Source organism: Azospirillum himalayense (assembly GCF_042657465.1).
GTDB classification, from domain to species: Bacteria; Pseudomonadota; Alphaproteobacteria; order Azospirillales; family Azospirillaceae; genus Azospirillum; species Azospirillum himalayense.
In genome coordinates this window covers 1-56,841 of sequence record NZ_JBHSLC010000011.1, presented here as the reverse complement: position 1 = coordinate 56,841, position 56,841 = coordinate 1, and the positions used below count along the sequence as shown (strand labels likewise).

Here is a 56,841-nt window from a genome sequence, read left to right as displayed (position 1 = left end):
CGGCTCCGCCCTCGGCGGCGACGGTGGGGACCGGCGGCCTGTACTGACCGCGTTTCCCTCGGCAAGAAAAAAGCCCCGCTTCCCGGTTCGGGAGGCGGGGCTTTTCTTTTGTGCAGACGCTCAGGGCCGCGCCGCGGTGTGGGTGTCCGGGCGGAGCTGGGCGATGGCGTCGGCGGGCGCCGTGTCGGTGGGGCAGTCGGCCAGCGGGCGCAGCCGGTCCTCCATCCGCGCCAGCATCAGCCGGACCCCCTCCTGGTTGATGTGCAGGGCGTCCACGAAATGGGCCTCGTCCTCGACCTCGCGGCGGGTGTCGATGACCGGCACGTCCGGCGGCAGGCGGGCTTTCAGATCCTCGAAGAAGGCGTCGAAGTTGGTCACCTTCTCGATGTAGCCGGGGAAGAAGGGCGTGATGACCACGGCGACCCGCGTGCCCTTCTCCCGCGCCGTGCCGATGATGCGGTCCAGCGCGTCCCAGTTCGGCTGGAAGCCCTCCATCCGCTCCGTCGGCGCCTTTTCGAGCTGGGCCTTGAGGAAGGGCGACATGGTGCCGGTCAGCGTCCGGTCGCCGGTCGGGTGCAGCCCGTCGAAGGCCAGCCGGATCGTCTGGTTGTTGTTGAAGATCAGCGTGTTGAACAGCTTGTTGGAGGCCCACATGGTGGCGTCGACCTGCCGGATGAAGCCGTCCACCCGCTCCGAGTAGTAGGCCAGCAGCGGCAGGTCGGCGAGCGCCTTGGGATCGTCGACCACGCTCGTCGGCTCGACCAGCAGCAGGCGGGGGGCGCCGTGCCGGTCCAGATAATCCTCCCACAGCAGGTCGCCGACCGTGGTGGGGGCGCCGCCCATGCCCAGGTTCAGCACCCGGCCGCAGGTCAGCGCCTGCACCTCCTCCACCGGGAAGTGGTTGTCGGCGCGGGAGTTGCCCAGGATCACCACGTCGGCGGGCGGCCCGTTGCGGTAGACGGTCATGAAGCGGTCCGACGACTGGAGGAGCGTGTCGCCCATCCAGGACGCCACCGCGCGGTCCATGGCGACCACCATGCCCAGGATCAGTCCGACGACGGCCAAAAGGCGGATCATGGTTCGGGCTCCCTCAGAACTGGAAATAGATGAAGGATCGGTTGGCGAAATTGCCGAAGAGCAGGAGCATCAGGATCAGCGTGGCGCAGCCGGCGGAGCGGACCACGACGTTGACCCCGGCGTAGCGGCGGCCGGCGCCGAACTCGATCATCGCGTCGATCATCAGCACGACGAGGCCGAACAGGGCGACGCGGACCAGATAGCTCATCTGCTGCATGCCGCGCGGCAGGCTGAAATCGCCCTCGGCGATGATGCCCAGGATGGTCCGCACCGTGTGCATGTCGTCGGCGCGGAAGGGCAGCCAGGTCAGGGTGATCAGAAGGAAGACCAGACCGACCGTCAGCAGCTTGCCGGCCATCAGCGGCGCGCCGCTCAGCCGCAGCGGGCTGCGCCTGGCCAGCCAGCGCACGCCGTCCTCCGCCGCCATCAGGGTGGCGTGCATGGCGCCCCACAGGACGAAGGTCCAGGCGGCGCCGTGCCACAGGCCGGACACCAGCATCACGATGGTCAGGTTGCGGATGCGCAGCCAGTGGGTGCGCCCGCCGCCCATCGGGATGTAGACGTAGTCGCGGAACCATGTGGACAGCGAGATGTGCCAGCGCCGCCAGAAGTCCTTCATGCCCATGGCAAAGTAGGGGCGGGCGAAGTTCTGGCAGAGCGTGTAGCCGAAGATTTGCGCCAGACCGATGGCGATCAGCGAGTAGCCGGCGAAATCGCCGTAGATCTGGAGCGAGAAGCAGATCAGCCCGATGACGTGGTTCAGCGCATTGAAGAACTCCGGCTGGGCGAAGCGCGCGTCGACCACGGCGGCGGCGTTGTCGGCGAGCCCGAGCTTGAGGAAATAGCCCCAGATGATCTTCTCCAGCCCGGCGAAGCGGAAGGCGAAGCTGACGTCGTGGCGCGGGCCGTTCTGGATCTGGGGCAGCAGGTCGCGCGCCCGGACGATCGGTCCGGCGACGAGCTGCGGGAAAAAGGCGACGAAGGTCGCGTAGCGCAGCAGCGACCGCTCCGGCTTCTCCAGGTGACCGAGATAAAGGTCCAGCGTGTAGCTGAGATTCTGGAAGGTGTAGAAGGAAATGCCGACGGGCAGGATGATGGATAGCGTGCGGTGCCCGACGTCGAGGCCGAGCGAGGCCAGCGCCACCTGCGCGCTGTCGATGAAGAAGTTGAAGTATTTGAAAAAGAATAGGATCGCCAGATTGGTCGCCACGCTGATCTGCATGAAGATGCGCGCGGTGGTGCGGTTCGGCGCGTCGGCGATGCGCAGGCCGCAATAGAAGTCGAGCAGCGTCGTGCCGGCGAGCAGCAGGCAGAAGCGGTAATCCCAGAAGCCGTAGAAGATGTAGCTGGACACCAGCAGCAGCGGCGTGAACAGCCGCGTCCTGGCGAGCATCATGAAGCCCGCCGTGAAGGCCGTGATGAACAGCAGGAACCCCAGGCTGGTGAAGTTCATCGGGGGGCCACGCTATTGTTGTTGGAGAACGGGGACGCCGACAGCTCGCGCCCGCCGGGTGACGGGCACGAACGTTGGTGACGCTATCATGGGGAACCACCACCTATTCGCGCCGCGAAAGTGGTTTTGCGGCGCAAAAACGGTTTCATCCGAGTGGGTTGCCCGGCTGTCCCGGTGACGGGGTTGCGCTCCGGCGGGTTACCGTTCCCGTCTGGTCCAGCGTCGCGGAAGCCGGTGAGGCTGTGGAATAAGAGGGTGCAACGCCGCTCCCAACCCGCTACATAAGGGCCAAGACACTGGTTCAACTCTGGCTGACGAGGAGGCACTGCGATGCGGGCCGAGATCGAAGCGGCCGCCGGCGAGATTAGAGAATCGCTGGCGCTGCTGAGGAGGCATCTTTGACTGGGATAACGCGCTGCGTCGTCTCGACGAACTGAACGCCCACGCCGAAGACCCCAAGCTGTGGGACGACCCGTCCCGCGCGCAGACCATCATGCGCGAGCGCACCCAGCTCGAAAATTCCGTGAACGGTTACCGCGCGCTTGAGCGCGACCTGTCCGACAGTCTGGAACTGATCGAGATGGGCGAGGCCGAGGGCGACGCGACCGTGGTCGCCGATGCCGAGGCCCAGCTCTACGCGCTGCGCGACCGCGCCGCGAAGCTCCAGATCGAGAGCCTGCTCTCGGGCGAGGCGGACGCCAACGACTGCTTCATCGAGGTGAACGCCGGCGCCGGCGGCACGGAGGCCCAGGACTGGGCGCTGATGCTGATGCGCATGTACCTGCGCTGGGCGGAGCAGCACGGCTACAAGACGCAGTGGCTGGAGGAAAGCCCCGGCGAAGAGGCCGGCATCAAGTCCGCCACCGCGCAGATCAGCGGCCACAACGCCTATGGCTGGCTGAAGACCGAGGCCGGCGTGCACCGTCTGGTGCGCATCAGCCCGTTCGACAGCCAGGCGCGCCGCCAGACCAGCTTCGCCGCCGTTTCGGTGTCTCCGGTGATCGACGACAAGATCAACATCGAGATCAACGAGAAGGACTGCCGCATCGACACCTTCCGGGCGTCGGGCGCCGGCGGCCAGCACGTCAACAAGACGGACTCGGCGATCCGCATCACCCACCTGCCCACGGGCATCGTGGTGGCCTGCCAGCAGGAGCGCTCGCAGCACAAGAACCGTGCCAAGGCGTGGGACATGCTGCGCGCCCGCCTGTACGAGCGGGAGCTGAAGATCCGCGAGGACGCCGCCGCCGCGCTCGAGGCGACCAAGAGCGACATCGGCTGGGGCCACCAGATCCGCTCCTACGTCCTGCACCCCTACCAGATGGTGAAGGACCTGCGGACCGAGGTGGAGACCTCGCAGAGCCAGGCGGTGCTGGACGGCGACCTGGACATGTTCCTGGAAGCCGCACTGGCCGCGCGCCTGAAGGGGCAGAGCGACGACGCCGCGGCGTGAGTGCGGGTGGGGGTAGGTCTTGCCCCCACCCTAACCCTCCCCCGCTATCGCAGGGGAGGGGACTTGATCCTCCCTCCCCTGCGAAGCGGGGGAGGGCCGGGGAGGGGGCAAACGCCTCCCCCTAATTTTATCCCTTGGGAAGAAACGCAGCCTCTGCGTTGTTGATCTCCGCAACAAGAAACGGAGAGAGACCATGAACCGCAGCCTGTTTGCCGCCTTCCTGGCCGCCACGGCTTTCGCGTCCCCGGCCTACGCCGCCTGTCCGACCGACAGCATGACGCCGGACATGTATTTCGCCTATGTGGAAGGCATTCAGAAGACCCTGACCGAGCAGGGCTTCCGTCCCGGCGTGATCGACGGGAAGATCGGCCCCAACACCCGCTCCGCCATCCGCGCCTACCAGAAGGCCGCGAAGCTCCCGGTGGACGGCTGTCCGACGCAGGAGCTTCTCGACCACATCAACTTCTCCCAGCCGAAGGTCTACGGACCGGGCAAGCGGTGAACCCTACGTCCCCTCTCCCGCCCCGGGAGAGGGAGGGGCCCGCCGCAAAGGCGGCGGGAGGGTGAGGGTGCCGTCAAGGATCGATGCGCCATTCTCGTACGACCCTCACCCGGCTCTCAGCGGATGCCATCGGCATCCGCCTGACGCCGTCAGCGCTGGCCTTCGGCCAGTGCGAGAGGCCCTTCGGGCCACCCTCTCCCGGGACGGGAGAGGGGTTTTGCGAGCGCCTTACTTCACGAAGGTCAGGTCCATGACGGACTTGGCGTCCAGCGCCTTGTCCACCTGACCTTCGGACTGCCAGAACTTCACTTGGTTGACCACGTCGTCGACCAGCAGCTTGCCCTTCGGCTCGACATAAGGCAGGCCGGCGGCGACCACCTCGGGTTTCTGCTTGGTCGCCTCGGCGATGATCGCCAGAAGCTCGTCGTAGCCCGGACCCTTCACGATGGCCCCCGACGCGTCCTTGGCGTTGAAGGCGGCATGGTATTCGGCCAGCGCGGTCAGATAGGCGCTGACGAACTTTTCGGCCAGCGGGCGGCGCTGGGCGACGGTCTTCGGGCTGGTGAAGAGGGCGCCGAGCTGCCACGGCGTCTCGTCGCCGACCCAGCCCAGAATGGTGCCGGAGCCTTCGGCGGCGAGCTGGCGGGCCACCGTCACCGGGGCGATCACCGCGTCAACCTGACCGCCCTTGAAGGCGGCGACCATCTTCGGCACGTCCTGCATCGCCACCATGGTCACGTCCTTGACCGTGAAGCCGTGCTTCTGGCCGAGCAGACCGACCATGTAGTGGAAGGTCGAGCCCACCGTGGTGATGGCGATGCGCTTGCCCTTGAGGTCGGCCGGCTTGGTCAGCCCGGCGTCATGCGCCGCCTTGGTCGCCACATAGGCGCTGAGCTGGAAGCCCGGCTCGTCGCGGCTCTGCGCCGCGATCATCGTGACGGCACCCTTGGCGGCCAGGTTGTAGAAGCCCGCTGTCAGGCCAGTCACGCCGAAATCCACGTCGCCCGAGGCCACGGCCACCGGCACCTGCTGGGCCGAGGTGAACATCTTCAGATCGACGTCCAGCCCTTCCTTCTCGAAATAGCCTTTGGACTTGGCGATGAAGATCGGGCCGGAGGAGGCCAGCGCCAGCACGCCGATGGAGGTCTTCTCCAATCCCTGCGCCTCGGCGGCGGGCGTCCCGGCCAGCGCCAGGGCCGCAACACCCATTGCACCCAGAACCAAACGGCGGCTCCAACGCACGACGGTCATTCTCAGTCTCCCATTCTCAATCATCATTTTTCTCACCGCCATTTCAGCAGGCGGCGTTCCAGGATGGACAGCACGGTTCCGATGCTCAGACCGAGCAGCGACAGAACCAGCACGCCGGCCAGAAGCTGGTCGGTCAGCATCAGGTTGCCGGCGGTCAGGACGAAGGCGCCGATGCCGTATTCCGCCCCGATCATCTCCGCCGCGACCACCAGGATCAGCGCGATGGAGGCGGTGATGCGGAAGCCGGCGAGGATGCCGGGCAGGGCGCCGGGAAGCACGATCTTGCGCAGGATCGACGCCCAGGGCAGGCCGAAGCTCTGCGCCATGCGGATCAGGTTGCGCGGCACCGAATCGATGGCGCTGTAGGTGGCGATCACGGTCGGGAAGAAGACGCCGAAGCCGATGGTGGCGAACTTCGACGGCTCGCCGATGCCGAACCACAGGATGAACAGCGGCAGCAGGGCGATCTTCGGGATCGGGAAGAAAGCCGAGACCAGCGGGACGCCGACCGCCCGCGCGACCGACCCGATGCCCATGGCGAAGCCCACGGCCATGCCCGCCACCGTGCCCATGACCCAGCCGACGCCGATGCGCATCAGCGACGCCTTCAGGTGCTGCCACAGCGACCCGTCCTGCGCCATGGCGGCGAGCGCCGAGGCGACCGCGCTCGGCGGCGGCAGGAACAGTTCGCTGACGAGGCCGAAGCGGTTGGTGGACTCCCACACCGCGATCAGGACCACGAAGGCGAGCAGTGCCGCCCAGCGGTGTCCCTTGACCGTGAAGCCGCCGCCGCGGAAGCGGACGGGTTGCGACGGCGCGGCGGAGCGGTCGGTCATGGGGAGACTGGTGTCAGGCATCGGCGATCTCCCGGTCGGCCAGTTGGGCCTCGGCCCGGATCAGGTGCCACAGCCGGTCGCGCACCTCCGCCAGATGGGCCTGGGCGGAGGGCTCCAGCCGCTGGTCGCGCGGCTCCTCGATGGTCACGATCTCGCGCAGCCGGCCCGGACGGCGGCTGAGCACGACGACCCGGTCGGCCAGCCGCAGCGCCTCGTCCAGATTGTGGGTGACGTAGAGGGCGGTCGTCCGCTCGCGCTGCCAGAGCGACAGGAAATCCTCCATCAGCAGCTCGCGCGTCTGGGCGTCGAGCGCCGACAGCGGCTCGTCCAGCAGCAGCATGGCCGGGCGCACGGCCAGCGCGCGGGCGATGCCGACGCGCTGGCGCATGCCGCCGGACAACTGCTTGGGCAGCGCCTTGCGGAAGTCCCACAGACCCATGCGGCGCAGGCCGGACTCGATGCGCTCCCGCCGCTCGGCCGCCGACAGCGGGTGATGTTCGAGGACGAGCGACAGGTTGTCCTCGACGCTGCGCCAGGGCAGCAGGGCGAAGTCCTGGAAGATGAAGGTGATCGGGTTCAGACAGCCGTCCGGCACCGCGCCCGCCACCGCGATGGTGCCGGAGCTGGGCGCAACGATGCCGCCGGCGATGCCGAGCAGGGTGGACTTGCCGCAGCCCGACGGGCCGATGACGGCCAGAACCTCCCCCTCCTGCACCGTCAGGTCGATGCCGTCCAGCACGACGAGGTCGTCGTAGCGGTGGCACAGGTCCTTGATGATAAGCCTCATTGTCCCTTTCCTGTTGCCGACCCTGCCCAGGCGATCAGCAGTTCGTCGCGCGAGGTCAGGCCCGCTTCCGGCAGCGCGTGGTTCACGACAGCCTTGGCGGCGCCGCCGGTCGCTTCCGGCAGGCGGTTCTCCCACATGGCCTGATGGAGCGTGGGCAGTTCGTCCCAGTCACCGAGGTATGTCGTTGGCACACGGACCGCCCCCGACGCAATGACGCGGTTCAGCCCTGCGATTTCCGCAGCGTTCGAAAGATGCGTACCGACGATGGACGCGGATGGCATCAGGATGCGGCGCTGGCGCATCCACACCTGAGGCGCGTAGAAGCTGTAGCGACGACCACTCATGTCGCCGCAATAGACGACGCGCCCAGTGTGCGGCTTCACGAGCATGGTCGAGACGGCCAGCGTGTCGCGCCGCGCCCGCTCCACGACGACATCGGGCATCCCGCGCGGGTTGTCGGCGGCGCGCAGGATGCGGCCCACCGCCTGACCCAGCGGCTTGAACGTGTCCTCGGTGAACAGCCGCACTGCCTCCTTGAAGGCGGCGGTCTCGCGCTGCGGGTCGGGCAGGTCCGGCATGGTGTCGGGCCAGTCGAAATGCGGGACGCGGCGCGTGATCTCGGCCAGCGACACGGCGCCGGCCAGCGCCTCGCCATAGCCCAGCGACAGCACGAAGTCGCGTTCGGAATCGCGGTCGGTGACGACGCAGACGCGGGCGCCGCTCTCGCGCGCCGCCTCGATGGCCGACAGCGCCATGTCGTCGCGCAGCCCCACCGCCCCGGCGCCGTAGAAGACCAGCACGGCCTCGCCGGGGCGCAGGCGGGCGCGGCCCAGCATCTCGGCGGGTTCGGCGGAACCGGGTTTGCCGAGGAAGGTCATGTGGTAGCCGCTGGAGGCGCCGAAGAAGGTCAGCGCGCCGCCGTCCGCCAGCGATTGGAAGGTTCGGGGGAAGGTCGTCTCGCCGGCGTGGCTGACCGCGTAGTCCACGAGCTGGCCGCCGTTGGCGGCGCGCAGCGCGTCGAGGTAGGGGCGCCCGGCCTCCTCCCACGCCGTCCACTGCGCCGGGTCGGCGGGGATGCGGGTGAAGGCGGCCTCGGCGACGGAGCGGTCCACCGCCGCCGCCCCGCGGGCGCGGATCGCGGCGGCGCGGCGTTCCGACGACACCATGCCGGTCACCTTCATGCGCCGGGCCAGCGCCAGTTCGACGGTCCAGGCGCCGGTGCCGCCCGCCGCGCCCTCGACCAGCAGGCGCTTGCCGGGTTGGACGTCGAGCGCCGTGAACAGCGCTCGGTAGCCGGTGCCGGCGGCGAGCATGTAGCTGCCCGCCTCCTCCAGCGCGAGGCCGGGCGGCAGGGGGAAGAGCTGCGGCCCGTCGGCCAGCATGAACTGCTGGTGGCTGCCGTCCGGCGACTGGTAGCCCTGGATGTGGAAGTCGGTGAACATCGGGTCGGCCCCGGCCTCCGGGTCCAGCAGGTCGGAGACGCCGGAATAGACGGCGACCAGATCGCCGACCGCCAGCCGCCCCTGCGCTTGCAACGCCTCGCCCATCCGCACGACCATGCCGACGCCGCCGGAACCGGTGACGTGCACGTCCTCGTCATGCTCGTCGAACAGGGAGATGGGGATGCCGGTCAACGCCCAGACGTCGTTGTAGTTGACCTCGGAGGCGAGGACATAGACGAGCGCCTGGTTGGGGCCGGGCTCGGGGACGGGGATGACGACCTCGGTTTCGGCCTGCGCCGGGTCGCCGTGGGCGGCGGCTCCCGTCTCCAGGTCGCGGACGACGGCCTGGGCGAGCTGCCACCGGGGCAGGGGGGTGGCGCCGGGGACGAAGGGGCTGCCGATGGGGAGCACGCCGTCGCGGCTGTCGCGCCGCGGGCGGGCGGGGAGGGGCGGGGACTTCTTCTCCAGGAACAGGGCGATGCCCTTCTTGGCGCCGTGCTCGGAGTCGAGGAGGAAGCGGGCGAAGGCGGCGATCTCGGCGGCTGACCCGGCGTCGAAGCCGTCGCGCAGGCCGGTGTCGACGAGTTGGACGATGGTGTCGGCGACCGGGCCGCGGCCGACGCTGTGGGCTTGGCGGAGGAGGCGGGCGGTTTCGGCGGAGTATTGCCCCCACCCTCCCGCTTCGCGGGCCCCTCCCTCCCCCGCTGCGCAGGGGAGGGTTTTGTCGGCGGGCGGCGGAGTTCCCTCCCCTGCGCAGCGGGGGAGGGTTAGGGAGGGGGTATGGGTGTTCTTGGGGGCAAGTGCGGCCTCCCTTGCCATCGCCTTCGCCAGCGTCAGCGCGTCGTCCGCCCCGCGCGCCACCACATCGACCAAGCCATACTCCAGCGCCGTCCCGGCGTCGATCTGCCGCCCGGACAGCAGGATCTCCAGCGCCCGCCCGTACCCCCGCTCCGGGTCCTTGCGCAGCAGCAGGCGCGGCAGGCGCTGCGTCCCACCATAGCCCGGCGGCAGGAACAGGTTGATCTCCGGCTGGCCCAGCCGGGCCCGCGGATCGGCCACCCGGACGTGGCAGGCCATGGCCAGCTCGCAGCCGCCGCCGAGCGCCACGCCGCGGATCGCCGCGAACACCGGCTTGTCCAGCGCCGCAAGGGCGCGGAAGACGGCGTGGGCCTTGGCGGGCAGGGCGCGGGCCTCGCTCTCGTCCCGCACCTCGTCGAGAAGCTGGCGGATGTCGGCGCCGGCCACGAAGTTGCGGCCGGTGCCGGTGATCACCACGGCGCGCACGTCCGCCCGCCGGGCGAGATGGGCGACCAGCGTGTCCAGCTCGTCGAGCAGCCGGTCGGAGAGCGCGTTGACCGGCGGGTTGTCGATGGTGACGGTCGCCATCCGCACGCCCTCGGCCAGCCGGTCGTACTGGACGGACAGGAAGCGCTGCCGCTCGATGAGGGTCTGTTCCTCGGCGCGCTGCTGGCCGCGTTTCCAGGCGGCGATGCGCGCCTCCAGGTCGGTCAGGCATTCCGGGTTGCGCAGGGTGGAGGTGTCGCCCAGCGGCTCCCCGTTCATCATCGCCGTCAGGAAGCGGCGCATGTACTTGCCGGACCGCGTCTCGGGAAAGGCCGGAACGGCGAGGATGTCGGAGGGGACGGCGACCGCGCCCTTCTCCTGCCGCACCAGATCCTTGAGCCGGCGCTCGTCGTCGGCCGTGATGTCCCGGCCCTTGGCGGGCAGGATGAAGGCGACGGGGGTCAGGCCCTTCTCGCGGTGGGGGGCGCCGACCACGATGACGTTGCCGACCGGGCTGTCGGGGTTGATCTGCTTGTCGCGCAGGATCGCGCCCTCGATCTCCTCGGTACCCATGCGGTGGCCGGACACGTTGATGACATCGTCGGACCGCCCGTGCAGGCTGAAGCTGCCGTCCTCGTAGCGCCGCGCGAAGTCACCCTGCAGATAGGCCCAGACCGGCTTGCCTTCCGCGTCGCGGAAGCGCCCGAAATAGGTCGTCACGAAACGGTCGAAGTCACCCTTCCAGCCGGGCTTCCCGACGTTCTCCGCATCGCCCCAGATGGTGCGGGTCAGGTAGGGGTAGGGGGCGGTGACGACGATCTCGCCCTTTTCCTCCGCCTCGGCGGGGCGGAAGGCGACGCGGCCCGCGGCGTCCGGCTCGCTCTCGGGAACCCAGACGTCGCCGAGAACCCAGGGCAGGGGGTAGGTGTGGGCGTCGGCGCGCAGCGGCTGGTCGCGGTTGCCGTAGGGGTGGGTCCAGACGATCCCGCCATGCTCGGTCGCCCAATAGCTGTTGATGTACTGCGGCGTCATCACCGCCATGCCGAAGGTCTGCACGGCGGGGCTGGTCGGCTCGGCGCAGAAGGTGGCGACGCGCAGGCTGCCGCGGTCGTAGCGCTCGACGTCGGCGCGGTTCTCCGGATGGGTCATGACCGTCTTCAGGAAGGTCACGCCCGCCTTGAAGATGGTGATCTTGTGCCGCTCGATGATCGAGGCGAAGCGCCCGGCGTTGGGGAAGACCGGCGCCCCCTCCGTCACGATGCCGGGGATGCGGGCGGCGAGGCTGGCGGTGATCAGGTAGCTCTGCCCGGTGATCCAGCCGGGATCGGCGACGACATAGATGACGTCGCGGCCCGGCAGGGCGTCGAAGCTGACCTTCATGGTGTGGGCGAGCCCGGCGACGTAGCCGCCATGGACATGCACCACGCCCTTCGGCTTCCCGGTGGAGCCGGAGGTGTAGATGATGAACAGCGGATACTCGGCGTCCACCGGAACGCAGGGAACCGCCTTCGCCACGGCGGCGTAGAGCGCCCGGTCGTCCAGCGCGCGCAATGCCTCCATGCCCGGAAGACCGCTGTCCGGCAGGCCGGCGGCGTCGCACAGTTCCGCTTCGGCCTTCGCCAGCAGCTCGTGCGCCCAGACGTCGCGGCCCTCGGTCCAGGGAATGTCGGGCAAGCCGGCGTGGCGGACGACGATCACCGCCTCGACCCGCGGCGGGGCGGCGGTCAGCGCCTCGGCGACGCTGGCGCGCAGGTCGGCCACGGTGGCGGCGTCGAGCGTCCCGGCGCGGTCCAGCGCCCGGCCCAGCTCCCGCATCACGTCGGCGGGGGCGACGGTGATCTCGCCTTCCAGCCCGCGGCGCACCGGCTCCATCAGGGCCGTGTCGCCCAGCTTGGCGCGCAGAACCTCCTCGGTGATGCGCAGCGCCGTCGGCAGGGCGACGAAGCGGTCGAGCGCCGGGTCGCTGTAGGCTTCCTTGAAGGGGGCCATCTCGGCGTTGCGGCTGGCGCCGTCGGCGGTGATGACGACGCGGGCGCCGGCGTTCTCGATGCGGTCGGACAGGGTCTTGTCGGAGAAGCCACCGAACACCGCGGTGTAGATGACGCCGATGCGCTTCGCCCCCTCCGTCCAGACGATCTGATCGAGGATGTTGGGCATGTTCAGCGCGATGCGGTCGCCCTGGCGGAGGCCGAGCCCTTGCAGAGCCAAGGCGGCAAGCGCGGAGCGGATCAGCAGCTCGCGCCGGGTCAGCGTGACGTGATGGACCGGGCCGCCGCGCCCGCCGTTGGCGGCGGCGTCCCAGCGGTCGCCCTCGTACCAGTAGGCGGTCTCCAATCCATGGCCGGACAGGACGTGCCGGTCCACCTCGTTGAAGGCGGCGTTGGTCAGCCCGCCCGCGAACCAGCGGTAGAAGGGCGCCTCCGATCCGTCGAAGGCCCGCGTCCAGGGCGTCCAGTCCTCCCGCTCCGCCGCCTCGCCCGCCCGTTCGCCCGTGGCGGCGTTCCAGCCTCGCCAGACGCCGTCGGCGTCACGCATCAGCCAGTGCGCGCCGTCGAACCAGTGGATCGTCTCCGCGGCGATGGCGCCGTGGAAGGCGCCGGGATCGGCCGCGCAGGCGGCGCGCTGGCTGTGCCAGTCCGCGGCGGAGCGGATGGGGTTGACGGCGACGTCCTGCGGCAGCGGCGGCTGTCCGACGGACTCCGCGACGGCGTGATCCATGCTTTCCTCCCGATCGGGCATTTCTTCTTTGGCGGCCACGTCTTGTGCGCGGCGGGCATCACTATAGCGCGGCGCCCTGCATCCGCCGCAATGGCGCCGTGCGCGGCGGGGGTATGCCGTATACGCGGCTTTCGGTCATACTCGATGCAATCAATGAGGATGGGAGGAAACGGCATGTCCAAGAACGACGCGCCTGCGAATGATTCGGTGACGTTTGCGGTCAGCCACGCCGATCCGGCGGACTTCACGCGCGACGGGCTGCGGCCCTTCTTCGAGTACCGCGACCTGGGCATCCGCGCCGCCACGGCGGGCAAGGCAAACGCCCACGTCATCCGCGCCCGCCCCGGCGAGCCGTCGCACGGCGGCTGGCACCGGCACGCGCTGGATTTCCAGATGGTCTACGTGCTGAAGGGCTGGGTGAAGTTCGCCTACGAAGGCGTGGGGGAGGTGCTGTTGCAGGCCGGCTCCTGCGTGCACCAGCCGCCGGGCATCCGGCATGTGGAGATCGCGCATTCCGACGATCTGGAGATGCTGGAGATCACGCTTCCCGCCGACTTCCCGACCGAGGGGGCCGAAGCACCCGCTGGGGAATGACGTCCGCCAAAAAAGTGCCGGTCGCACCCGTCGCGGAAACGACGGTGCGGCCGGCCAGATGCTTTGGAGGAATCGCCGCCATGGCCACAGGGAACGACGCGGCCACGGGACGCTTCGTTGCAGAGGAAAGCAATGCCCATGCCAGCGCTTGGGTGGGCTCCCAAAGCCGGTTTTCCCTGCTTTCGGGGAGGGCCTCCGGATCGCACCTGTCTGGAAGACTGGACAGGTGACCGGATCGCTGGACAGGCGGGTTGGGCGCCGCTGTTCTGGCATGTTGGGCGCGTCGAGGGTATTAGGGCGGTGTGTGGCGGCGTGATGAGGATGCGGACGGGATGCCCGAGGTCGAGATCTCCCGCGAGGACAAGGGGCAGGCGACGGTGTTCGAGGCGTCGCCGTCCAGCGTGCCGCCCCAGCGCTACGCCCATCTGCTCTACGCCGCCCTGCTGCTGGCCGGTTTCGTCGTGGTGGCCGAACTGACGCTGGAGCCGACGGCCTCGATGCTGCGCTGGCTGGGAATCCTGTGCGCGGTGCCGCTTCTGCTGATGTGGGTGATCACGCTGCTGCGGGCGGCGCGGCGCAGCGCCGTGCGGCTGGTCGTGGCGCCGGACGGATTGACCGCCCATGGGCAGCTTGTCCCCCACGACACGATCCGTGGGGTGGCGCTCTACCCGCCGCAGGGCAAACGCCCGCTGTTCGTGGCACGCATCCAGACGATGACCTTGCAGCAGCACCAAAAGGAACTGGCGCTGGCCGGCGGGGATGTGGATGCGGAGGAGGACGGAAAACCGGGGAAGGGCCGTCGGCGGCGTGCCGGCTACCGGCTGCTTCTGCTGCGCCGGAACCATCTGCCGGCGCTGGTCCTGGTGCGCGGCCTTACCCTGTCGGGCGGCGAGACGCTGATGGCCGGGCTGGCCGCGGAACTGCGCCGCCACAGCCGACCGGGCTGACATTCCTCAAGATTTCTATCAGCCCTCAAGATTTCTATCGGCGCGCGCAAGCGCCCCTCCCGCCGCGGGGCGGGAGAGGACCGCGCTGGAAGGACGCCGGAAGGGCGTGACTCAGCGACGGGCCGTCGGGGCTGCCGGCAGGTCTTCTTCCAAGATGACGACGTGCAGGGCGTAGGAGACCTCACCCTCGTCCACGTCGCGGTGCAGGGTGCCGACGAACTCGTCGCCCAGCATGACCTCCGCGGACTGGCCGGCCTTCTCGGGCGGCTGGATGATGATCTTGTCGTTGCCGAGCGTCTTGCGCAGATAGCTCTGCACACGGGCGATTTCGGTTTCGGTCATCTTGGCGACCGTCGGCTTGGCGGGCGGCATGGCATGATCCCTGTGTTGTCGAAGGGGTCATATAGAAACCTTTCGGGCAAAGGGAAAGCACAACATCGCCCCGGATCGCCCCGGATCGCCCCGGAACGCGCATTCGCCGCACCGCCCGCCGCAGGCTCCGTCTTTCTTGCGGGGGACCATACCCCCGCCTGTGGTGAGCCCTTAGCCGGTTTTGTCCTCTTGTTCCTGGGGGCGCGGCCAAATACTGCATGGATTGGAATGTGGGGGCGTCCTCGCTCCGCCGTCCGGTGACCATGGCATGGGGTGCCCATGGCTGCACGCCTTCGCCGTTTCGTTTCGTGCCGCTTCGTCCTGGCGCTGACCGCCGGCCTGCTGCTGGCCGTGGCGGCGTGGGCCGTGCCCGGTCTGGCCGCCACCGCGCCGGAGCAACGCATCGCCCTGGTCATCGGCGTCGGCGCCTACCGCCACGCCACCGAACTGCCCAACCCGCGCAACGACGCCCGCGCCATGTCGGCGGCTTTGCGCAAGATGGGCTTCGCGGTGGAGGAGCGCTACGACCTCGACAACCGCGGCATGGCCGAGGCGTTGCGTGGCTTCGGCATCCAGGCGGCGCAGGCCGATGTGGCGCTGCTCTATTTCGCCGGGCACGGCATGCAGGTCGGCGGCACCAATTTCCTGATCCCTGCCGACGCGCGGCTGGAGCGCGAGCGCGATCTGGTCTACGAGGCGCTGCCGCTGAACCTGCCGATGGGCGAGCTGGCCCAGGCGCGCAAGCTGGGCATCCTGATCCTGGACGCCTGCCGCAACAATCCCTTCGCCGACCGGCTGGTGCGGTCCGGCACCAAGCGGACGGAGGTGCATTCCGGCTTCGCCCGCATCGACGACACGCCGACCGACACGCTGGTCGCCATGGCCACCCGCGCCGACGCGGTGGCCGAGGACGGGCAGGGCGACCACAGCCCCTACACCGCGTCGCTCTTGAAGAACTTCGACGTGCCGGGGCTGGAGCTGAGCCTGTTCTTCCGCCGCGTGCGCGATGACGTGATGCAGATCACCCAGGGCCGGCAGGAGCCTTTCCTCTATGGCTCGCTCGGGGCCGCCCCCTTCTACTTCAACCCGTTGCCGGAGAACCGGCCGCCGCAGCTCGCCGCCTTCAAGACGCTGGAGGTGTTCGACCGCGGCGGGACGGAGGGGCTGGGCATCGCGCGGCCCAGCGATCCCGACAACGACCAGCTCTTCGCCCAGGTGACCGGCCTGCCGCGCGGCGGCGGGGTGCGCATCGGCGACCGGGTGGTGCTGATCGGCGACTATCTGACGCTCGACCAGCTCACCGCCGCGACCTTTCGCGCCGATGCCACCCACCTCGGCGACGCCGGTAGCTTCGAGTTCGCGGTGATGGACGGGCGCGGCGGGGTGGCGCGGGGTGCCGTGCCGATCCTCATCAAGCCGAGCAACCGCCCGCCGGTCGCCGTCGCCGAGCGCAGCGTGCGCGCCGTGGTCAACAGCCTGCGGCTGGAGGTGCCGACCGACCCGGACGGCGACCCGCTGACCTTCACCGTCAGCGCCGTGCCGGAGCGCGGCAAGGTCCACGACGGCACCACCCCGCTGAAGCCGGGCGACAAGCTGGCTCCGGAGCGGCTGACCGCCCTGACCTTCGATCCGGAACGGGCGCCGGCGGGCCGCGCCGGGGTGTTCAGCGTGCTGGTCGAGGACGGGCGCGGCGGACGCACGACGATGAGCACGCTGCTGGAGGTCGAGGAGGCCGGAGCCGCCCCGCCGCAGGCCGATCTGGAGGAGTCGCTGTGGCGCCGCGTGCGCGACAGCCGCGACGCCGACGCGCTCGACGCCTTCCTGCGGCTGTTCGGCACCGGTCCCTTCGCCGCCCCGGCGCGGGACCGGCTGAACCGGCTGCGCGCCGAGTCGGCCAAGGTCGCGGCGGCGTCTCCAACGGGAGGGGCGGGGAGCAGCGGGTCGTCTGGCAATGGTGCGGGCAATGGAGCGCCCGGCGGCAAGGCGACTCCGCCGCCGGAACTCCAGCTCGACACCGCCGGAGAGGGTATGTATGTGGCCGTCGCCGACGCGGAGCTGCGCGCCGGGCCGGACGCGCGGTCGGAGCGGGTCGGCGCCCTCGCCAAGGACGGCGCGGTGCGGGTGCTGGGCCGGGTGGCCGACGCCGACTGGTACCGGGTGGCCCTGGATGACGGCACTCAGGGTGGTGTGCAGGGCTTCGTCCGCGGTCCCGCGCTGCGTCCCGCCGGGCCGGAGGACCGCCAGCGGCTGGCGCTCGCCGCACCGGCCCAGCCGGGGGGCTCACAGGGGCGGGCGCAGGGCAACGGCAGCAGCTTCCAGGATTGCCCGGCCTGCCCGCCGATGATGCGCATTCCCGCCGGCAGCTTCGTCATGGGCAGCGAGCGCGGCGACGCCAGCCAGCGCCCACCCCGCCGCGTCACCTTCGCCCGGCCCTTCGCCATCGGGGTCTACGAGGTGACGGTCGCCAACTGGCGGGCTTGCGTGGAAGGCGGCGGTTGCGCCGCCATGCCGCGGATGCGCAATCCCTCCGACGACACACCGGTCCACAACATCCATGTCGAGGACGCGCTGGCCTACACGGAATGGCTGAGCCGCAAGACCGGCCAGCGCTACCGCCTGCCGAGCGAGGCCGAGTGGGAGTATGCGGCGCGCGGCGGCAGCGCGGCACGCTTCGCCTGGGGGGACAGCCTGACGCCGGGGGCGCGGCTGGCCAACTGCCGCGACTGCGGCGGGGCCGCCGACCGCTCCCTGCCGGTGCCGGTCGGCAGCTTCCAGCCCAACGCCTTCGGTCTCTACGACACCAGCGGCGGCGTGGCGGAGTGGGCCGCCGACTGCTGGAATCCCGGCTACAAGGGCGCCCCGACGGACGGCAGCGCCTGGACGGAGGGCGACTGCCGCAAGCGGGTGCTGCGCGGTGGCTCCTGGCGGGACGGGCAGGACGCCATCGCCGTCACCGCCCGCATCGGCTACGACGCCGACGTGCGCTATTTCGCCGATGGGTTGCGGGTCGCCCGCGACCTCAACTGACTCCGCTCGCGTTCGTTGGTGGGACGCACCGTCGGCGGAAGGGACCGCGGCGCCCCCGAAATTGCAGAAATCGGTGTTGGGCCAATGCGCTAGACTTGGCCGTTCAAGGTTCGGCGATCCGCGAGCCGGACGGCCCGAAAACGGGAGGCCGGCGGTTGCTTCGACCAAATTCGTTACAGCCGCCGCGGCCTGAGACTCCCTAAAGGGGTGGCCAAAGACAAGATCAGGTGGAGGGTATCGACGTGTTGCGCTGGCCCCGGAGCGCCGTTTGGACTGTTGCGCTGGTTCTGGTGACGGCGAACGTTGCCTTTGCCCCCCTGGCGTTCGCCGACGACAAGCGCGTCGCGCTGGTGATCGGCAACGCGCAGTATCAGGAAGGCGGCCCAGCCGTTGGGGTTGGCGCCAACGCGGCCGTCGTCGCCGACGCGCTGCGCCGCGCCGGCTTCACCGTCACGGCCGCCGAGAACCTCGACCACCGCGGCATGGTCGCGGCGCTGAGCCGGTTCCAGGACGCGCTGGGGCAGGCCGATCTGGGGTTCCTTTACTATTCCGGCGTGGCGCTGAGCCTGTCGGCCAAGGGTTTCCTGGTGCCGGTTGACGCCAAGCCCGGCTCCGAATACGACGTGATCTTCGATACCGTCGAGCTGGACTACGCGCTGAAGGAGATCCAGCGCAGCGGGCGCAAAGCCGTCGCCGTGTTCGACCCGGTGCCCGCCCACCCGCTGGCCGACCGGCTGGCGGCGGCGATGGGCGAAGAAGGGCGGTCCGTGAAGCCGGCGCTGGCGGCTCCGGCGGCGCTCGACAACCTGTTCGTCGTCTACTCGCACCGGCCCGGCACGCCGCCCGCGACGGCGGCCGGCAAGGGGGCGGACGTTTTCTCCACCGCCCTGGCGCAGGAGATGGTGAAGCCCGGCGTGCCGCTGCGCGACGCGCTGGCCGAGGTCGCCCGCACCGTCGTCGGGCGCACCCGCGGGACGCAGCACCCCTGGCTCCAGGACCGGCTGGGCGCCGATCTCGTGCTGGTGCCCGGCCCGCGCGCGCCGTCCTCTCCCATCGTCGCCCGGACGGAGGAGGCGCCGCCCGCCGTGGAGGCGACGGCCCCCGAACCCAAGCTGGTGGAACCCAAGCCGCTGCCGCAGCGGCCGGAGGAGAGGCCGGCGGCCCCGGCGGTCGCCGAGGTCGAGGTGGACCCGCTGAACGAGAAGCGGGTGGTGACGCGCGACACCAACCTGCGCGCCGGTCCCGACACCAAGGCGGCGGTCGTCGGCACGCTGCGCCACGACACCGAGGTGGCGGTGACCGGGCGGACCCGGCGCAACGGCGGCTGGCTGCGCGTCGAGCAGGACGGCAAGACCGGCTTCGCCTTCGCCAGCAACCTCGCCAAGCCCGAGGAGGTGGCGGTGGCCTCCGCCCAGCAGCCGCCGCAACCCCAGTCACCGGCGGCCCTGACGCCCGGCGTCTACACGGTGGCGCGCGACGCCAACCTGTTCGCCCGTCCGGTGCTGGGCGCCCGCAGCCTGCGCGATCTGGAACAGGGGCAGCGGGTGACGCTGCTCCAGGCGGCGCCCGACTCCGGCTGGGTGCTGGTGCGGGATTCGTCAGGGCAGGAGGGGTATGTCACCACCGGGACGCTGGCGGGCCGGTCAGGCGAGGCGGTGTCCATGGGCGGTGCGGCGGGCGGTGCGGCGCCCAGCGCCTACCCGCCGCCCACGGTGGTTCGCAACGACGTCGATCCGGTGGCCGGCGCGCTGTCCGGAACGACCGGCCCGACGCGGCTGGCCGCTCTTCCCGAGGGTGGTGGGGAAAGCGCCGGGGGGCGTTCCACCTCCGGCGTGGACCCGGTCGCCGCCGGGCTGGCCGAGCCCTACCGCGACGCCGTACAGGCGGGCCGCAACGCCGCCGCCCGCGCCGCCCGGTCCGCCACCGCCGGGCGCGGGGCGGAGGCGAAGGCGCGCGAGGCCCAGGCCGCCGCCCGCCGCGCCGCCGGTCAGGCCCGCAGCGGGGACTCGGGCTACGGAGTGCACCGCTTCCCCAACGGCGACGTCTATGAGGGGGCGTGGAACCGCGGGCTGGGCAACTTCTCCCTTCAGGGCACGATCAGCCGCAACGGCGTCGGCGTTTACCGCTTCGCCAACGGGCAGGTTTATGAGGGGGAGTGGAAGGACGACCAGATGTCCGGCTACGGCGTCCTCGGCTTCCCCTCCGGCGACCGCTTCGAGGGAACCTTCGTGAGCGCCGTTCCGAACGGGCCGGGCGTCTACCGCTTCGCCAACGGTGACTCCTACGCGGGCGAGGTCCGCCAGGGCCGCGTGGACGGCCATGGTGAACTGGCCTTCACCAACGGAGAGCGGTTCAACGGCGTGGTGGTGGACCGGCTTCCGGCGGGGCCGGGCGAGTTGTCGATGCGCGGCGGCACCCGCCATGTCGGACAGTTCCGCGGCGGCATCCAGGACGGTCCGGGAGCGGCCATCGACGCCGCCGGCGCGATGCAGCCCGGCATCTGGCGCGGCGCGACGTTGCTGAGCCGGTAACGCCCCTCTCCCGGGGCGGGAGAGGGAACGCGTCTTTCCGTTTCGGCTGATATGCTCCACATTGGAACGCATTGCGGCTCACCCTCCGGCCGCGCCATGCGAGGACCCGGCCTGGATGGACACGCTGACCGACCCGAAGAAGACCGCTTCCACAGCCAAGCCGGCCAAGCCCGCGAAGGTCACCCGCGACCCGGAGGGCACCCGCGCGCGCATCCTCGCCGCCGCGACGGAGGAGTTCGCGCGCTATGGGCTGGGCGGCGCCCGCGTGGAGCGGATCGCCGAGGTCGCCGGCACCAACAAGCGCATGCTCTACTACCATGTCGGCAACAAGGAGAGCCTGTATCTGGCGGTGCTGGAAGGCGCCTACGCGCACATCCGCGCCACCGAACGCACGCTGAGTCTGGAGACGCTGGACCCGCCCGCCGCCATCGCACGGCTGATCCACTTCACTTGGCAGTATTTCCTCGACCATCCCGAGTTCATGGCGCTGCTGAACATCGAGAACCTGCACCGGGCGGAGTTGCTGAAGACCTCCGACAAGGTCCACGCCATGCATTCGCCCTTCGTGCAGATGATCGCCGACGTGCTGGCGCGCGGCGTCGCCACCGGAATCTTCCGGGCGGGGGTGGACCCGGTGCAGCTCTACATCTCCATCGCCGGGCAGTCCTACTTCTACCTGTCCAACGTCCACACCCTGTCGGTCATCTTCGGCCGCGACCTGCTGGCCGAGGAAGCCAAGGCGGAGCGGCTGGACCATATGGTGGAGCTGATCCTGTCGTCGCTGCGGGCGTGAAGCCGCTGGTGCTTTCAGGCCGGTGGTTTCACCATGAATAATCCGCATACCTGACCATCCGTCCTACCTCTTTGGCAGGGTTGACCGCTTTGCCGCGCCGGGCTTACTTTTAACCAGCCGGTTAAAAGAGCGCCTCACTTCGGCGCCGCAACGACCGGGGAGGAGGAGCGATGGCTGTCGATGCGGCGGCTCACGGGAATGCATCCCGTGGCGGTCCCGCTTCGGGAACGGCGGCGCGACGGGGCGGGGCGGGTGCCACGCTGCTGCGTCTGCTCAATTCCGGCTGGTTCCGGCCGGTGCTGTTCCTGGTGGTCCTGACCGTCCTGTGGGACCTGTCGGTGCGGATCTTCGCGATCCCGCCCTATCTGATACCGAAACCGGGTGACGTGGCCTTGGCGCTCGCCGCGGATTGGGACCAGCTCCTGGCGGCGTCGGTGCCGACCACGCTGGCGACCTTGGGCGGCTTCACCCTGTCGGTGCTGTTCGGCATTCCCATCGCCATGCTGATCGCCGGGTCGAAGACGGTGGAATCCTACGTCTACCCGCTGCTGGTCTTTTCGCAGTCGATCCCGAAGGTCGCCATCGCGCCGCTGTTCGTGGTGTGGTTCGGCTTCGGGCTGCTGCCCAAGGTGATTTCCGCCTTCCTGCTGGCTTTCTTCCCCATTGTCGTGTCGGCGGTGCAGGGCTTCAAGTCAGTGGACGGCGACATGATGGACCTCGCCAAGTCCATGAAGGCGACGCGCCTTCAGACCTTCCGCATGGTCAGCCTGCCGCACGCCCTGCCGGCCATCTTCGCCGGCCTGAAGGTGTCGATCACGCTGGCCGTGGTGGGCGCCGTGGTGGGCGAGTTCGTGGGGGCGAATTCCGGCATCGGCTTCGTCCTGCAGCGCTCCATCGGCAATTTCGAACTTCCCCTGATGTTCGCGGCCCTGGTGGTGCTGGCGTTGATCGGGGTGGTGCTTTTCTGGGTCATCGACGTGATCGAGCGGCTCGCCATCCCCTGGCACGCGAGCCAACGCCACAACTACATCCCGACGTCGTAACGCCGACAACAAAACCAACAGCGACGCCGGACACACTTCGGGAGGAGACGAGATGAAACGGACGCTCTTCGCGGCGCTCTGCGCCCTCACCGCCACGACGCTTCCGGCCCAGGCCGCGGACAAGGTCGTGCTGATGCTGAACTGGTACGTGTATGGCGAGCACGCGCCCTTCTACTACGGCAAGGACAAAGGCCTGTACGAGGCCGAGGGCATCGACCTGGAAATCCAGGAGGGCCGCGGGTCGGCGGTGACGACCCAGGCGGTGGCCGCGAAGACCGTCGATTTCGGCTACGTCGACGTGCCGACCATGATGAAGGCGGCGGTGAAGGGCGCCCCGGTCACCTCGCCCGGCGTGCTGCTCCAGACCAGCCCGATGTCGGCCATGGGCTTCACCGACAAGAACATCCGCAAGCCCGAGGACATCAAGGGCAAGACCGTCGCCATGACGCCGGGCGACAGCATGTCCCAGATCTGGCCGCTGTTCCTGAAGAAGACCGGCCTCAAGGACAGCGACTTCCGCGTCGTGTCGGGCGATGCCCAGACCAAGCTGAACGCCGTCATCAACGGGCAGGCGGACCTGCTGCTGGGCTACGTCATGGACCAGAGCATGAAGATCAAGGACGCCACCGGCAAGTCGGTGACGCCGATCCGCTTCGCCGACTACGGCGTCAACATGGTCTCCTCCGGCATCATCGCCCATACCGAGACGCTGAAGGACAAGCCGGACCTCGTGAAGCGCTTCATGGCCGCCACGACCAAGGCGGTCGAAGGGGCGGAGAAGAACCCGAAGGAAGCGGTGGCCGCCATCCTCAAGGCCAACCCCAAGGGCGGCCAGGAAGCCACCCTGCTGGAGGGCTTCGAGCTGACCACGCCGCTCTACCGCACGGCGGAGACCAAGGGGCAGCGGCCCTTCCGCGTCACCGACGCCAACATGGCCGAGACCGTGGACCTGCTGGTCGAGTACGGCGGCCTGGACGCCGCGGCGAAGAAGAACCCGAAGGCCTTCTACACCCGCGACTTCCTCCCCGATCCCGCCGCGGCGGGCCAGTGAGGCCGAACGGACAGGAGAGCAGGGACATGGCTCAGCCCCAGTTGAAAGTCGTCGGATCTGCCGAAACGGCCCGCCTGTCGCAGAAGACCCTGATCCAGATCGACGGCGTGACCAAGACCTACCGCACCCGCGACGGGGAGGTGCCGTCCCTGCGCCCGATCACCTTCGACGTGCGGGACGGCGAGTTCCTGGTGGTGGTCGGCCCGTCCGGCTGCGGCAAGTCCACGCTGCTGAAGCTGGTCGCCGGCCTGCTGCCGGTCAGCGAGGGCGCCATCACCATCGAAGGCACCACGGTGACCGAGCCGCACGACGACGTGGGCATCGTGTTCCAGAGCCCGGTGCTGCTCGCCTGGCGGACGGTGCTGCGCAACATCATGATGCCGGTGGAGGTCCGCGGCCTGCCGCGCGACAAGTACCTGGAGCGCGCCCGCGCGCTGATCCGCATGACCGGGCTGGAGGGGTTCGAGAACAAGTACCCCTGGCAGCTCTCCGGCGGCATGCAGCAGCGCGCCTCGCTGTGCCGGGCGCTGGTCCACGACCCGAAGATCCTGCTGATGGACGAGCCGTTCGGCGCGCTCGACGCCATGACGCGGGAGAAGATGAACGTTGAGCTGCAGCGCATCCAGCACGAGACGGGCAAGACGGTGCTGCTGATCACCCACTCGATCCCCGAGGCGGTGTTCCTGGCCGACCGGGTGATGGTGATGTCGGAGCGTCCCGGCGCCATCGCCGCGACCTACGAGGTGCCGCTGCCCCGCCCGCGCTCGCTGGATGTCATGGGCCACCCGGTCTTCATCGAGCTGACCCAGCGCATCCGGGCGCATTTCAACGCCCAAGGGCATCTGGACTGAGGGGGCGTGTGGTGATGGCGAAGGATTTCCCCCACCCTGACCCTCCCCCGCTGGGCGGGGGAGGGGATTGGTCCCTCTCCCGCGAAGCGGGGGAGGGAAGGGGCCCGCGAAGCGGGAAGGGTGGGGGCAATGCACCCCTCCTCACCATCCGCGCCATCGACCTCTATGAACGCCCCGTCCGCTTCGTGAAGCCCTTCCGCTTCGGCAGCGTGACGGTGGAGGCGGCCCCCCAGGCCTTCGTCCGTGCCCTGGTCCATGTGGACGGCGTCGGCGAGGCGTGGGGCGGCACCGCCGAGATGATGATGCCGAAGTGGTTCGACAAACGCCCGGACCGCAGCCCGGACGAGACGGTGGACGGTCTGCGCCGCTCCCTGCGCCTCGCCCGCGACGCCTACGCGACGGACCGTGCCGACACCGCCTTCGGGCACCACGCGGCGGCTTATGAAATCCAGCGGGCGGCCTGCCGCGCCGCCGGGCTGCCCGACCTGACCGCCGCCTACGGGCCGGCGCTGATCGACAAGGCGGTGCTGGACGGGCTGCTGCGGGTTCTGAATACGGATTTTGTCACCGGCATGCGGACGAACCGCGCCGGGATCGACGCGCGGCTGACTCCGGATCTGGCGGGCTTCGACCTGGATGGCTTCCTCGCCGGGCTGGAGCCGCGGCCGTCCGTGGCGCTCCGCCACACGGTCGGGCTGCTCGACGAGCCGGTGGCCCTGCGCGACCTGCTGGCGCGGGAGCGGCTGAGCCGCTTCAAGATCAAGCTGGCCGGCGATCCGTCCGCCGACCTCGCGCGCCTAGCCGAAATCGCCGGCGTGCTCGACACGGCGGCGGGCGACTACCGCGCCACGCTGGACGGCAACGAACAATACGCGGACGCGGCGGCCCTCGCCGCTTTCATGGATGGGCTGGAGCGCGAGCCGGCGCTGGCCGGCTTCCGCGGACGCCTGCTCTACATCGAACAGCCGGTGGCGCGGGAGCGCGCGCTCGGCGCGCCACTGGGCGCGGTGGCGGAGCGCATCCCCTTCATCATCGACGAGTCCGACGACGGCTACGACGCCTTCCCGCGCGCCCGCGCCGCCGGCTACCGCGGCGTGTCGTCCAAGTCCTGCAAGGGTCTCTACAAGGCCGTCCTGAACCGGGCGCGCTGCGCCGCCTGGGGCGCGCCGCACTTCGTCGCCGCGGAGGACCTGACCTGTCAGGCCGGGCTGGCGGTGCAGCAGGACACGGCGCTGGTCGCGCTGCTCGGCATCGCCGACGCGGAGCGCAACGGCCACCAGTACGGAAATGGCTTTGACGGAGCGCCGGAGGCCGACGCCTTCCTCGACGCGCATCCCGGCTTCTACACCCGGCGGGACGGCACCGTCCGCCTCGCCACGGCGGGCGGCAGCCTGCCGACCGAAACCCTGGCCGTCCCCGGCTTCGCCAGCGCGGCGCAGCCCCGGTGGGACCGCCTGTCCCCTCTGCAGAACGAATAATCCCCTAGGGAGTCCCCGACATGAGCACGAAGCGCCTTGGTATCATCATGCATGGCGTGACCGGCCGCATGGGCATGAACCAGCATCTGATCCGGTCGATCCTCGCCATCCGGGCGCAAGGCGGCGTCACGCTGTCCGACGGGTCCCGCGTCATGCCGGACCCCATCCTGGTCGGGCGTAACGCCGAGAAGATCCGCGAGCTGGCCCAGCGCCACGGCGTGGAGCGCTGGACCGACAATCTGGACGCGGCCCTGGCGAACCCCGACGACACGATCTTCTTCGACGCCGGCACCACCCAGATGCGGCCCACGCTGCTGGAGGCGGCAATCCGCGCCGGCAAGCACGTCTATTGCGAGAAGCCCATCGCCACCAACCTGGAGGAGGCGCTGCGCGTCGTCCGGCTGGCCGAGGAGGCCGGGGTGAAGAACGGCACCGTTCAGGACAAGCTGTTCCTGCCCGGCCTGCAGAAGCTGAAGATGCTGCGCGACAGCGGCTTCTTCGGGAAGATCCTCTCGGTGCGCGGCGAGTTCGGCTATTGGGTGTTCGAGGGCGACTGGCAGCCGGCGCAGCGCCCCTCCTGGAACTACCGGGAGGAGGACGGCGGCGGCATCATCCTCGACATGGTCTGCCACTGGCGCTACGTGCTCGACAACCTGTTCGGTCAGGTCAAGAGCGTCTCCTGCCTCGGCGCCATCCACATCCCGGAGCGCTGGGACGAGCAGGGCAAGCGCTATCAGGCCACCGCCGACGACGCGGCCTACGCCACCTTCGAGCTGGAGGGCGGAGTCATCGCCCACATCAACTCCTCCTGGGCGACGCGGGTGTACCGCGACGATCTGGTGACCTTCCAGGTGGACGGCACCCACGGCTCGGCCGTCGCGGGCTTGAGCGACTGCGTGATCCAGCCGCGCCAGGGCACGCCGCGCCCGGTGTGGAACCCGGACCAGAAGCAGACCATGGACTTCTACGCGACGTGGCAGCCGGTGCCCGACAACCAGCCGACCGACAACGGCTTCAAGACGCAGTGGGAATCCTTCATCCGCCACGTCGTCGAGGACGCCCCCTTTGACCACGGCCTGATCGAGGGCGCCAAGGGGGTGCAGCTCGTCGAGGCCGCGCTGAAGAGCTGGAAGGAGCGCCGCTGGGTCGACGTTCCCTCGCTGACCGCCTGACCGGAGTTCGCACTATGGCACTGACCATCAAGCTGCCGCGCGCCGACCGGTCATTGGAGGCTTACGAGGTGGCCCCCGCGCGGGGCTTCCCCGCCCGCACCGACCGGCCCTTGAACCGCGTGGCCTACGCCGCCGCGCACATGGTGGCCGACCCGCTGGCCGACAACGACCCCTGGCTGACCCCGGCCATCGACTGGGACCGCACCATCGCCTTCCGCGAGCATCTGTGGGACCTGGGCTTCGGCGTGGCCGAGGCGATGGACACCGCGCAGCGCGGCATGGGGCTGGACTGGAACGCCTCGCTGGAGCTGATCCGGCGCTCCCTGACCGCGGCGAAGGCGCGCGGCAACGCGCTGATCGCCTGCGGGGCCGGCACCGACCATCTGGCGCCGGAGGACGCCCGCTCCCTCGACGACGTGATCCGCGCTTATGAGACGCAGGTCGCCGCGGTCGAGGACCTTGGCGGGCGGGTGATCCTGATGGCGTCGCGCGCGCTCGCCCGCGTGGCCAAAGGGCCGGACGACTATGTCCGGGTTTACAGCCGCATCCTCTCCCAGGTGCGCAGCCCGGTGATCATCCACTGGCTGGGCGACATGTTCGACCCGGCGCTGGCCGGTTACTGGGGAACCAACGACTTCCCGGTGGCCCTCGACACGGCGGTTGGCATCATCAACGACTTCGCGGCCAAGGTCGACGGGGTGAAGATCTCCCTGCTCGACAAGGACAAGGAGATCGTCATGCGCCGCCGGCTGGCCCCTGGCGTGCGCATGTACACCGGCGACGACTTCAACTACGCGGAGCTGATCGCCGGCGACGGGGAAGGCCATTCCGACGCGCTGCTGGGCATCTTCGACGCCATCGCCCCGGCGGCGGCGGCGGCCTTGGCCGAGCTGGCGGCGGGCGAGGAGGGGCGCTTCCACGAGATTCTGGAGCCGACCGTCCCGCTGTCCCGCCACATCTTCAAGGCGCCGACCCGCTTCTACAAGACCGGGGTGGTCTTCATGGCCTACCTGAACGGCCACCAGGACCATTTCACGATGATCGGCGGGCAGGAGGGCACGCGCTCCACCCAGCATCTGGCCGAGATCTTCCGGCTGGCCGACAAGGCCGGGCTGCTGCGCGACCCGGAGGAGGCGGTGTGGCGCATGGCCGACGTCCTGGCCGTCCGCGGCATCGAGGCGGTGTGAGGATAACTCCCTCTCCCGTCCCGGGAGAGGGAAGGGGCCCGCGCCGTGCGCGGGAAGGGTGAGGGTGCCGCCAAGGATCAGTGCGTCGATCCTCGAACGACCCTCACCCGCCCGCTGTCGCGGGCACCCTCTCCCGGGGCGGGAGAGGGGATTTCGCAATAAGGACCAGGATCATGCGCGACTTCTCCGGCGATCATCGCTGGCTGTCCATCAACACGGCCACGGTGCGCAAGCAGGGCGACCTTCTGCAGATCTTCGACGCCTGCGCCCGCCACGGCATCCGCGCCGTCTCCCCCTGGCGGGATCAGGTGGCCGCGGTGGGGCTGGACCGCGCCGTGCGGGCCGTGAAGGAGCTGGGGCTGGAACTGTCCGGCTACTGCCGCGGCGGCATGTTCCCTGCCGATCCCGACCGCCGGGCCGAGGTGCGCGACGACAACCGCCGCGCGGTGGACGAGGCGGTGGCGCTGGGTGCCCCCTGCCTCGTGCTGGTCGTCGGCGGGCTGCCGCAATTCTCCCGCCCCGGCTCCCCGCCGTCCAAGGACATCGCCATGGCCCGCGCCCAGGTGGAGGACGGCATCGCCGAACTGCTGGAGCACGCCCGCGCCGCCGGGATGCCGCTCGCCATCGAGCCGCTGCACCCGATGTACGCCGCCGATCGCGCCTGCGTGAACACGATGCGCCACGCGCTCGACCTCTGCGACCGGCTGGACCCGCAGGGAACCGGCGCGCTGGGCGTGGCGTTGGACGTCTACCATGTCTGGTGGGACCCGGAACTGGAGGCGCAGATCCGCCGGGCGGGCCGGAATCGCCTGTGTGCCTTCCATGTGTGCGATTGGCTGGTGCCGACCGCCGACCTGCTGGAGGACCGGGGCATGATGGGCGACGGAATGATTGATATACCAATGATCCGTGGTTGGGTGGAAGCCGTTGGATTCCAAGGCTATTCCGAGGTCGAAATATTCTCGCGCCGCTGGTGGGCACGACCTTTGGATGAGGTGCTGTCGGTCTGTGTCGAACGGCATCGGTCTTCGGTGTGAGCGGCTGCCTAAAAATCAGCCATTTCGGCGGAAGTGAGTAAAATTCGATCATAAAAAGGCAGGCATGCATAATTCGTAAGCGAATACTGGGCTGCAAATCGCTGCGGATTCCTTGAACGGCTCTCCTGCCGACGTGTCGTGGCATCACATTTGCGAAGGATACCTCCGGGCGCCTGAGGCGGGCGCCAGACCAAAGAACGGGGGGTATTCACAATGTTGAAGACGGGGTTCCAGTCGGGCTTCAAGACCGGTCGCACCCTTGCGGCGGCCGCGGGTCTTGCCGTCACGTTCGCCGCGGGCTTCGCCGCCCCGGCGTCGGCCCAGGACACCATCAAGGTCGGCATCCTCCATTCCCTGTCGGGCACCATGGCGATCAGCGAGACCACGCTGAAGGACGTCATGCTGATGCTCATCGAAGAGCAGAACAAGAAGGGCGGCGTTCTCGGCAAGAAGCTGGAGCCGGTCGTCGTCGATCCCGCCTCCAACTGGCCCCTGTTCGCCGAGAAGGCGCGCGAGCTGGTCAGCAAGGACAAGGTGGCCGCGGTGTTCGGCTGCTGGACCTCGGTCAGCCGCAAGTCCGTCCTGCCGGTGTTCGAGGAGCTGAACAGCATCCTGTTCTACCCGGTGCAGTATGAGGGCGAGGAGTCCTCGCGCAACGTCTTCTACACCGGCGCCGCCCCGAACCAGCAGGCGATCCCCGCCGTCGACTATCTGGCGGAAAAGGAAGGCGTGCAGCGCTGGGTGCTGGCCGGCACCGACTACGTCTACCCGCGCACGACCAACAAGATCCTGGAGACCTACCTGAAGTCCAAGGGCGTGAAGTCCGAGGACATCATGATCAACTACACGCCGTTCGGCCATGCCGACTGGCAGAACATCGTCGCCGATATCAAGAAGTTCGGTTCCGCCGGCAAGAAGACCGCCGTCGTCTCGACCATCAACGGCGACGCCAACGTCCCCTTCTACAAGGAGCTGGGCAACCAGGGCGTCAAGGCGCAGGACATCCCGGTCGTCGCCTTCTCCGTGGGTGAGGAGGAACTGGCCGGCATCGACACCAAGCCGCTGGTCGGCCATCTCGCCGCCTGGAACTACTTCATGTCGGTGGATACGCCGGAGAACGGCGACTTCATCAAGAAGTGGCAGGCCTACACCAAGAACGACAAGCGCGTCACCAACGACCCGATGGAGGCCCACTACATCGGCTTCAACATGTGGGTGAAGGCGGTCGAGAAGGCCGGCACCACCGACAGCAACGCGGTGATCGACAGCCTCGTCGGCGTCGCCGTGCCGAACCTGACCGGCGGCTACTCGGCCATGCTGCCGAACCACCACATCACCAAGCCGGTGCTGATCGGCGAGGTGCAGGAGAACGGCCAGTTCGAGACCGTCTCCAAGACGCCGGGCCTCGTGGCCGGCGACGAGTGGTCGGACTTCCTGCCGGACAGCAAGGACCTGATCTCCGATTGGCGCGCCCCGATGTCCTGCGGCAACTTCAACGTGAAGACCGGCAAGTGCGGTGGCAAGGGGTCGTGAGGACCGTTTGAACGCCTCCTGGTGACTGGCTGCGTGATGCCCCCTCCCTAACCCTCCCCCGCTGGGCGGGGGAGGGGACTATGGCTCCCTCTCCTGCGAAGCGGGGGAGGGAAGGGGCCCGCGAAGCGGGAAGGGTGGGGGCAGCCCCTTCCCACTCAAAAACGCCCCCAACGACTTCCGACACATCACAGGAACCGCGATGCACCGCGCATTCTGCTGGCTGCTGGCCGCGTTTCTGGCGCTGGCCGCACCATCCGCCTTCGCCGCCGATCTGGCACCGCTGGTCCGCGGCCTGGGCGCCGGCAGTTACGCCGAGACCGAAAAGGCCATCGCCGGGCTGGCCGAGACGGGCGATCCCGCCGTCGTGCCGGTGATCGAGGCCCTCCAGGCCGGCGACCTGCACGTCCGCAAGGCGGACGGCGCCGTGGTCGTCGCCAAGCGCGCCGGCAATGGTTACGCCCTGACCGACCCGTTGACCGGCGCCGCGCTGGGCGAGGCGGACCGCAACGCGGTCGAGAAGATCCGCATCAACAACGCCCTGCGCCGCACGATCAGCGCGACTCTCGGCGCGCTCACCCTGATGAGCCCCGACGCCAACACGCGCCGGCAGGCCGCCGAGGCGGTGTTCAAGAGCCGCGACGCCAGCGCGCTGGACGCGCTGAACACGGCGCTGTCCAAGGAAACCGACGAGCGCGTCCGTCGCGCGATGACCCAGGCGCGGGCCTCCGTCCTGCTGGCCGGGGAGGCGCCCGACGCCGACAAGATCGCCGCCGTCGCGGTGCTTCAGGAGCGCGGCGACCAGGACGCGCGGGCCCTGCTGAACGGCGCTGCCAACACTGGAAGCGACGCGGTGAAGGACGCCGCGACGAAGGCCATCGCGTCCGTCGAGCAGCGGCTCGCTCTGTGGGGCGCCGCCCAGAACCTGTGGTACGGCCTGTCGCTCGGCTCGGTGCTGCTGCTGGCGGCGATCGGGCTGGCCGTCACCTTCGGCGTTATGGGCGTGATCAACATGGCGCACGGCGAGATGGTGATGATCGGCGCCTATGCCACCTTCCTGGTGCAGGAGGCCTTCCGCCAGTGGGCGCCGGGCCTGTTCGACTTCTCCATCCTGGTGGCGCTTCCCGTCGCCTTCCTGGTCTCCGGCGCGGTCGGCGTCGCCATCGAGCGCAGCGTGATCCGCTGGCTCTACGGGCGCCCGCTCGAAACGCTGCTGGCGACCTGGGGCCTGTCGCTGGCGCTCCAGCAGGCGGTGCGCTCCATCTTCGGACCGACCAACCGCGAGGTCGGCGCCCCGTCCTGGATGTCCGGCGCCTTCGAGCTGGGCGGGCTGACCATCACCTACGGGCGGCTGTGGATCGTCGTCTTCGCCTTCCTGGTCTTCGGCGCGCTTCTGGTGGCGCTGCGCAAGACGTGGTTCGGGCTGAGCATCCGCGCCGTCACCCAGAACCGCAGCATGGCCAACGCCATGGGCATCCGCACCGCGCGGGTGGACGCGCTGACCTTCGGGCTCGGCTCCGGCATCGCCGGGCTGGCCGGCGTGGCGCTGAGCCAGATCGACAACGTCAGCCCCAACCTGGGCCAGGGCTACATCATCGACAGTTTCATGGTCGTGGTGTTCGGCGGGGTGGGCAACCTGTGGGGAACGCTGGTCGGCGCGCTGGCGCTCGGCGGCGTCAACAAGTTCCTGGAGCCCTACGCGGGCGCGGTGCTGGGCAAGATCCTGGTGCTGATCTTCATCATCCTGTTCATCCAACGGCGTCCGCGCGGCCTGTTCGCGCTGAAGGGCCGGGCGGTGGAGGCCTGATCCGATGCTGACCCGTTTCTTCCTGATGGGCCTGGACAAGAAGGCCGGCGTGCTGCTGACCGTCCTGGCGGTGCTGGCCGTGGCGGTGCCGGTCATGGCGCTGGGCACGGCCCCGGATTCGCCCTGGCACCTCTCCACCCACACGGTGGCGCTGCTCGGCAAGTATCTGTGCTTCGCCCTGCTGGCGCTGTCGCTCGACCTCGTCTGGGGCTTCGTCGGCATCCTGTCGCTGGGGCACGCCGCCTTCTTCACGCTCGGCGGCTACGCCATGGGCATGTATCTGATGCGGCAGATCGGCTCGCGCGGCATGTACGGCAACGCCGACCTGCCGGACTTCATGGTCTTCCTGAACTGGACGGAGCTGCCCTGGTACTGGCACGGCTTCGACCAGTTCTGGTTCGCCGCGATCATGGTGATGCTGGTGCCGGGCCTGCTCGCCTTCGCCTTCGGCTGGTTCGCCTTCCGTTCGCGCGTCACCGGCGTCTATCTGTCGATCATCACGCAGGCGCTCACCTTCGCGCTGATGCTGGCCTTCTTCCGCAACGACATGGGCTTCGGCGGCAACAACGGGCTGACCGACTTCAAGGAGATCCTGGGCTTCGACATCCAGTCCGCCTCGACCCGCGTCGGGCTGTTCGTGGCGACGGTGGTGGCGCTGGCGGCCGGCTACATCCTGGCCTCGGCCGTGGTGGCGTCCAAGCTGGGCAAGGTGCTGATCGCCGTGCGCGACGCCGAGAGCCGGGTCCGCTTCCTGGGCTACGAGACCGACCGCTACAAGCTGTTCGCCTGGACGCTGTCGGCCTGCATGGCCGGCGTGGCGGGCGCGCTCTACGTGCCGCAGGTGGGCATCATCAACCCGTCGGAATTCTCCCCCGCCAGCAGCATCGAGGCGGTGATCTGGGTCGCCGTCGGCGGGCGCGGCACGCTGGCCGGGCCGGTGCTGGGCGCGGTGCTGGTGAATTTCGGCAAGAGCTACTTCACGGCGGCGCTGCCGGAGCTGTGGCTGTTCGCGTTGGGCGGCCTGTTCGTCCTGGTCACTCTGTTCCTGCCCAAGGGCATCCTCGGTCTGGCGGCGCAGCTTCGCGACCGGCTGCCGGCGCGCGCCACGGTCACCGCCAAGCCGGCGGACCAGAAGGGAGTCTGAGAGAGATGAGCACCGAGGACACCCTGCTGTATCTGGACGGCGTGTCGGTCAGCTTCGACGGGTTCCGGGCGCTGAACAGCCTGTCGCTGGTCATCGAGCCGGGCGAGATGCGGGCGATCATCGGGCCGAACGGCGCCGGCAAGACGACCATGATGGACGTCATCACCGGCAAGACCCGACCCGACACCGGCACCATCCTGTTCGAGGGCCGCACCGACCTGACGAGCCTGCGCGAGCCGGCCATCGCCAACCTGGGCATCGGCCGCAAGTTCCAGCGCCCCACCGTGTTCGAGATGCACACGGTCTGGGACAATCTGGAACTGTCGCTGAAGGCGCCGCGCCGCCCGCTGAAGACGCTGACCTACTCGGCGACGCGGGAGGACCGGGCGCGGATCGAGGAGATTCTCGACATCACCCGCCTGTCGCCGCGGCGCGACCGCCCGGCGGGCAGCCTGTCGCACGGCGAGAAGCAGTGGCTGGAGATCGGCATGCTGCTGGCCCAGGACCCGAAGCTGCTGCTGGTCGACGAGCCGGTGGCCGGCATGACCGACGCGGAGACGGAACAGACCGCCCATCTGCTGAAGGACATCGCCGGCAAGCATTCGGTGATCGTCGTGGAGCACGACATGGTCTTCGTCCGTGAACTGGGCGTGAAGGTCACGGTGCTGCACGAGGGCTCGGTGCTGGCCGAAGGCTCGCTCGACACGGTGAGCGCCAACAAGCAGGTCATCGACGTCTATCTGGGCCGGTGACCGCCAACAATCATCCCTCTCCCGTCCCGGGAGAGGGTGCCCGCGCAGCGGGCGGGTGAGGGTCGTGCGAGGATCAAGGCACTGTTTCTTGCCGGCACCCTCACCCTCCCATGCTGCGCATGGGTCCCTCCCTCTCCCGGGGCGGGAGAGGGGTTTTGGATCAGAGGAAGTTTCATGCTCGACGTACGGTCTGTCGATCTCCATTACGGTGCGGCGCAGGCGCTGCGCGGCGTGTCGCTGACGGCGGAGGTGGGGAAGGTCACCTGCCTGCTCGGGCGCAACGGCGTCGGCAAGTCCTCGCTGCTGCGCGCCATCGTCGGGCTGAAGCCGGTGACCGGCGGCACCATCGCCTGGGACGGCGGCGACATCACCAGGCTCGCCCCGTCCGAACGGGCGCGGCGCGGCATCGCCTATGTGCCGCAGGGGCGCGAGATCTTCCCGCTGCTGACGGTGCGGGAGAACCTGCTGACCGGCTATGCGCCGCTGAAGCGCGCCGACCGCTCGATCCCCGACGAGGTGTTCGAGCTGTTCCCGGTGCTGAAGTCCATGCTGGACCGCCGCGGCGGCGACCTGTCGGGCGGGCAGCAGCAGCAGCTCGCCATCGGGCGGGCGCTGGTGACGCGGCCCCGGCTGCTGGTGCTGGACGAGCCGACCGAGGGCATCCAACCCAGCATCATCAAGGACATCGGGCGGGCCATTTCGTACCTGCGCGACAAGGGCACCATGGCGATCCTGCTGGTCGAGCAGTATTTCGAGTTCGCCCGCGATCTGGCCGACGACTGGGCGGTGATGGAGCGCGGCGAGGTCATGCTGGCGGGCAGCCGCGACGGGCTGGAGGAGAGCGAGGTCCGGCGGTATCTCACCGTCTGACCCGCCTGCGTCCGGGGTATCCTCCCGAAGGCGGAGCCGCGGTCCCGCCATCCTGTGCTTCCCGTGGCGGGAACCGGGAACGCCGCCTTCGCGAGGATGGCACCCCTGCGCTTTGTGGAGCTTGGCGCGGAACCGCGATGCGCTACCATCGGTGCCAGTCATTCACACCGAAGGCAGTTCCGAATGTCGAGCGTCCTGTCAGCCGACCCCGTTCTCCAGCAGGTTGACCGCAGTTTCGAAGACTCCCTGGGCCGCCTCTGCGACCTGTTGCGCATCCCCAGCGTCAGCACCGATCCGGCCTACAAGGGCGACGTGCGCCGCGCCGCGGACTGGCTGGTGCGCGAACTGAGCGGGCTGGGCTTCGACGCCTCCGTGCGCGAGACGGCCGGCCATCCCGCGGTCGTCGCCCACCATCCGGGGCCGGGCGGTTCCGATGTGCCGCACATCCTCTATTACGGCCATTACGACGTGCAGCCGGCAGAGCCGCTGGAACTGTGGAACAGCCCGCCCTTCGAGCCGGCCATCGTCGAGGCAGAGCATGGCCGCCGCATCGTCGCCCGCGGCGCCGTGGACGACAAGGGCCAGGTGATGACCTTCATCGAGGCGTTCCGCGCCTGGCACGCCGTGCACGGCACCCTGCCCATCCGCGTGACCGTCCTGCTGGAGGGCGAGGAGGAGACCGGCAGCCCGAACCTGCTCCCCTTCCTGAAGGCCAACGCGGAGGAGCTGAAGGCCGACGTCTGCGTCATCACCGACACCAACGCCTGGAACATCGACACCCCGGCCATCACCACGCGGCTGCGCGGCCTGCTCTATGTCGAAGCGACGTTGCACGGGCCGAGCCACGACCTGCATTCCGGCATGTTCGGCGGCGCGGTGCTGAACCCGATCAACGCGCTGACCCGCATCCTCGGCCAAATCCACGACGAGGACGGCCGCGTCCGCTTCCCCGGCTTCTACGACGACGTGGCCGAGCCGACGGACGAGGAAAAGGCGATGTGGCGCGACCTCGGCTTCGACGAGAGCGCCTTCCTGGCCGGCGTCGGGCTGAAGACCCCGGCGGGCGAGGCAGGGCGCAGCGCGCTGGAGCGGCTGTGGTCGCGCCCGACCTGCGACATCAACGGCATCTGGGGCGGCTACACGGGCGAAGGCTCCAAGACGGTCATCGCCTCCAAGGCGTCGGCCAAGCTGTCCTGCCGCCTCGTGCCCGCCCAGGACCCGGAAAAGATCCTGGCCGGCATCCGGAGCTTCCTGGAGGAGCGCACACCGGCCGACGGACGTTGGGAGATCAAGGTGTTCGGCCGCTCGCCGGGTGTCCAGGTGCCGACCGACAGCCCCTATCTGCGTGCCGCCATGGCGGGTCTGGGCGACGTCTTCGCCAACAAGCCGGCGCTGGTCGGCAGCGGCGGGTCGATCCCGGTCGGCGGCTACATCCGGCAGGCGCTGGGCTTCGATTCGATCTTCGTCGGGTTCGGGCTGGAGGATGACCGCATCCATTCGCCCAACGAGAAGTTCGAAGTGAAGTGCCTGCACAACGGCATCCGCTCCCACGCGGCCATGCTGGCGCGCTTCGCCGCTCTCTGATCCGTTCCGGTCCGCAATTTTTCGTAGTTCAGCCCGCGGCTGCGCATCACGCGCCCGCGGGCTTTTTTGCGCCTTTGGCATCCACTGGAGATCCGTGGCTCCTCCGGTGAAACAAACGTTTCTCAAGTGAGAAACTTTACAGAAGCACCATGGTAATAAATAAAAACAGAAAATAACGCAGCTCTCATGACACCTTAATGGCTGATTCACTTATTCCGTGAGATAACGGACTTACTGGATGCAATCCAGATCGGCATCGGCGAGCGCTGGCAAAGGCCTGATGGCTATCTGATCCGAATAAAAAATCATCAATCACCTGTTGCCGAAATCAAGCGTGTAGCCTGTGCGCTTACGCGTTGGGAAGTTCTTGCGCGACTTGCAAGCCTGTCGGGCGCGCGTGTGTCATCGCCGATGGCAGCCTTCGCGTCTTGGGGAAAACAATGAAAATAAGCTTACTGCACAATGTTTTGCGCTGATCTTCCTGTGAATCTGTAGAGGGAGTGTCGCATGTCTGTTCTCTCGAATATAACGGTGAAAGCGAAGATCGCATCTTCGTTTTCCATGCTTGTCATGTTCATCATCGGTCTGGGTCTTTTCAGCATTGACCGCATTTCGACGGTGAATGACGCAGGGAAGGACATCCGCGACAACTGGCTGCCAAGCGTCGGCGAGATCGCCACGCTCACCGATTATTTCGAGTTCTACCGCATTCTGGAGTCCGCCCACATTCTGGTTTCCGATCCCGCTCAGAAGGCGGAGGAGGAGAAAAGCTTGCGGTCGGCATTGGAGAATTTTCAGGACGCCGCCCGCAGGTATAAAGGCATGCTGACTCCCGGTTTCGAGACGGAGACGTTCCAGAAACTCATGGAACACTGGGAGCGTTATCAAAATCTGAGCAACCAGAAGCTGCTCCCTTTGTCACGCGCCAATCGCGACAGTGAAGCGACCGAGCTTTACCGGGGGGATTCGCGCGTCGAGTTCCGCAAGGCCCAGATGCTCATGCGTGAACTTTCCGAATTCAACATCCGCAACGGCCGGGTCGCCGCCGACCACGGCGAGGCGACCTACGCGTCGAGCAAGACCCTGCTCATCGTCGCGGTCTCCGTCGTGACCCTCCTCGGCGCCGTGATGGGGCTGGTGATCATCGCCGGCGTGTCCAAGCCGATCCAGCAACTCACCGGGGTGATGAACCGGCTGGCGGGGCGCGAGCTGACGGTCGCCGTGGACGGCGCGCAGCGCAAGGACGAGTTGGGTGCCATGGCCCGCGCCGTTCAGGTCTTCAAGGACGGGCTGATCGAGGCGGAGCGGCTGGCCGCCGCACAGGCGACGGAACAGGCGACCAAGCAACGCCGGGCGGAAGCCGTGGATCGGATGGTGAACCGCTTCGGCGACACCTCCGCCACGGCCCTGCGCACGGTGGCCGCCGCCGCGTCCGAACTGGACGCGACCGCCCACAGCATGACCTCCATGGCCGAGCGGACCAACATCCAGGCCACCGCGGTCCAGGCGGCGGCGGAGCAGACCAGCGCCAACGTCCAGACCGTCGCCTCCGCCACGGAGGAGATGGCCAGCTCCATCCGCGAGATCGCGACGCAGGTGTCGCGCTCCTCGGAGATCGCCGGGCAGGCGGTGGAGCAGGCGACCCGCACCAACGAGACCGTGCGCGGTCTGGTTGAGGCCGCCCAGAAGATCGGCGAGGTGGTCAGCCTCATCACCAACATCGCCAGCCAGACCAACCTGCTGGCTCTGAACGCCACCATCGAGGCCGCCCGGGCGGGCGAGGCCGGCAAGGGCTTTGCCGTCGTTGCCGGCGAGGTGAAGCACCTGGCCTCCCAGACCGCCAAGGCCACCGACGAGATCGCCGCCCAGATCGCCGCCATCCAGGGGGCGACCGATGGCGCGGTGCGCGACATCTCGGCCATCGGAGGCATCATCGGCCAGATCAACGACATCTCCACCGCCATCGCCGCCGCGATCGAGGAGCAGGGTGCTGCGACCAACGAGATCTCCCGCAACGTCCAGGAGGCCGCGGCGGGCACCCATCAGGTCTCCGGCAGCATCACGGAGGTCACGATGGCCGCGGGCGAGACCGGTGCGGCAGCCGGTCAGGTGATGAGCGCGTCGGGCGAATTGGCCCGCCAGTCGGAAACGCTGCGCAAGGAAATCGAGAGCTTCCTGGCGGATATCAAGGCGGCCTGAGCGGTCAACCGTTCGACCGGAGCGACATGCGAAAACGGCGGGCGTCCCTGGGGGCGCCCGCCGTTTTGCTGCTTGGCTTGCCGCTCAGTGCGGCTTCAGCGCCTCGACCACCTGCATGTGGCCCTGCAGCGCGCCGAGGGTGAGGGCGGAGTTGCCGGCGGTGTCCATGCGGAACGGGTTGGCGCCACGCTCCACCAGCATCCGGGCCACGCGGTCGTGGCCGTTGTTGGCGGCGTACATCAGGGCCGACCAGCCGTGGCTGGCCACCCGGTCCACCGACACGCCGCGGTCGACCAGAATCTTCACCACCCCTTCATGGCCGCGGGCCGCGGCGGCCATCAGGGCGGTCTTGCCGTCGTCGTTGGTGGCGTCGAGTTCGGCCCCGGCGGCGGCCAGCGCGTGAATCACCGCCTCATGCCCGCCCCAGGCCGCGTACATCACCGCGGTGGCGCCGTCGGCGGTGCGCAGCTCCGTCTTGGCCCGGCGGTCGATCAGCATCCGCACCGCGTCGGTCAGCCCCTGCTCGGAGGCCAGCATCAGCAGGGTCTTGCCGTTGTCCACCCGCTTGTTCGGATCGGCGCCGCCGTCCAGCGCGCGCTTCAGCTCGTCGGTGCGGTGCAACAGGGCGATGGCGCCGTCACGGCTGTCCAGGCCGGGCCGGGCCTCCGCCTTGGCCGAGGGCGCCGACGGGGTGCCGGGCGCTGCGGAGGCGGCCCCTGCGGAGGCGGCCCCTGCGGAGGCGGTTGCGGGGGGAAGCACGCGTCCTTCACCAGCGGCCTTGATGCGGTCGCGCAGGTCGCCGGTGTTCGGGGCGACGATCAGGGCGCGCTCGTAGAAACGTCGCGCTTCGTCCCAATTGCCCTCGCGCTCCGCCAGCGAGGCCCAGCGGCGGTAGGTCTCCTCCATGGTCGACAGGAGTTCCTGGATCTCCGGCGTCGCCGGTGCGATCTCGCGCAGCCGCGACACCGTCTCGTAGGCGTTGTTGTTCGGCGGCGTGGTCAGGAGCTTGGCGGCGATCTGCCGGCGGGCCTGATCGACCAGGGTGCGGACACGCGGGTTCAGGCCGTTGTCGCTGGCGGAGAAGGGCGTGGACGCCGTGGGAGCCGCGGGCTGGGGCATCGCCGGTGCCGCCATCTGAGGCGTCGGCTCATCCACCAGAGGCGGCAGGGTGGCGGAACCGGTTGGACCTTCGCTCTGCTCCGTGCGGTATTCCGTCGCCTGCGGCTTGAGCGGGGGGGCGTTCTCGGCCGTCAACGGATCGGCCACCGGAACCGGCGGCTTGGGCGTCTCGGCCACCGGCGCAACGGGCGGCTGCTCCGGCTTCGCCGCCATGGTCGGAGTTGGGGCCGGAGTCGGGGCCGAGATGGGCGCCGGAGTCGTGGCCGGTGGTGCGCCAACGGCGCGGGCGGCGGGCGGCGGGGCGTCGGCCCTTGACGGCGCTGGGGTCGGCGCTGGGGTCGGCGCTGGGCCGACAACCGGCACCCCCGCCTCGGCGGGGAGGGAGGCGAGGTAGGGGTTCTGCGGCCGGGCGACCGCCAGCGTGTCGGGGCCGCGGCTGCCCAGGCTGGGCTCGTCCGCGAACGGTCCGAACGGAATGTGCACCCGCTCCGTTACGAAGCCGCGGAGGTCCTGCCAGCCCTGCCGGGCGTAATCGAGCGCCCGTTCGGGAGTGGCTCCGGGAACGGTCAGGGCCACGCCGGCGCCGGCGGCGCCGAGCAGGATCAGGGTGGTGATCGCCGCTCCGGCCAGCGCGGCGCGGCGGCGCGGGCGCCGTTTGGCGGGCAGATCGGCGACCGGGGCGCCGGTCTCCGGAATCGTCCATCCGTCCGGAGCGTCCCAGTCGTTGGCGGGCCAGTCGTTGGCGTCGCGCTCCGCCGCCCGGCGCGGCGGTGGGGGAGCGGCGCGCGGCGGAGCGTTCACCGGCCCGATGAAGGGGCCGGCGGAAGGAATGGCGGCTGCGGGCGTGACGGACGGGCCGGCGCCGGGCGTCATGCGGTAGATCACGCCAAGCTCGCGCACCGCCTCGGCCAGTCCGGGGCGGGCCAGGGTCCGCTCCATCTCCGGCGTGCCGCAGAGGAGGACCTGGAGGAAACGCCCGCTCGGCGTCTCGGAGCGGGTGAGGTCGATCAGGTCGGCCAGGGTCGGGGCGGCCAGGACACCGGCGTTCTCCACCGCCAGCAGGCCGGTGCCGGCCAGGTCCAGCCGCTCCTCCAGCTCCTCGATCAGCGTGTCGAAGTCGCGGTCGTCGCTGTCGGAGGGCAGGGCGGCGTCCCCGGCGGCGGACACCAGATCGTCCACCTGCGCCCCGGCGCTTGCGGCGACCGGAAGCACGAGCGCCCCGTCGGAGCCGACCTGCTCGACGAGCTGGTGGAAGACCGCGGCCCGTCCGGACCCGGCCTCGCCGACCAGCACCAGCAGCCGCTTGCGCGCCAGCAGGGCCAGGAGAAGGCCGTCGAAGACCTCCGTCTGGTCGGGGCGCAGGCCGGCGGCCTGGGGTTGGGGCTTCGCCTTCGCCGCAGAGCGATTCGAGGATGGCGTGGCTTTCGGAGCGGAACGGTCCATGGGGGCGCGCGCAATCCAATTGATGGGACGTTACACTCCTGACTCTAGTGGTCCGCCGTCGTCCTGCGACGGTGCAAAGGGACGGGACCGCCACCTCTTATGGAGGAGGCGCGCGTCGGGATGGCTGATTCGGGCGGAGCGCTGCGCTATAGGGAGGACTGCTTTTCCACCCCCCTTACTGTCCACCCGCGCTGGGAGTCCGTCATGGGCATGGGTCCGATGCGAATCGGCGTCGATCTGGGCGGCACCAAGATCGCCGCCACCCTCCTGGCTCCGGACGGGATGGAGCGGGCGCGGCACCGCGCCGACACGCCGCGCGGCTACGCGGAGACGCTGGAGGCGCTGGCCGGCGCCGTCGCGGCGCTGGAGGTGCGGGCGGGCTGCCGGGACGCCACGGTCGGCCTGTGTCTGCCCGGCATCGTCGACGCCGCCGCGGGCACCGTGCGCGCGGTCAACCTGCCCTGGCTGGACGGGCGGCCCTTCGCCGCCGATCTGGCGCGGGCGCTGGACCGTCCGGTGCGCATCGCCAACGACGCCAACGCCTTCGTCCTGTCGGAGGCGGTGGACGGCGCCGCCGCCGGGGCGCCGCTGGTCTTCGGAATCATCCTGGGCACCGGGGTCGGCGGCGGGATCGTCGCCGACCGGCGCATCCTGGCCGGCGCCAACGCCCTGGCCGGGGAATGGGGGCACAACCCGCTGCCCTGGCGGACGGCGGAGGACGGCCCGCCGCTGCCCTGCGGCTGCGGGCGGGAGGGCTGCATCGAGACGCTGCTGTGCGGCGCCGGACTGGCCCGCCTGCACCATGGGCGCACGGGGGAGGCGCTGAGCCCGCCAGAGATCGCCGCCCGCGCCAGCGCCGGCGATGCGTCGACGCTGGCGACGCTGGTCCGACACGCCGACGCGCTGGCCCGCGCGCTGGCCGCCGTCATCAATCTGCTGGACCCCGACGTGGTGGTGGTCGGTGGCGGCCTGTCGGACCTGCCGGGTCTTTACGAGGCGGTGCCGGCCCTGTGGGGACGCTGGGCGCTGAGCCCGGCCCCCCGCACCCGCTTCCTCCGGGCGCGCCATGGCGCCGAAAGCGGTATGCGCGGCGCGGCGTGGCTTTGGCCCGAGGGGTGATCCCTTCGGCCGATGTTTCGAAATTGGCGCGGCTTTTGCTCTATACCCTCCGATACGGAAGGGAGAGAGCCCATGTTCGGCTTCATAACGGGATTTCAGAAGGGGCGGAGCGGGTCTTCGCTGCAAACTGCAAATCAAAATGCCTATCGCAATATGCAGCCGGCGCCTTCGTCGCATCCTGCGAACGGCGTAACGGCCAGACGTCGGTTGGAGGAGGCCTGCGTCCTTCTTCAGGATGCCGCCGAAGACCTGGAGTCCGTCCTGTCGGGAATGCCGATGCCTGCTGGCCGGGCCGACCTGAGCGAGGCGATCGGAACGATCATGGAGACGTTGAGGCTGGTCGCCTCCGCCCATGCGCGGCTGGAGCACCCGCAAATCCATGGCGGTGCGCTGGCCGACTGACGGCTCAAGCCGACGGCCGAACCGATGGGCCAGAAACGCGAAAGGGCGGCTCCACCGGGGAGCCGCCCTTTCGCTTGTCCGGCGGACCGGACCCCGATCACTCGGAAACGGTCTGCCAGAAGAAGAACACGACGGCCAGAACCATCAGGGCGATGTCCATGGGTAACTCTCCTCGAAGATGCGTGTGAGGGTCGAAATTCTGCGGCCTCTATACGACAGATTTGCGCGCGCGTGCAGGGGGTGTTTCACGGAACGGCCATTTTGCCGCTGATCCAGGTCGCCCGCACCCGCAGCCGCTCGTCGAGATGCACGAGGTCGGCGGCCAAGCCGGGCCGGATGCGGCCGCGCCGTCCCGCCATCCCCATGAAATCGGCCGGGTAGGCGGAGGCCATGCGCAGCGCCTCGTCCAACGGGATGCCGACCCGCTCCACGGCGTTGCGCACCGCCGTCGCCATGTCCAGGGCGGAACCGGCCAGCGTGCCGTCGGCGGTGACGCAGCGCCCGTCCTGCACCCGGATATCCTCGCCGTAAAGCTGGAAGCCGCCGGAGTGGGTGGCGCCGACCGGGGGCATCGCGTCGGTCACCAAGAACAGCCGGCCGCGGGCCTTCGCCTTCCAGGCCAGACGGACGGAGGCGTCATGGACATGGTGTCCGTCGACGATGATTCCGCACCAGACCGTGTCGTCCTCCAGAGCGGCCCCCACCACGCCGGGCTCGCGCGAGCCGAGCGGGCTCATGGCGTTGAACAGGTGGGTCACCCCGGTGATGCCGGCGGCGAAGCCGGCTTTCGCCTGCGCCCAGGTGGCGGCGCTGTGGCCGGCGGCGACGCGCAGCCCCGCGGCGGCCAGCCGGCGGATCGGCTCCGGCGGAACCGTCTCCGGCGCCAGGGTGACCAGCGCCGGCAGGCCGGAAAGGCCGCCGAGCAGGGCGAGATCGTCGGTGTCGGGGGGGGCGATGAAGCGCGCATCATGGACGCCGCGGCGCTCCGGCGCGATGTGCGGGCCTTCGAGATGGATGCCGAGCACGCCGGGCACGCCTTCCGCCATCGCGGCGCGCACCGCGGCGACGGCGGCGGCGCGCTTCCCGGCCGAATCGGTGATGAGGGTGGGCAGCAGGCCGGTGGTGCCGAACCGGCGGTGCGCCTCGGCGATGCGGCGCAGCGTCGGCAGGTCGGGCGTGTCGTTGAACAGCGCGCCGCCGCCGCCATTCACCTGGAGGTCGATGAAGCCGGGGGCGAGGATGCCGCCGCCGAGATCGATCACCGCGGCCTCCGGCGGGATTGCCTCGGGCGCGACGATCGATGCGATGGCCGGGCCGTCGATCAGCAGGGCGGCGCCCGCCAGCACCGAGTCCCCGGTGTGGAGCGTGGCGTTGACGAGCGCTTTCAGCGGCCGGTCGCCGGCAGGGCTGTGTGCGTGGTTCAAGTCGGCACCCGATGGGCTGCGGCGGGGGATCGGCGGTGGGTTGACAGGAAAACCCGGCGGTGCCTGCGGCGCAAGAGGGCGTGGCGCGCCAAAAAACCCTTCCTTCTATGTGGATTATGCCGCTGGATTTGTTGGGGTATGGTGTTCGTTAGGGATTGCCAGAGGGGACAGGTTTCTGGCAGAAAAAAGGCCGCTGACGAACAGCGGCCTGAGTTTAGGGAGGAAACGCCCAAGAAGGGCGAAGCAGCAATCTCTTGCTGCGCTGCAAAATTAACAAAGATCTCAGGTGGGTGAAAACCCCGAAGCAATGGCCCCTTGCGGGGCCGTTGCTTTTTCCGGGGTCACTGTGACCGGAGAGTCACAATCCTATCGGGTGCGATAACATCGTTGATTGACGCATCCGGACCTTAAGGCGCGCTTTCCCGTTGTTCCGATCGTGAGCCGGCGCGACAGCGCCCGCCGACGATTCCCGCTGACAAGGAAGGAGAGCCGCTCGTGACCGACCAGCCGCCCCCCGCTTCCACCGAAGGCAAGCCATCGGCGCTCGTCCGGTTCGACGCCTTCGCGGCGATGCTGGGCGACCGGCGGCCCGCCGTCTTCCTCGACTATGACGGCACCCTGACGCCCATCGTGGAGCGGCCCGAACTGGCGGTACTCGACGAGTCCGTGCGCGTGGTGATCCGGCGGCTGGCCGGGCTGTGCCCGGTGGCGGTGGTCAGCGGGCGCGATTTGGAGGATGTGGCCCGCCATGTCGGGATCGACGATCTGATCTACGCCGGCAGCCACGGCTTCGACATCCGCGGCCCCGGTCTGCGCACCCAGATCGGCGAGGAGTATCTGGGCGACCTCGACGCGGCCGAAGCGGACCTGCTGCGGCGCCTGCACGGCGTCGAGGGCACGCTGGTCGAGCGCAAGCGCTTCGCCATTGCCATCCACACCCGGCGGGTGGTCCCGGACTGCAAGGCGTCGGTCGGCGGCGCGGTGCAAGACGTCGCGGCGGCCTTTCCGAAGCTGCGCGTCACCGGCGGCAAGGAGATCCACGAACTGCGGCCCAACGTCCCCTGGGACAAGGGCAAGGCGGTGCTGTCGCTGCTCGACACGCTGGGGCTGGCGGGGCCGGAGACGCTGCCGCTTTATCTCGGCGACGACGAGACGGACGAGGACGCATTCCGTGCCCTGGCGGCGCGTGGCGAGGGGCGGGGTGCCGGCATCCGCGTCATGGACCCGCCGGCCGCCAGTGCCGCTGGTTGGAGCCTGAAGGATCCGGCGGAGGCCGGCGCCTTTCTCGACCGTCTGGCCGTCTGGCTCGCGGACGGCTGAGTTAAACCGCCGGTCCCCGTCGCTTTTCCGCCGAAAAAGGGGTAGGGTGTTCGCAGGTCAATCGAGGGGTTCCACCATGGACATCGGCGCGCTCGGCGCACCGCGGATGCCGTCCCTGCAAGATGCCCAAGCCTCTGCCCTGGCGGGGCTTCAGGGCGCCCAGTCCCGCGCCGACGAGGCGGGCGCGCAGCTCGCCGCCGGCAACCTCGACCCGGCGGTGGTGGTCAGCCTCTCCTCGGCCCAGACCGACTTCGCCGCCAACGTCAAGGTCATGCAGGCCGCGCAGGAGAACACCAAGCGCGTCCTCGACATGCTGGTGTGAGTCTTCAGACCGCCAGATAGGCCCGGCGCACCGTTTCATCCTCCAGCAGCGTTCGCATCGGGCCTTCGAAGCGGATCTGCCCCTTCTCGATGACGCTCGCCCGGTCGGCGACCGCGGCGGCAAAGGCAAGATTCTGCTCCGACACCAGGATCGACAGCCCCTCGGCCTTCAGGGCGCGCAGGGCGTCGGCCATCTGCTGCACGATGCGCGGGGCCAGCCCCTCCGACGGTTCGTCGAGCAGCAGGAGCGACGGGTTGCCCATCAGGGTGCGGGCGAGCGTCAGCATCTGCTGCTCTCCGCCGCTCATCCGTCCGCCGCGGCGCCCCCGCATCTCGGCCAAGTTGGGGAAGAGGGCGTAGAGCCGCTCCGGCGTCCAGTGGGGGGCACCGTCGCGGGGCGGCTGACGGCCGACCTCCAGATTCTCCTCCACCGTCAGGTCGGTGAAGACGCGGCGGTCCTCCGGCACGTAGCCGAGGCCGAGCCGCGCGATGCGGTGCGGCGGCAGGGCGGAGACGTCGCGCCCGTCGAAGGCCACCGTGCCGGAACGCCGGTCGAGCAGGCCCATGATCGCCTTCATCGTCGTGGTCTTGCCGGCGCCGTTGCGGCCCATCAGGGCGACCACCTCACCCCGGCCCACCGCCAGATCGACTCCGGTCAGGATGTGGGCGCGCCCATACCATGCCTGAAGGCCGCGAACGCTCAGAAGGGGCTGGCCGGTCATGCCGCACCTCCCAGATAGACGGCCTGGACGCGCGGGTCGGCGCGCACCGCGTCGGGCGTGCCCTCGGCGATCAGCTGGCCGCGGTCGAGCACGATGATCCGCGTGGCGTGGCCGAACACGACGTCCATGTCATGCTCCGTGAACAGAACGGCGAGGCCGCGCTCGCGGACGAGGGCGGAGGTCAGCGCCATCAGCTCCTGCCGCTCGCCGGGGGCCATGCCGGCGGTGGGCTCGTCCATCAGCAGGATTTTCGGGTCGCCGGCCAGCGCCATCGCGAGTTCGACGCGCTTCAGATCGCCATAGGCCAGAACGCCGCAGGGCCGGTCCGCCTGGGCGCCCATGCCGACGCGCTCCAGCAGGGCCATCGCCTCGTCGCGGAACCCGGAGGTCGCCGGGGTCCACAGCCCGAACAGGCGCCTGTGGACGGACAGCAGGACCATCTGCACATTCTCGCGCACCGTCATCGAGGCGAAGGTGGCGGTGATCTGGAAGGTGCGGCCGACGCCCATCCGCCAGATGCGGCGCGGCGGCAGGCCGACGATATCCACCCCGTCGAGCCGCACCGTCCCCGCGTCGGGCCGCAACTGGCCGTTCAGAAGGTTGAAGCAGGTGGTCTTGCCGGCGCCGTTCGGGCCGATCAGCGCCAGGACCTCCCCAGCGTCCAGCGCGAAGGACACCCCGCGCACGGCCTGCACGCCGCCGAAGGCGCGCTGGAGGTTTTCCACGGCGAGGCGGCGGCTCATGCGTCCCTCCCGCGGGTCCACAGGTCGCGGACGAAGCCGGCGACGCCCTTGGGGAAGGCCAGAACCAGCACCAGGATGATGGCGCCCAGGACCAGCCGCCACCAGTCGGTCCGGCTCATCGCCTCGGTCTCCAGCAGGTGGAACAGCGCCGCACCCACCACCGGGCCGCTCAGCGTCTGGATGCCGCCCATCAGCACCATGACGAGCGCGTCCACCGACACCGGAACGGCCATCAGGGTGGGGAAGACGCTGCCCTTGGAAAAGGCGTAGAGCCCGCCGGCCAGACCGGCGGCGGAGCCGGCCAGGGCGAAGCTCAGCCACTGGTGCCGCCGGACGTCGATGCCCACCGACTCGGCGCGCAGCGCGGAATCGCGTCCGGCGCGCAGCGTGTAGCCGAAGGGCGCGAAGGCGGCACGGCGCAGCAGCAGCAGCGCGCCGCCGGCCAACGCCAGCGTCAGCCAGTAATAGGCCGCCTTGCCCGCCGCCCAGTCCGGCGGCCAGACCCCGAGGATGCCGTTGTCGCCGCCGGTGAAGCCGTACCACTGGAAAGTCACCGACCAGACGATCTGCGCGAAGGCCAGCGTGAGCATGGCGAAGTAGAGACCCGACCGCCGCACGCAGAACCAGCCCGCGGCCAGCGCGCCCAGCCCGGCGACCAGCGGGGCGGCGGCCAGCGCCAGCGGCATGGGGGCGGCCAGATGCTTGACCAGCAGGGCGGCGCCGTAAGCGCCCAGCCCGAAATAGGCGGCGTGCCCGAAGGAGACGAGGCCGCCCAGCCCGATCAGCAGATGCAGGCTCGCCGCCAGCAGCGCCAGGATCACCACCTCGGTCAGCACGATCAGCGCGTAGTCGCCGGCGAACAGCGGCACCGCCGCCAGCAGGGCGAGCAGCAGGGCGGGCGCCCAGCGCGTCGCGCCGGCCGCGGCGATCAGCGGCGGGCCGGGGCTGGCGGCGGTGGGCGGCGCGTCCTCGGCGCGGCCGAGCAGGCCGTAGGGGCGGATCACCAGCACCACCGCCATGAACAGGAAGACCAGGACCAGCGTGATCTGCGGGAAGACGAGGATGCCGAAGGCCTGCAACTGCCCGATCAGCAGCGAGGCGACGAAGGCCCCGGTCAGGCTGCCCATGCCGCCGACCACGACGACCACGAAGGCCTCGACCACGATGGCCATGTCCATGTGCAGGTTCACCGCCTCGCGCGGGACCTGGAGCGCGCCGCCCAGCCCGGCCAGCGCCGATCCCAGGAACAGCACCCCGGTGAACAGGCGCGCCGGATCGACGCCGAGCGCCGAGGCCATGTCGCGGTCCTGGGTCGCCGCGCGGACCAGCGTGCCCCAGCGCGTGCGGTTGAACAGCAGCCAGAGCAGGCCCAGCACCAGCGGCCCCAGCCCGATCAGCAGGAGATCGTAGAGCGGGAAGGGCTGGTCCAGGATGTCCACGGAGCCGCGCAGCCCCGGCGCCCGGCGGCCGAGCAAATCCTCCGATCCCCAGATCCACGAGGCGGCGTCCTGCACCACCAGCACCACGCCGAAGGTGGCGAGAAGCTGGAACAATTCGGGCGAGCGGTAGAGGCGGCGCAGCAGCCCGACCTCCATCAGCGCGCCGAGCAGCCCGACCGCCAGCGAGGCCGCGGCCAGCGCACCCCAGAAGCCCAGCGGCGTGCTCCCCCAGCGCTCCACCAGCGTCCAGCCGAGATAGGCGCCCAGCATGTAGAAGGAGCCGTGCGCGAAATTGACGATCCGCGTCACGCCGAACACGATGGTCAGCCCGGACGACACCAGGAACAGCGTCGCCGCCGTGGCGAGGCCGCTGAGGAATTGCACGAGGTAGAAAGACATCGGCTCTTTTCGGCAGTCTGCGGGGGAGCGACCGGTTGCCCCCTCCCTTATCCTCCCCCGCTGCGCAGGGGAGGGGATAAAAATTCCCTCCCTTGCCGAAGGCGGGGGAGGGAAGGGGCCCGCGGCAGCGCTGCGGGAAGGGTGGGGGCAAGACTCCGCCCCTTACTCCGGACGCATCTTGCGGACGGCCTCGTCGGACGGCAGATAGTCCGCACCGTCGGCGTAGCGCCAGCCGGTCATCACGCCCTGGCCGTTCTTCACCGTGGTCTTGCCGACATAGGCGCCCATCGTCGCCTGATGGTCGAGCGCGCGGAAGGTGATCGGGCCGAAGGGGCTGGACAGGGCCAGGCCCGACAGCGCGTCGACCACCGTCTCCGCATCGGTGGAGCCGGCCTTCTCCACGGCGGCGGCGATGGCCTTGAAGGTGGCGTAGCCGACGACCGAGCCCTGGCGCGGCGGCTCGTTGAAGCGCTTCGCATAGGCCTCGCGGAAGGCCTTGTGCTCCGGCGTGTCGATCTGCTCCTGCGGGTAGCCGGTGACGATCCAGCCCTCCGGCGCCTCGTCCTTCATCGGGTCGAGATACTCCGGCTCGCCGGTCAGCAGGCTGACCACGGTGCGGTTGCGGAACAGGCCGCGGCCCTCGCCCTCGCGCACGAACTTGGCGAGATCGGCGCCGAAGGTGACGTTGAAGATGGCGTCGGGCTTGGCCGCGGCCAGCGCCTGCACGGTCGGCCCGGCCTCCAGCTTGCCCTGGGCCGGCCACTGCTCGGCCACGAACTCCACGTCCGGGCGCTTCTCCGACAGGAGCTGGCGGAACCATTGCACCGCCGACTGGCCGTACTCGTAGTTGGGGGCGACGGTGGCCCAGCGCTTGGCCGGCAGCTTCGCCGCCTCCTCCACCAGCATGGCCGCCTGCATGTAGGTGCTGGGGCGCAGGCGGAAGGTGTAGCGGTTGCCCTTGGTCCAGGTGATGGCGTCGGTCAGCGGCTCCGCCGCCACGAAGGGCACCTTGTTGCGCGCGGCGAAGTCCGCCACGGCCAGCCCGACATGGGAGAAGTAGGTGCCGGCCAGCAGCTCGACCTTCTCGTTCGACAGCAGTTCCTGCGCCACGCGCACGGCATCGTCCGGCTTGCCGGCGTCGTCGCGGGAGACGACCTCCAGCTTGCGCCCGCCGAGCAGGCCGCCCGCCGCGTTCACTTCCTCCACCGCGAGCTGCCAGCCCTGGCGGTAAGGGATCGTGAAGGCCGGCAGCCCGGTGTAGCTGTTGATCTCGCCGACGCGGATCGGTTGGCCACCCGATTGGGCGTGGGATGCCGACGGCGCGGCGATCCAAAAGGCGGCGGCGAGGGCGGCAGCGCCCGGCGCAAGCAGGAGATGGCGGCGGTTCATGGTCGGCGGTATCCCGGCGCGGTTGGCGGCTGCCCGAACGCATGGAACGGCAGCGTGAACGCAATGTCTGCGTTCATAGCAAACCCACCGCAAAAGTCACCGTTCCGTTGCGCCGCACTAGGTCAGTTTTCACCAGGTCAGTTTTCACCAGGGCTGGTTTTCCGCGTGCCGGTGCCGGAAGCGCCGGCCTCACATCAGGCGGGAGAGAAGCAGGAGGAAGGTCGCCTGCTCCTCCGGGGTCAGCGGGTCCAGCGTGCGGTGATGCGCCCGGGTGGCGTTCTCCAACAGGGTGCTGACCAGCGACTGGCCGGCGTGGGTCAGGCTGACGCTGGTGCGGCGCCGGTCCTGCGGGTCCGGCTGGCGTTCCACCAGATTGCGCTCCACAAGGCGCAGGATCACGCCCTGGGTGGTCGCCGGGTCCATGAAGGTCAGCCGGCCGAGCTGGTTCTGCGACAGCGACCCTTCGGTCCGCAGCGTGACCAGGGCGCCCCACTGGGTGGGGGTGAGCTGGGAGTCGCCGATCATGTCCATGAAGATGGAGGACGCGCGCTGGTGGGCCCGGCGAAGGCGATAGTGCACCTGCCCGGTCAACAGGTAGTCGTCGGTCGGAGGATGGGCGATCTGATCCATGGGCGCACACGAGCGTTGCGGAGCCGGACCGTTTCCGGTCGCGGCGGGTGTCGGCGGAACACCGTGCGACGGGTTCGGCGCCGGTCCCGAGGAATGTTCCCGGGCATGCGCCAAATGCAGCAGGCTTCGCTTTGAAGCCTAGGGGTGGAAGTCGCCATAAGCAACGCTCGTCGCTGCGGCATACGGCCACAGTCTAAGCCCTTTCACTATTTGAAATGCAAAGCACTCGCGAACGAAGATGAGTGGCGCGTTTCGGGAATCTTGCCGGGAGACTGGATCGCAATCTGCATATGCGGGTGTGTTTTGGTCATACCAGAGCGCAGCCCCTATTATGATTATGGGTTTTGTTTCGGTGGATACGTGTTCGGCGGAGGAGTCTTTTCACGGTCGGATTTTGGAAGATCGCCGTCCGGCGGCGGTACACTCCCGGGTGTGTAGGGCGGCATCACAACATCGTCGCCGGGATGACGGGGCGATTTGGGCGGCGGGGGCGTGGTCAGGGGTCTGGTCATGATCGGCGATTCCTGGTGAGTCCGGTTGGCGCGGCTCTGGACCGCCCTTGCGTGAACGGATGGCGCTGTCGGCTGGTTCCCGCGGAAGACGACCCGCGGGTTCGCGGTCGTATGACCTTAGCTCTAATGATGCGGGCGTATGGCAATAGAGTGCCCGTCTGACGCAAGTCTTGTTGCGCCAACAACACAGGCGCGGGCAAAAACCACGGCCGAACGGCTTCACTGTTGCACGGACATCACGCCATGAGTTGTCTTTGCATCGACTGTCCGCTTCTCCCGGAGCGGCGAACGCACATTCCGAGGCCATTCGGCCGTCCGACACGAGCCACTGATTTCAGCCTAGCGCGGTGACCCATGAAGCCCAGCTCCCTGTCCTTCCTCGCCCTCGCGCTCGCATCCACCGTGCTGACGGCGCTGCCCGCGGCCACGCCGGTGAGCGCCCAGGAACTGCAGCCCGGTGAAACCGTGCTGGAGCGCCGCCGTCCGGAGGTCGAACAGCTCGGCATCCGCGCCGGATCGTTCCGTATCCTGCCGCGCATCGAGACCGGCCTGACCTATGAAAGCAACGTCTTCGCGACCGAGAACAACACCCGCGACGACTTCATCTGGGTCACCCAGCCGCGCGTCGACGTGCGTTCGGATTTCAACAACCACGCCCTGAACTTCTCGGCCTCCGGCAACATCGGCCGCTTCTTCGACTACTCGTCGGAGAATTACGCCGATTACCGGGCGCAGGTGGACGGCCGCTACGACATCACCCGCGACTCGTCGGTCAGCGGCCTGCTGTTCAGCCGCCGCGATCATGAGGGGCGGTCCGACCCGAACTTCGACGTGTCGCTGGGTACCGGCACCGTGGTGCCGCGCTACGCGGAGCCGGTGAATTACTTCACCCACGGCGGCGAGGCGTCGTTCAACCAGCGCTTCAACCGCCTGCGCGTCCGCCTGACCGGCGGCGCCCAGTACACCTCGTACCAGGACGCCGAACTGATCACCGGGCGGACGGAGTCGCAGGAGGACCGGGACCGCTGGAACTACACGGGCACGGCCCGCGTCGGCTACGAGTTCATCCAGGGCTACGAGGCCTTCGTCCAGGGCTCCTACAACTGGACCCGTTACCGGCTGAGCCAGGATTTCGGCGGTGTCAACCGCGACTCGGACGGCTACGAGGTCGTCGGCGGTCTGTCCACCGACCTGACCGGCCTGATCAACGGCGAGATCTATGCCGGATATCTGAGCCGGACCTACGACGATCCGACGCTGAAGGATTTCGGCGGTCTGGCCGTGGGCGGCCGCCTGAACTGGTCGGTGACCCAGCTCACCTCGGTCACCGGCTCGCTCAGCCGTCAGGTCCGCGAATCGACCTACGCCCGCGGCAGCCAGATCGCGTCGAGCTACAACCGCACCGTCGCCGCCGTCGGCGTGGATCACGAGCTTCTTCGCACCCTGCTGCTGAATGCCCGCGTCCAATGGCGCCAGGACGACTTCAACGGCGTGGACCGCACCGACGACGTCTACACGCTGGGGGCCGGCGCCAGCTATCAGCTTAGCCGTTACGTCTTCGTGAATGGCGGTTATACTTACGAAAAGCGTAACTCGAACCTCAGTGGCTTCGATTACTCCGACAATCTGGTCTATCTGCGCGTCGGCGCTCAGATGTAATCAATTCGTCCAGAGCAGGCACAGAGGGGCGCTCATCTTCCGATGGGCGCCCCTTTTGCATTTCCGCCTATACGGTGACGCGAATCCTTTTCCTCCGTTGGCGTTACTTCCTCTCCACTTTTTCCCAAGCGCGTGCGAGTTGCTAGTCTCCCTCCGTGACCGCTCAGGGTTCGGCCGTTCCGTCCGCGGACGGCTGGCCCGATGTCCTCACGAGCCATGGAAGGGTAAGGGATGAATCGACGTAACGTGTTCCGCGCGCTCGGAATGACCGTGGTCGCCGCCGCGATGGTCGGCTGCGCCGGTGGCCAGGATGCCCCTCTCGAACCGCCGGGCGTCGCCCAGATGACGGATTACCGCCTGGGGGCCGGCGACGCGCTGCGCGTCATCGTCTTTGGCGAGGAGCAGCTCTCCGGCGAGTTCCGCGTCGACGGTTCGGGCAAGGTCGCCATGCCGCTGATCGGCGAGGTGACGGCCCGCGGCCACACTCCGCGCGAACTGGAGACCGACATTTCCAAGCGCCTGTCGCAGGGCTACGTCCGCGACGCCAAGGTCAGCGTCGAGGTGCTGAACCACCGGCCCTTCTTCATCCTGGGCGAGGTCCGCAACCCTGGCCAGTACCAGTACGTCAACGGTATGACCGCGCTGTCCGCCGTGGCGATGGCCGGCGGCTACACCTACCGCGCCAAGGAGGACTACGTCCTGATCACGCGCGGCGCCGATCCCAAGAAGGAACTGCGCCGCGCTCCGATCACCACCCCGGTGATGCCCGACGATGTGCTGCGCGTGCCGGAGCGCTATTTCTGATCCACGACCGACTCCGAACACCCGCCAGACGGTCCATTTGTTTCGGAAAACTGGGGCAGGCGCCCCGACACCATTCGACGCCATGACGATGTCCCTCTTCCTGCCAGGAAGAGGGACATTTTTTTGCGCGGCAGCTTTCTCTCGCCCCGGCGGTCACCCGTCGTCGCGGGTGCCGTGGCCGAAGGGGAGGTCGCCTCTGCGGAAGGCGTCGGCGCCCTTGGAATGGCCCGACGGTGCGCGGGCCGCGGGAGGGGCCGGATCGTGAGCGCTGGCGGCGGGAGGCGGTCGGGTGCCCGCGGCCTCGTCGTCGGTGCCCAGCGGGGCCGCGGCGGGGTCGGCGGCGGGGATCTTGTCGCCGGTCAGGCCCTTGTCGATGGCGTCGCGCAAGCGCTGCGCCCCGGCGTTGGGGGTGTCGGGCTTTTCCATGGGGGAAACCTGGGTCGGTTGCGTGGACGGATCGTCCTTTCTCCAACCGGTGCCCGGGGGCACGGTTCCCCCAAAAGGGGGCGGCATGGCCGCCTCAGGAGCGCAGGACGTCGCGGTCGGCCTCGTCCAGGCTATCGAGCCAGTCGTCCATGGAGATCATGGGCGGCTCATCGCCGGCCCGCCGGGCGGCCTCCACCAACTCGGTGTCGGCGGTGTTGGAATGGACGATGAACCACAGCATCAGCCGATTCGCATCGTCGCCAGTCACCGGATCGCCACGCTCCGCGATGGCCAGCAGCGCGTCGATGCTGGCGAGGTAGTTGCGGTGAGCGAGCTCGTGCCGCTCCCGCCGCTCCACGGCCAAGACGGCCATCTCCGCCGTCTCCGTAGCGAAATGCTCCGCCACCTCGTGCCGGAGCGCGGCCAGCTCGGCCTTCCCAACCGGCCCGCCCGCGGTCATGGCCGACAGGAGGTCGAGAATCGCGCCGTGTTCCGCGTCGATGACGCCGGAACCAGTCGGGATCAAGGAACCGCCGTCGGGGGCATGCGTCATGGGCTGGGCCGGGCGTCGGTCTGGCGGAGGGGAAGGTGGTGCCGGTTGCAGGGCTCGAACCCGCGACCTTCGGTTTACAAAACCGCTGCTCTACCAACTGAGCTAAACCGGCGTGCCGCACGGCCAGACCGCGGCGGGCGCTTACACTAGCGCCCCGCGCGGTTCACAGCAAGCCTCACCTGTGCAGCGCTTTCGGCCACACGTCAGCGCAGCCGGGCGACCTCGTAGAGGGCGACGGCGGCGGCGTTGGACACGTTCAGGCTGCCCACCGGTCCCTGGGTCGGCAGGCGCGCGACGATGTCGCAGCGCTCCATGGTCAGGCGACGCAGCCCGGCTCCCTCCGCCCCCAGCACCAGAGCGGTGCGGCCCGTCAGGTTGCACTGGGCCAGCGTGCTCTTCCCCGACTCGGCGAGACCGACCGTCCAGAAGCCGGCCTGCTGAAGATCGGCGAGCGCGCGGGCGAGGTTGGTGACGCGCACCAGCGGCACCGACTCCAGCGCTCCCGAGGCGCTCTTGGCGAGCACGCCGGTGGTCTCCGGCGCGTTGCGCTCCGTCACCACCACCGCCTTGGCCCCGAAGGCCGAGGCGGAGCGCAGGATCGCGCCGACGTTGTGCGGGTCGGTCACCTGGTCGAGGACGACGACGAGCGCCGACGGGTCCGAATCGGCCTCCACGCAGAGGTCCTCGATGCCGATCTCCTCCAGGGGGGCGACGTCCACCGCCACGCCCTGGTGCACGGCGCCCGGCGGCAGCATGCGGTCCAGGTCGTTGCGGTCGACCGGCATCAGGCCGGGCCGTTGCAGCCCGCTGGCCTTGGCCTGGGCCAGAACCGGCTCCAAGGCGGCGCGGCCCGCCTCCGTCGCGATCAGGCGGTGGATGCGCCGTTGCGGGTTCAGCCACGCCGCCGACACCGGGTGGAGGCCGTAGAGCAGGACGCCCTGCGCGCCGCGCCCGGGAGAGCGGTCGCCGCGCGACTCGCGTTGGGACGAGGAGTGGCCCTTGGATGGGGCAGGGGGCTGGCCGTGGGGCGCGGATGGCTTCTTCGAACGGGTCATGGTGTCCGGCTGGAGGGGGCAGGCCTAAGCCCGCCGCGGTTATTCACAGTTTTCTGGTTTGGACTGCTTCAGACGTGTTGACAAGGCCTGAAAAATTCTCATAGTGCCGAACTCCGCGGCAGGCATGTCCTGCAGCGGACCTGAGGAAGGGTGGCCGAGTGGTTAAAGGCAGCAGACTGTAAATCTGCCCGCGTAAGCGTACGCTGGTTCAAATCCAGCCCCTTCCACCACTACATTCCACGGCTTGTCCGTGATCGCGTTTCCCGGTCGATAGCGCCGGGCGGGGCATGGCGGGTGTAGCTCAATGGTAGAGCAGAAGCCTTCCAAGCTTACGACGGGGGTTCGATTCCCCTCACCCGCTCCAATCCCCCCGCGCTAAGGGAAATGTCGGTCTCGGCCGGGCCATTGTGTGCGTCCGGAACGTCGGGAACGAAAGACCAAAGCGATGGCGAAGGCAAAGTTTGAGCGGAACAAGCCGCACTGCAACATTGGCACGATCGGCCACGTCGACCACGGCAAGACGTCGCTGACGGCGGCGATCACGAAGGTGCTGGCCGAGAGCGGCGGCGCGACCTTCACCGCCTACGACC

At 69.2% G+C, this 56,841-nt stretch carries 46 protein-coding genes and 3 tRNA genes (1 of these 49 only partly in view); 31 read left to right on the top strand and 18 right to left on the bottom strand.

Annotation, left to right across the window (positions count from 1 at the left end):
• Positions 1-47: the 3' end of a penicillin-binding protein 1A gene (locus ACFPMG_RS09125; protein WP_376994844.1), read on the top strand. Its footprint begins 2,461 nt before the window's first position; only the last 47 of its 2,508 coding nucleotides appear in the window; its start codon lies beyond the left edge, outside the window; the stop codon is at positions 45-47.
• Between the two features lie 73 nt (positions 48-120).
• Here ACFPMG_RS09125 and ACFPMG_RS09120 read toward each other — a convergent pair whose 3' ends face one another.
• A complete protein-coding gene (locus ACFPMG_RS09120) occupies positions 121-1,077 on the bottom strand; it encodes a hypothetical protein (RefSeq protein ID WP_376994843.1) in 957 nt (318 codons plus the stop codon).
• Positions 1,078-1,090: 13 nt separating this feature from the next.
• Positions 1,091-2,530: an MBOAT family O-acyltransferase gene (locus ACFPMG_RS09115; RefSeq protein WP_376994842.1), complete on the bottom strand. Its 1,440-nt coding sequence runs from the start codon at positions 2,528-2,530 to the stop codon at positions 1,091-1,093.
• Positions 2,531-2,860: 330 nt separating this feature from the next.
• Between ACFPMG_RS09115 and prfB the strand changes: the two genes are divergently transcribed.
• A protein-coding gene (prfB, locus tag ACFPMG_RS09110; RefSeq protein ID WP_103041137.1) for a peptide chain release factor 2 occupies positions 2,861-3,983 on the top strand; the annotation gives its coding sequence in 2 pieces (ribosomal slippage) (positions 2,861-2,929 and positions 2,931-3,983; 1,122 coding nt in all).
• Between the two features lie 193 nt (positions 3,984-4,176).
• Positions 4,177-4,485, top strand: a complete 309-nt coding sequence (locus tag ACFPMG_RS09105) for a peptidoglycan-binding domain-containing protein (RefSeq protein ID WP_035675189.1) — start codon at positions 4,177-4,179, stop codon at positions 4,483-4,485.
• Positions 4,486-4,713: 228 nt separating this feature from the next.
• Here the strand turns inward: ACFPMG_RS09105 and ACFPMG_RS09100 are convergent, their stop codons facing one another.
• From ACFPMG_RS09100 to ACFPMG_RS09085, 4 genes are read right to left on the bottom strand one after another with little or no spacing between them, the layout of a single operon-like run.
• Positions 4,714-5,736 carry an ABC transporter substrate-binding protein gene (locus ACFPMG_RS09100; protein ID WP_376994841.1) on the bottom strand — a complete coding sequence of 341 codons (1,023 nt, stop codon included), beginning with the start codon at positions 5,734-5,736 and terminating at the stop codon, positions 4,714-4,716.
• A 32-nt stretch (positions 5,737-5,768) separates the two neighbouring features.
• A complete protein-coding gene (locus ACFPMG_RS09095; protein ID WP_109138400.1) occupies positions 5,769-6,593 on the bottom strand; it encodes an ABC transporter permease in 825 nt (274 codons plus the stop codon).
• Positions 6,586-7,359 carry an ABC transporter ATP-binding protein gene (locus tag ACFPMG_RS09090; RefSeq protein WP_059398876.1) on the bottom strand — a complete coding sequence of 258 codons (774 nt, stop codon included), beginning with the start codon at positions 7,357-7,359 and terminating at the stop codon, positions 6,586-6,588. The genes ACFPMG_RS09095 and ACFPMG_RS09090 overlap by 8 nt, the downstream gene beginning before the upstream one ends.
• Positions 7,356-12,803, bottom strand: coding sequence for an AMP-binding protein (locus ACFPMG_RS09085; RefSeq protein ID WP_376994840.1), 5,448 nt, complete (start codon positions 12,801-12,803; stop codon positions 7,356-7,358). Before ACFPMG_RS09085 ends, ACFPMG_RS09090 begins: the two co-directional genes overlap by 4 nt.
• A 174-nt stretch (positions 12,804-12,977) precedes the next feature.
• Between ACFPMG_RS09085 and ACFPMG_RS09080 the strand changes: the two genes are divergently transcribed.
• Positions 12,978-13,397 carry a cupin domain-containing protein gene (locus tag ACFPMG_RS09080; RefSeq protein ID WP_376994839.1) on the top strand — a complete coding sequence of 140 codons (420 nt, stop codon included), beginning with the start codon at positions 12,978-12,980 and terminating at the stop codon, positions 13,395-13,397.
• A 332-nt stretch (positions 13,398-13,729) separates the two neighbouring features.
• Positions 13,730-14,344 carry a hypothetical protein gene (locus ACFPMG_RS09075; RefSeq protein WP_376994837.1) on the top strand — a complete coding sequence of 205 codons (615 nt, stop codon included), beginning with the start codon at positions 13,730-13,732 and terminating at the stop codon, positions 14,342-14,344.
• Between the two features lie 111 nt (positions 14,345-14,455).
• Here the strand turns inward: ACFPMG_RS09075 and ACFPMG_RS09070 are convergent, their stop codons facing one another.
• Entirely contained in the window at positions 14,456-14,716 is a 261-nt protein-coding gene (locus ACFPMG_RS09070; protein ID WP_014241108.1) for a DUF3126 family protein, read from the bottom strand.
• Between the two features lie 279 nt (positions 14,717-14,995).
• Between ACFPMG_RS09070 and ACFPMG_RS09065 the strand changes: the two genes are divergently transcribed.
• From ACFPMG_RS09065 to ACFPMG_RS08985, 17 genes are all read left to right on the top strand, one after another.
• Complete coding sequence (locus ACFPMG_RS09065; RefSeq protein ID WP_376994836.1) at positions 14,996-17,743, top strand: SUMF1/EgtB/PvdO family nonheme iron enzyme; 2,748 nt, start codon at positions 14,996-14,998, stop codon at positions 17,741-17,743.
• Positions 17,744-17,985: 242 nt separating this feature from the next.
• Positions 17,986-20,274: an SH3 domain-containing protein gene (locus tag ACFPMG_RS09060; RefSeq protein ID WP_376994835.1), complete on the top strand. Its 2,289-nt coding sequence runs from the start codon at positions 17,986-17,988 to the stop codon at positions 20,272-20,274.
• Positions 20,275-20,389: 115 nt separating this feature from the next.
• Positions 20,390-21,067, top strand: a complete 678-nt coding sequence (locus ACFPMG_RS09055) for a TetR family transcriptional regulator (RefSeq protein ID WP_376994834.1) — start codon at positions 20,390-20,392, stop codon at positions 21,065-21,067.
• 170 nt (positions 21,068-21,237) lie between these two features.
• Positions 21,238-22,110, top strand: a complete 873-nt coding sequence (locus ACFPMG_RS09050; RefSeq protein WP_376994833.1) for an ABC transporter permease — start codon at positions 21,238-21,240, stop codon at positions 22,108-22,110.
• 52 nt (positions 22,111-22,162) lie between these two features.
• The gene (locus tag ACFPMG_RS09045) at positions 22,163-23,161 is read left to right on the top strand and encodes an ABC transporter substrate-binding protein (RefSeq protein WP_035675146.1); all 999 of its coding nucleotides are present in this window, start codon (positions 22,163-22,165) and stop codon (positions 23,159-23,161) included.
• 26 nt (positions 23,162-23,187) lie between these two features.
• Positions 23,188-24,012, top strand: a complete 825-nt coding sequence (locus ACFPMG_RS09040) for an ABC transporter ATP-binding protein (RefSeq protein WP_014241100.1) — start codon at positions 23,188-23,190, stop codon at positions 24,010-24,012.
• A gap of 185 nt (positions 24,013-24,197) precedes the next feature.
• Positions 24,198-25,490, top strand: a complete 1,293-nt coding sequence (locus ACFPMG_RS09035) for a hypothetical protein (protein WP_376994832.1) — start codon at positions 24,198-24,200, stop codon at positions 25,488-25,490.
• Positions 25,491-25,510: 20 nt separating this feature from the next.
• Positions 25,511-26,662 (top strand): Gfo/Idh/MocA family protein, encoded by a 1,152-nt coding sequence (locus ACFPMG_RS09030; protein ID WP_038526728.1) that lies wholly within the window; start codon positions 25,511-25,513, stop codon positions 26,660-26,662.
• A 14-nt stretch (positions 26,663-26,676) separates the two neighbouring features.
• Positions 26,677-27,849: a dihydrodipicolinate synthase family protein gene (locus ACFPMG_RS09025; RefSeq protein ID WP_376994831.1), complete on the top strand. Its 1,173-nt coding sequence runs from the start codon at positions 26,677-26,679 to the stop codon at positions 27,847-27,849.
• Between the two features lie 173 nt (positions 27,850-28,022).
• Positions 28,023-28,886 (top strand): sugar phosphate isomerase/epimerase family protein, encoded by an 864-nt coding sequence (locus ACFPMG_RS09020; protein WP_376994830.1) that lies wholly within the window; start codon positions 28,023-28,025, stop codon positions 28,884-28,886.
• 213 nt (positions 28,887-29,099) lie between these two features.
• Positions 29,100-30,419: an urea ABC transporter substrate-binding protein gene (gene urtA / locus ACFPMG_RS09015; protein WP_376994829.1), complete on the top strand. Its 1,320-nt coding sequence runs from the start codon at positions 29,100-29,102 to the stop codon at positions 30,417-30,419.
• 199 nt (positions 30,420-30,618) lie between these two features.
• Positions 30,619-32,223, top strand: a complete 1,605-nt coding sequence (urtB, locus tag ACFPMG_RS09010) for an urea ABC transporter permease subunit UrtB (protein ID WP_376994828.1) — start codon at positions 30,619-30,621, stop codon at positions 32,221-32,223.
• Positions 32,224-32,227: 4 nt separating this feature from the next.
• Positions 32,228-33,367 (top strand): urea ABC transporter permease subunit UrtC, encoded by a 1,140-nt coding sequence (gene urtC / locus ACFPMG_RS09005; RefSeq protein WP_376994827.1) that lies wholly within the window; start codon positions 32,228-32,230, stop codon positions 33,365-33,367.
• A 5-nt stretch (positions 33,368-33,372) separates the two neighbouring features.
• The gene (urtD, locus tag ACFPMG_RS09000) at positions 33,373-34,119 is read left to right on the top strand and encodes an urea ABC transporter ATP-binding protein UrtD (protein ID WP_035675131.1); all 747 of its coding nucleotides are present in this window, start codon (positions 33,373-33,375) and stop codon (positions 34,117-34,119) included.
• Between the two features lie 174 nt (positions 34,120-34,293).
• Positions 34,294-34,989, top strand: coding sequence for an urea ABC transporter ATP-binding subunit UrtE (urtE, locus tag ACFPMG_RS08995; protein WP_035675129.1), 696 nt, complete (start codon positions 34,294-34,296; stop codon positions 34,987-34,989).
• Positions 34,990-35,172: 183 nt separating this feature from the next.
• Positions 35,173-36,573, top strand: a complete 1,401-nt coding sequence (locus ACFPMG_RS08990) for a dipeptidase (protein WP_376994825.1) — start codon at positions 35,173-35,175, stop codon at positions 36,571-36,573.
• A gap of 507 nt (positions 36,574-37,080) precedes the next feature.
• On the top strand, positions 37,081-38,772 hold the full coding sequence (locus ACFPMG_RS08985) for a methyl-accepting chemotaxis protein (protein WP_376994824.1): 1,692 nt from the start codon (positions 37,081-37,083) through the stop codon (positions 38,770-38,772).
• A gap of 84 nt (positions 38,773-38,856) precedes the next feature.
• Here ACFPMG_RS08985 and ACFPMG_RS08980 read toward each other — a convergent pair whose 3' ends face one another.
• Complete coding sequence (locus ACFPMG_RS08980) at positions 38,857-41,334, bottom strand: ankyrin repeat domain-containing protein (protein ID WP_376994823.1); 2,478 nt, start codon at positions 41,332-41,334, stop codon at positions 38,857-38,859.
• 204 nt (positions 41,335-41,538) lie between these two features.
• On the opposite strand from ACFPMG_RS08980, the gene ACFPMG_RS08975 reads away from it, so the two are divergent.
• Both ACFPMG_RS08975 and ACFPMG_RS08970 read left to right on the top strand, forming a co-directional pair.
• Positions 41,539-42,453: an ROK family protein gene (locus ACFPMG_RS08975; RefSeq protein ID WP_376994822.1), complete on the top strand. Its 915-nt coding sequence runs from the start codon at positions 41,539-41,541 to the stop codon at positions 42,451-42,453.
• 72 nt (positions 42,454-42,525) lie between these two features.
• Positions 42,526-42,855 carry a hypothetical protein gene (locus ACFPMG_RS08970; RefSeq protein WP_376994821.1) on the top strand — a complete coding sequence of 110 codons (330 nt, stop codon included), beginning with the start codon at positions 42,526-42,528 and terminating at the stop codon, positions 42,853-42,855.
• A 245-nt stretch (positions 42,856-43,100) separates the two neighbouring features.
• On the opposite strand, the gene nagA is transcribed toward ACFPMG_RS08970, so the two are convergent.
• Positions 43,101-44,279 (bottom strand): N-acetylglucosamine-6-phosphate deacetylase, encoded by a 1,179-nt coding sequence (gene nagA, locus ACFPMG_RS08965; protein WP_376994819.1) that lies wholly within the window; start codon positions 44,277-44,279, stop codon positions 43,101-43,103.
• 495 nt (positions 44,280-44,774) lie between these two features.
• Here nagA and otsB point away from each other — a divergent pair, with 495 nt between their 5' ends.
• Both otsB and ACFPMG_RS08955 read left to right on the top strand, forming a co-directional pair.
• Complete coding sequence (otsB, locus tag ACFPMG_RS08960) at positions 44,775-45,599, top strand: trehalose-phosphatase (RefSeq protein ID WP_376994818.1); 825 nt, start codon at positions 44,775-44,777, stop codon at positions 45,597-45,599.
• A 76-nt stretch (positions 45,600-45,675) separates the two neighbouring features.
• Positions 45,676-45,921 carry a hypothetical protein gene (locus tag ACFPMG_RS08955; protein WP_137104227.1) on the top strand — a complete coding sequence of 82 codons (246 nt, stop codon included), beginning with the start codon at positions 45,676-45,678 and terminating at the stop codon, positions 45,919-45,921.
• A gap of 4 nt (positions 45,922-45,925) precedes the next feature.
• Here the strand turns inward: ACFPMG_RS08955 and ACFPMG_RS08950 are convergent, their stop codons facing one another.
• The 5 genes from ACFPMG_RS08950 to ACFPMG_RS08930 form a co-directional block, all read right to left on the bottom strand.
• Entirely contained in the window at positions 45,926-46,642 is a 717-nt protein-coding gene (locus tag ACFPMG_RS08950; protein WP_376994817.1) for an ABC transporter ATP-binding protein, read from the bottom strand.
• Positions 46,639-47,385: an ABC transporter ATP-binding protein gene (locus ACFPMG_RS08945; protein ID WP_376994816.1), complete on the bottom strand. Its 747-nt coding sequence runs from the start codon at positions 47,383-47,385 to the stop codon at positions 46,639-46,641. The genes ACFPMG_RS08950 and ACFPMG_RS08945 overlap by 4 nt, the downstream gene beginning before the upstream one ends.
• Positions 47,382-49,223, bottom strand: a complete 1,842-nt coding sequence (locus ACFPMG_RS08940) for an ABC transporter permease (RefSeq protein ID WP_376994815.1) — start codon at positions 49,221-49,223, stop codon at positions 47,382-47,384. Before ACFPMG_RS08940 ends, ACFPMG_RS08945 begins: the two co-directional genes overlap by 4 nt.
• A gap of 162 nt (positions 49,224-49,385) precedes the next feature.
• Positions 49,386-50,612, bottom strand: a complete 1,227-nt coding sequence (locus ACFPMG_RS08935; RefSeq protein WP_376994814.1) for an ABC transporter substrate-binding protein — start codon at positions 50,610-50,612, stop codon at positions 49,386-49,388.
• A 189-nt stretch (positions 50,613-50,801) separates the two neighbouring features.
• Entirely contained in the window at positions 50,802-51,242 is a 441-nt protein-coding gene (locus tag ACFPMG_RS08930; RefSeq protein ID WP_376994812.1) for a MarR family winged helix-turn-helix transcriptional regulator, read from the bottom strand.
• 866 nt (positions 51,243-52,108) lie between these two features.
• Between ACFPMG_RS08930 and ACFPMG_RS08925 the strand changes: the two genes are divergently transcribed.
• Both ACFPMG_RS08925 and ACFPMG_RS08920 read left to right on the top strand, forming a co-directional pair.
• The gene (locus tag ACFPMG_RS08925) at positions 52,109-53,413 is read left to right on the top strand and encodes an outer membrane beta-barrel protein (protein ID WP_376994811.1); all 1,305 of its coding nucleotides are present in this window, start codon (positions 52,109-52,111) and stop codon (positions 53,411-53,413) included.
• A gap of 231 nt (positions 53,414-53,644) precedes the next feature.
• On the top strand, positions 53,645-54,217 hold the full coding sequence (locus tag ACFPMG_RS08920) for a polysaccharide biosynthesis/export family protein (protein ID WP_094306334.1): 573 nt from the start codon (positions 53,645-53,647) through the stop codon (positions 54,215-54,217).
• A 153-nt stretch (positions 54,218-54,370) separates the two neighbouring features.
• On the opposite strand, the gene ACFPMG_RS08915 is transcribed toward ACFPMG_RS08920, so the two are convergent.
• From ACFPMG_RS08915 to rlmB, 4 genes are all read right to left on the bottom strand, one after another.
• The gene (locus ACFPMG_RS08915) at positions 54,371-54,643 is read right to left on the bottom strand and encodes a hypothetical protein (RefSeq protein WP_376994810.1); all 273 of its coding nucleotides are present in this window, start codon (positions 54,641-54,643) and stop codon (positions 54,371-54,373) included.
• 94 nt (positions 54,644-54,737) lie between these two features.
• Positions 54,738-55,196, bottom strand: a complete 459-nt coding sequence (locus ACFPMG_RS08910; protein ID WP_376994809.1) for a hemerythrin family protein — start codon at positions 55,194-55,196, stop codon at positions 54,738-54,740.
• Between the two features lie 36 nt (positions 55,197-55,232).
• Positions 55,233-55,308 (bottom strand) — tRNA-Thr (locus ACFPMG_RS08905).
• Positions 55,309-55,399: 91 nt separating this feature from the next.
• Complete coding sequence (gene rlmB, locus ACFPMG_RS08900; protein WP_376994808.1) at positions 55,400-56,251, bottom strand: 23S rRNA (guanosine(2251)-2'-O)-methyltransferase RlmB; 852 nt, start codon at positions 56,249-56,251, stop codon at positions 55,400-55,402.
• Between the two features lie 144 nt (positions 56,252-56,395).
• On the opposite strand from rlmB, the gene ACFPMG_RS08895 reads away from it, so the two are divergent.
• The 3 genes from ACFPMG_RS08895 to ACFPMG_RS08885 all read left to right on the top strand — a co-directional run.
• Positions 56,396-56,481, top strand: a tRNA-Tyr gene (locus ACFPMG_RS08895).
• A 60-nt stretch (positions 56,482-56,541) separates the two neighbouring features.
• Positions 56,542-56,615 (top strand) — tRNA-Gly (locus tag ACFPMG_RS08890).
• 81 nt (positions 56,616-56,696) lie between these two features.
• A partial coding sequence (locus ACFPMG_RS08885; RefSeq protein ID WP_247894914.1) for a GTP-binding protein occupies positions 56,697-56,841 on the top strand: 145 nt, incomplete at its 3' end.

What these genes read in the sequence shown, in the direction of transcription:
- ACFPMG_RS08985 (WP_376994824.1), top strand. Translation starts at nt 37,081, where the DNA reads ATGTCTGTTCTCTCGAATATAACGGTGAAAGCGAAGATCGCATCTTCG.
- ACFPMG_RS09090 (WP_059398876.1), bottom strand. Translation starts at nt 7,359, where the DNA reads ATGAGGCTTATCATCAAGGACCTGTGCCACCGCTACGACGACCTCGTC.
- ACFPMG_RS08940 (WP_376994815.1), bottom strand. Translation starts at nt 49,223, where the DNA reads ATGTCTTTCTACCTCGTGCAATTCCTCAGCGGCCTCGCCACGGCGGCG.
- ACFPMG_RS09085 (WP_376994840.1), bottom strand. Translation starts at nt 12,803, where the DNA reads ATGGATCACGCCGTCGCGGAGTCCGTCGGACAGCCGCCGCTGCCGCAG.
- urtE (WP_035675129.1), top strand. Translation starts at nt 34,294, where the DNA reads ATGCTCGACGTACGGTCTGTCGATCTCCATTACGGTGCGGCGCAGGCG.
- ACFPMG_RS08930 (WP_376994812.1), bottom strand. Translation starts at nt 51,242, where the DNA reads ATGGATCAGATCGCCCATCCTCCGACCGACGACTACCTGTTGACCGGG.
- urtB (WP_376994828.1), top strand. Translation starts at nt 30,619, where the DNA reads ATGCACCGCGCATTCTGCTGGCTGCTGGCCGCGTTTCTGGCGCTGGCC.
- ACFPMG_RS09025 (WP_376994831.1), top strand. Translation starts at nt 26,677, where the DNA reads ATGGCACTGACCATCAAGCTGCCGCGCGCCGACCGGTCATTGGAGGCT.
- ACFPMG_RS09095 (WP_109138400.1), bottom strand. Translation starts at nt 6,593, where the DNA reads ATGCCTGACACCAGTCTCCCCATGACCGACCGCTCCGCCGCGCCGTCG.
- urtA (WP_376994829.1), top strand. Translation starts at nt 29,100, where the DNA reads ATGTTGAAGACGGGGTTCCAGTCGGGCTTCAAGACCGGTCGCACCCTT.
- ACFPMG_RS08975 (WP_376994822.1), top strand. Translation starts at nt 41,539, where the DNA reads ATGGGCATGGGTCCGATGCGAATCGGCGTCGATCTGGGCGGCACCAAG.
- ACFPMG_RS08980 (WP_376994823.1), bottom strand. Translation starts at nt 41,334, where the DNA reads ATGGACCGTTCCGCTCCGAAAGCCACGCCATCCTCGAATCGCTCTGCG.
- ACFPMG_RS09050 (WP_376994833.1), top strand. Translation starts at nt 21,238, where the DNA reads ATGGCTGTCGATGCGGCGGCTCACGGGAATGCATCCCGTGGCGGTCCC.
- ACFPMG_RS08970 (WP_376994821.1), top strand. Translation starts at nt 42,526, where the DNA reads ATGTTCGGCTTCATAACGGGATTTCAGAAGGGGCGGAGCGGGTCTTCG.
- urtD (WP_035675131.1), top strand. Translation starts at nt 33,373, where the DNA reads ATGAGCACCGAGGACACCCTGCTGTATCTGGACGGCGTGTCGGTCAGC.
- rlmB (WP_376994808.1), bottom strand. Translation starts at nt 56,251, where the DNA reads ATGACCCGTTCGAAGAAGCCATCCGCGCCCCACGGCCAGCCCCCTGCC.
- ACFPMG_RS09055 (WP_376994834.1), top strand. Translation starts at nt 20,390, where the DNA reads ATGGACACGCTGACCGACCCGAAGAAGACCGCTTCCACAGCCAAGCCG.
- ACFPMG_RS09030 (WP_038526728.1), top strand. Translation starts at nt 25,511, where the DNA reads ATGAGCACGAAGCGCCTTGGTATCATCATGCATGGCGTGACCGGCCGC.
- ACFPMG_RS08990 (WP_376994825.1), top strand. Translation starts at nt 35,173, where the DNA reads ATGTCGAGCGTCCTGTCAGCCGACCCCGTTCTCCAGCAGGTTGACCGC.
- ACFPMG_RS09120 (WP_376994843.1), bottom strand. Translation starts at nt 1,077, where the DNA reads ATGATCCGCCTTTTGGCCGTCGTCGGACTGATCCTGGGCATGGTGGTC.
- ACFPMG_RS08935 (WP_376994814.1), bottom strand. Translation starts at nt 50,612, where the DNA reads ATGAACCGCCGCCATCTCCTGCTTGCGCCGGGCGCTGCCGCCCTCGCC.
- ACFPMG_RS09040 (WP_014241100.1), top strand. Translation starts at nt 23,188, where the DNA reads ATGGCTCAGCCCCAGTTGAAAGTCGTCGGATCTGCCGAAACGGCCCGC.
- ACFPMG_RS08920 (WP_094306334.1), top strand. Translation starts at nt 53,645, where the DNA reads ATGAATCGACGTAACGTGTTCCGCGCGCTCGGAATGACCGTGGTCGCC.
- ACFPMG_RS08950 (WP_376994817.1), bottom strand. Translation starts at nt 46,642, where the DNA reads ATGACCGGCCAGCCCCTTCTGAGCGTTCGCGGCCTTCAGGCATGGTAT.
- urtC (WP_376994827.1), top strand. Translation starts at nt 32,228, where the DNA reads ATGCTGACCCGTTTCTTCCTGATGGGCCTGGACAAGAAGGCCGGCGTG.
- ACFPMG_RS09115 (WP_376994842.1), bottom strand. Translation starts at nt 2,530, where the DNA reads ATGAACTTCACCAGCCTGGGGTTCCTGCTGTTCATCACGGCCTTCACG.
- ACFPMG_RS08955 (WP_137104227.1), top strand. Translation starts at nt 45,676, where the DNA reads ATGGACATCGGCGCGCTCGGCGCACCGCGGATGCCGTCCCTGCAAGAT.
- ACFPMG_RS09020 (WP_376994830.1), top strand. Translation starts at nt 28,023, where the DNA reads ATGCGCGACTTCTCCGGCGATCATCGCTGGCTGTCCATCAACACGGCC.
- ACFPMG_RS09065 (WP_376994836.1), top strand. Translation starts at nt 14,996, where the DNA reads ATGGCTGCACGCCTTCGCCGTTTCGTTTCGTGCCGCTTCGTCCTGGCG.
- ACFPMG_RS08945 (WP_376994816.1), bottom strand. Translation starts at nt 47,385, where the DNA reads ATGAGCCGCCGCCTCGCCGTGGAAAACCTCCAGCGCGCCTTCGGCGGC.
- ACFPMG_RS08925 (WP_376994811.1), top strand. Translation starts at nt 52,109, where the DNA reads ATGAAGCCCAGCTCCCTGTCCTTCCTCGCCCTCGCGCTCGCATCCACC.
- ACFPMG_RS08910 (WP_376994809.1), bottom strand. Translation starts at nt 55,196, where the DNA reads ATGACGCATGCCCCCGACGGCGGTTCCTTGATCCCGACTGGTTCCGGC.
- ACFPMG_RS08915 (WP_376994810.1), bottom strand. Translation starts at nt 54,643, where the DNA reads ATGGAAAAGCCCGACACCCCCAACGCCGGGGCGCAGCGCTTGCGCGAC.
- ACFPMG_RS09075 (WP_376994837.1), top strand. Translation starts at nt 13,730, where the DNA reads ATGCCCGAGGTCGAGATCTCCCGCGAGGACAAGGGGCAGGCGACGGTG.
- ACFPMG_RS09100 (WP_376994841.1), bottom strand. Translation starts at nt 5,736, where the DNA reads ATGACCGTCGTGCGTTGGAGCCGCCGTTTGGTTCTGGGTGCAATGGGT.
- ACFPMG_RS09045 (WP_035675146.1), top strand. Translation starts at nt 22,163, where the DNA reads ATGAAACGGACGCTCTTCGCGGCGCTCTGCGCCCTCACCGCCACGACG.
- ACFPMG_RS09070 (WP_014241108.1), bottom strand. Translation starts at nt 14,716, where the DNA reads ATGCCGCCCGCCAAGCCGACGGTCGCCAAGATGACCGAAACCGAAATC.
- ACFPMG_RS09080 (WP_376994839.1), top strand. Translation starts at nt 12,978, where the DNA reads ATGTCCAAGAACGACGCGCCTGCGAATGATTCGGTGACGTTTGCGGTC.
- ACFPMG_RS09105 (WP_035675189.1), top strand. Translation starts at nt 4,177, where the DNA reads ATGAACCGCAGCCTGTTTGCCGCCTTCCTGGCCGCCACGGCTTTCGCG.